General features: G+C 65.4%; 57 protein-coding genes, 2 tRNA genes and 1 pseudogene. 21 read left to right on the top strand and 39 right to left on the bottom strand.

All coding sequences use genetic code 11. The annotated features are described in order from the left end of the window. Window positions 1-227 precede the first annotated feature (227 nt). Window positions 228-1,010, top strand: a complete 783-nt coding sequence (locus GGQ63_RS14110) for a Fic family protein (RefSeq protein ID WP_246429807.1) — start codon at window positions 228-230, stop codon at window positions 1,008-1,010. Between the two features lie 53 nt (window positions 1,011-1,063). On the opposite strand, the gene GGQ63_RS14115 is transcribed toward GGQ63_RS14110, so the two are convergent. The 5 genes from GGQ63_RS14115 to GGQ63_RS14135 all read right to left on the bottom strand — a co-directional run bounded on the left by GGQ63_RS14115 (window position 1,064) and on the right by GGQ63_RS14135 (window position 7,146). Then, on the bottom strand, window positions 1,064-5,017 hold the full coding sequence (locus tag GGQ63_RS14115; protein WP_183856997.1) for an AAA family ATPase: 3,954 nt from the start codon (window positions 5,015-5,017) through the stop codon (window positions 1,064-1,066). Between the two features lie 239 nt (window positions 5,018-5,256). Beyond that, window positions 5,257-6,030: a hypothetical protein gene (locus GGQ63_RS14120; protein ID WP_183856999.1), complete on the bottom strand. Its 774-nt coding sequence runs from the start codon at window positions 6,028-6,030 to the stop codon at window positions 5,257-5,259. A gap of 158 nt (window positions 6,031-6,188) precedes the next feature. Beyond that, window positions 6,189-6,587 carry a hypothetical protein gene (locus GGQ63_RS14125; RefSeq protein WP_183857002.1) on the bottom strand — a complete coding sequence of 133 codons (399 nt, stop codon included), beginning with the start codon at window positions 6,585-6,587 and terminating at the stop codon, window positions 6,189-6,191. After that, on the bottom strand, window positions 6,587-6,916 hold the full coding sequence (locus GGQ63_RS14130; protein ID WP_183857004.1) for a DUF3768 domain-containing protein: 330 nt from the start codon (window positions 6,914-6,916) through the stop codon (window positions 6,587-6,589). The genes GGQ63_RS14125 and GGQ63_RS14130 overlap by 1 nt, the downstream gene beginning before the upstream one ends. Next, entirely contained in the window at window positions 6,913-7,146 is a 234-nt protein-coding gene (locus GGQ63_RS14135; protein WP_183857604.1) for a hypothetical protein, read from the bottom strand. The genes GGQ63_RS14130 and GGQ63_RS14135 overlap by 4 nt, the downstream gene beginning before the upstream one ends. Window positions 7,147-7,557: 411 nt before the next feature. On the opposite strand from GGQ63_RS14135, the gene GGQ63_RS14140 reads away from it, so the two are divergent. After that, window positions 7,558-8,199, top strand: coding sequence for a recombinase family protein (locus GGQ63_RS14140; RefSeq protein WP_183857006.1), 642 nt, complete (start codon window positions 7,558-7,560; stop codon window positions 8,197-8,199). Further along, window positions 8,132-8,527, top strand: a complete 396-nt coding sequence (locus tag GGQ63_RS14145; protein WP_183857008.1) for an SHOCT domain-containing protein — start codon at window positions 8,132-8,134, stop codon at window positions 8,525-8,527. Before GGQ63_RS14140 ends, GGQ63_RS14145 begins: the two co-directional genes overlap by 68 nt. Before the next feature lie 111 nt (window positions 8,528-8,638). On the opposite strand, the gene GGQ63_RS14150 is transcribed toward GGQ63_RS14145, so the two are convergent. After that, a complete protein-coding gene (locus GGQ63_RS14150; RefSeq protein ID WP_183857010.1) occupies window positions 8,639-9,331 on the bottom strand; it encodes a hypothetical protein in 693 nt (230 codons plus the stop codon). 302 nt (window positions 9,332-9,633) lie between these two features. Between GGQ63_RS14150 and GGQ63_RS14155 the strand changes: the two genes are divergently transcribed. Both GGQ63_RS14155 and GGQ63_RS22415 read left to right on the top strand, forming a co-directional pair. Beyond that, window positions 9,634-9,954, top strand: a complete 321-nt coding sequence (locus tag GGQ63_RS14155) for a hypothetical protein (RefSeq protein ID WP_183857012.1) — start codon at window positions 9,634-9,636, stop codon at window positions 9,952-9,954. Then, window positions 9,951-10,970, top strand: a pseudogene (locus GGQ63_RS22415) (recombinase family protein); the annotation flags it as partial. The gene GGQ63_RS14155 and the pseudogene GGQ63_RS22415, both read left to right, overlap by 4 nt. Window positions 10,971-11,463: 493 nt before the next feature. On the opposite strand, the gene GGQ63_RS14165 reads toward GGQ63_RS22415, so the two are convergent. The 12 genes from GGQ63_RS14165 to aroA form a co-directional block, all read right to left on the bottom strand. Next, window positions 11,464-11,540 (bottom strand) — tRNA-Arg (locus GGQ63_RS14165). A 212-nt stretch (window positions 11,541-11,752) separates the two neighbouring features. Then, a complete protein-coding gene (gene accD, locus GGQ63_RS14170) occupies window positions 11,753-12,670 on the bottom strand; it encodes an acetyl-CoA carboxylase, carboxyltransferase subunit beta (protein WP_183857014.1) in 918 nt (305 codons plus the stop codon). Between the two features lie 11 nt (window positions 12,671-12,681). Then, window positions 12,682-13,524: a tryptophan synthase subunit alpha gene (gene trpA, locus GGQ63_RS14175; RefSeq protein WP_183857016.1), complete on the bottom strand. Its 843-nt coding sequence runs from the start codon at window positions 13,522-13,524 to the stop codon at window positions 12,682-12,684. Between the two features lie 325 nt (window positions 13,525-13,849). After that, a complete protein-coding gene (gene trpB / locus GGQ63_RS14180) occupies window positions 13,850-15,070 on the bottom strand; it encodes a tryptophan synthase subunit beta (RefSeq protein ID WP_183857018.1) in 1,221 nt (406 codons plus the stop codon). Further along, the gene (locus GGQ63_RS14185) at window positions 15,067-15,750 is read right to left on the bottom strand and encodes a phosphoribosylanthranilate isomerase (RefSeq protein ID WP_183857020.1); all 684 of its coding nucleotides are present in this window, start codon (window positions 15,748-15,750) and stop codon (window positions 15,067-15,069) included. The genes trpB and GGQ63_RS14185 overlap by 4 nt, the downstream gene beginning before the upstream one ends. A 59-nt stretch (window positions 15,751-15,809) precedes the next feature. After that, complete coding sequence (lhpI, locus tag GGQ63_RS14190) at window positions 15,810-16,766, bottom strand: bifunctional Delta(1)-pyrroline-2-carboxylate/Delta(1)-piperideine-2-carboxylate reductase (protein WP_183857022.1); 957 nt, start codon at window positions 16,764-16,766, stop codon at window positions 15,810-15,812. After that, window positions 16,766-17,092, bottom strand: a complete 327-nt coding sequence (locus GGQ63_RS14195; RefSeq protein WP_183857024.1) for a lipopolysaccharide assembly protein LapA domain-containing protein — start codon at window positions 17,090-17,092, stop codon at window positions 16,766-16,768. The genes lhpI and GGQ63_RS14195 overlap by 1 nt, the downstream gene beginning before the upstream one ends. Before the next feature lie 31 nt (window positions 17,093-17,123). After that, window positions 17,124-17,405: an integration host factor subunit beta gene (gene ihfB, locus GGQ63_RS14200; RefSeq protein ID WP_183857026.1), complete on the bottom strand. Its 282-nt coding sequence runs from the start codon at window positions 17,403-17,405 to the stop codon at window positions 17,124-17,126. Continuing rightward, a complete protein-coding gene (sppA, locus tag GGQ63_RS14205) occupies window positions 17,402-18,412 on the bottom strand; it encodes a signal peptide peptidase SppA (RefSeq protein ID WP_183857028.1) in 1,011 nt (336 codons plus the stop codon). Before sppA ends, ihfB begins: the two co-directional genes overlap by 4 nt. A gap of 161 nt (window positions 18,413-18,573) precedes the next feature. Further along, a complete protein-coding gene (gene rpsA, locus GGQ63_RS14210; RefSeq protein ID WP_183857030.1) occupies window positions 18,574-20,283 on the bottom strand; it encodes a 30S ribosomal protein S1 in 1,710 nt (569 codons plus the stop codon). Window positions 20,284-20,557: 274 nt separating this feature from the next. Continuing rightward, window positions 20,558-21,184: a (d)CMP kinase gene (cmk, locus tag GGQ63_RS14215; RefSeq protein WP_183857032.1), complete on the bottom strand. Its 627-nt coding sequence runs from the start codon at window positions 21,182-21,184 to the stop codon at window positions 20,558-20,560. After that, window positions 21,181-22,536, bottom strand: a complete 1,356-nt coding sequence (aroA, locus tag GGQ63_RS14220) for a 3-phosphoshikimate 1-carboxyvinyltransferase (RefSeq protein WP_183857034.1) — start codon at window positions 22,534-22,536, stop codon at window positions 21,181-21,183. Before aroA ends, cmk begins: the two co-directional genes overlap by 4 nt. A 196-nt stretch (window positions 22,537-22,732) precedes the next feature. On the opposite strand from aroA, the gene GGQ63_RS14225 reads away from it, so the two are divergent. The 11 genes from GGQ63_RS14225 (at window position 22,733) to GGQ63_RS14275 (ending at window position 34,068) form a co-directional block, all read left to right on the top strand. Then, window positions 22,733-23,131 (top strand): TIGR02300 family protein, encoded by a 399-nt coding sequence (locus GGQ63_RS14225; RefSeq protein ID WP_183857036.1) that lies wholly within the window; start codon window positions 22,733-22,735, stop codon window positions 23,129-23,131. A 91-nt stretch (window positions 23,132-23,222) separates the two neighbouring features. Then, window positions 23,223-23,298 (top strand) — tRNA-Ala (locus GGQ63_RS14230). A 419-nt stretch (window positions 23,299-23,717) separates the two neighbouring features. Next, on the top strand, window positions 23,718-24,344 hold the full coding sequence (locus tag GGQ63_RS14235; RefSeq protein ID WP_210308523.1) for a type II restriction endonuclease: 627 nt from the start codon (window positions 23,718-23,720) through the stop codon (window positions 24,342-24,344). 366 nt (window positions 24,345-24,710) lie between these two features. Beyond that, on the top strand, window positions 24,711-25,628 hold the full coding sequence (locus GGQ63_RS14240) for a hypothetical protein (protein ID WP_088712622.1): 918 nt from the start codon (window positions 24,711-24,713) through the stop codon (window positions 25,626-25,628). A gap of 3 nt (window positions 25,629-25,631) precedes the next feature. Continuing rightward, the gene (locus GGQ63_RS14245; RefSeq protein ID WP_054725869.1) at window positions 25,632-26,246 is read left to right on the top strand and encodes a hypothetical protein; all 615 of its coding nucleotides are present in this window, start codon (window positions 25,632-25,634) and stop codon (window positions 26,244-26,246) included. 144 nt (window positions 26,247-26,390) lie between these two features. Continuing rightward, window positions 26,391-28,124, top strand: coding sequence for an SIR2 family protein (locus GGQ63_RS14250; RefSeq protein ID WP_054725867.1), 1,734 nt, complete (start codon window positions 26,391-26,393; stop codon window positions 28,122-28,124). Then, window positions 28,121-29,536 carry an argonaute/piwi family protein gene (locus GGQ63_RS14255; protein WP_088712621.1) on the top strand — a complete coding sequence of 472 codons (1,416 nt, stop codon included), beginning with the start codon at window positions 28,121-28,123 and terminating at the stop codon, window positions 29,534-29,536. Before GGQ63_RS14250 ends, GGQ63_RS14255 begins: the two co-directional genes overlap by 4 nt. Window positions 29,537-29,873: 337 nt before the next feature. Next, window positions 29,874-30,827 carry a chromate resistance protein ChrB domain-containing protein gene (locus GGQ63_RS14260; RefSeq protein ID WP_054725861.1) on the top strand — a complete coding sequence of 318 codons (954 nt, stop codon included), beginning with the start codon at window positions 29,874-29,876 and terminating at the stop codon, window positions 30,825-30,827. A gap of 71 nt (window positions 30,828-30,898) precedes the next feature. Beyond that, window positions 30,899-32,146 (top strand): chromate efflux transporter, encoded by a 1,248-nt coding sequence (gene chrA, locus GGQ63_RS14265; RefSeq protein ID WP_082395458.1) that lies wholly within the window; start codon window positions 30,899-30,901, stop codon window positions 32,144-32,146. 120 nt (window positions 32,147-32,266) lie between these two features. After that, window positions 32,267-32,938 carry a superoxide dismutase gene (locus GGQ63_RS14270; RefSeq protein WP_153876138.1) on the top strand — a complete coding sequence of 224 codons (672 nt, stop codon included), beginning with the start codon at window positions 32,267-32,269 and terminating at the stop codon, window positions 32,936-32,938. A 29-nt stretch (window positions 32,939-32,967) separates the two neighbouring features. Then, the gene (locus GGQ63_RS14275; RefSeq protein WP_125974159.1) at window positions 32,968-34,068 is read left to right on the top strand and encodes a Cj0069 family protein; all 1,101 of its coding nucleotides are present in this window, start codon (window positions 32,968-32,970) and stop codon (window positions 34,066-34,068) included. A gap of 63 nt (window positions 34,069-34,131) precedes the next feature. Here GGQ63_RS14275 and GGQ63_RS14280 read toward each other — a convergent pair whose 3' ends face one another. Together GGQ63_RS14280 and GGQ63_RS14285 are read right to left on the bottom strand one after the other, a co-directional pair. After that, window positions 34,132-35,532, bottom strand: a complete 1,401-nt coding sequence (locus GGQ63_RS14280; protein WP_054725851.1) for a sensor histidine kinase — start codon at window positions 35,530-35,532, stop codon at window positions 34,132-34,134. Beyond that, the gene (locus GGQ63_RS14285; RefSeq protein WP_054733083.1) at window positions 35,513-36,181 is read right to left on the bottom strand and encodes a response regulator transcription factor; all 669 of its coding nucleotides are present in this window, start codon (window positions 36,179-36,181) and stop codon (window positions 35,513-35,515) included. The genes GGQ63_RS14280 and GGQ63_RS14285 overlap by 20 nt, the downstream gene beginning before the upstream one ends. Before the next feature lie 259 nt (window positions 36,182-36,440). On the opposite strand from GGQ63_RS14285, the gene GGQ63_RS14290 reads away from it, so the two are divergent. From GGQ63_RS14290 to GGQ63_RS14305, 5 genes are all read left to right on the top strand, one after another. Next, the gene (locus GGQ63_RS14290) at window positions 36,441-37,322 is read left to right on the top strand and encodes a DUF1259 domain-containing protein (protein ID WP_054725847.1); all 882 of its coding nucleotides are present in this window, start codon (window positions 36,441-36,443) and stop codon (window positions 37,320-37,322) included. Window positions 37,323-37,396: 74 nt separating this feature from the next. Further along, the gene (locus GGQ63_RS14295; protein ID WP_054725844.1) at window positions 37,397-37,744 is read left to right on the top strand and encodes a hypothetical protein; all 348 of its coding nucleotides are present in this window, start codon (window positions 37,397-37,399) and stop codon (window positions 37,742-37,744) included. A gap of 72 nt (window positions 37,745-37,816) precedes the next feature. Beyond that, window positions 37,817-38,158 (top strand): Rap1a/Tai family immunity protein, encoded by a 342-nt coding sequence (locus tag GGQ63_RS22420; RefSeq protein WP_224199557.1) that lies wholly within the window; start codon window positions 37,817-37,819, stop codon window positions 38,156-38,158. Window positions 38,159-38,256: 98 nt separating this feature from the next. Then, complete coding sequence (locus GGQ63_RS14300) at window positions 38,257-39,180, top strand: LysR family transcriptional regulator (RefSeq protein ID WP_158514424.1); 924 nt, start codon at window positions 38,257-38,259, stop codon at window positions 39,178-39,180. A 29-nt stretch (window positions 39,181-39,209) separates the two neighbouring features. After that, window positions 39,210-39,521, top strand: coding sequence for a hypothetical protein (locus GGQ63_RS14305; RefSeq protein WP_425502079.1), 312 nt, complete (start codon window positions 39,210-39,212; stop codon window positions 39,519-39,521). A gap of 15 nt (window positions 39,522-39,536) precedes the next feature. On the opposite strand, the gene GGQ63_RS14310 is transcribed toward GGQ63_RS14305, so the two are convergent. From GGQ63_RS14310 to GGQ63_RS14400, 19 genes are all read right to left on the bottom strand, one after another. Then, a complete protein-coding gene (locus GGQ63_RS14310; protein ID WP_054725836.1) occupies window positions 39,537-39,758 on the bottom strand; it encodes a DUF2274 domain-containing protein in 222 nt (73 codons plus the stop codon). Continuing rightward, window positions 39,755-40,978: a TraB/TrbI/VirB10 family type IV secretion system protein gene (locus tag GGQ63_RS14315; RefSeq protein WP_088712620.1), complete on the bottom strand. Its 1,224-nt coding sequence runs from the start codon at window positions 40,976-40,978 to the stop codon at window positions 39,755-39,757. The genes GGQ63_RS14310 and GGQ63_RS14315 overlap by 4 nt, the downstream gene beginning before the upstream one ends. Beyond that, window positions 40,975-41,991, bottom strand: coding sequence for a P-type conjugative transfer protein TrbG (trbG, locus tag GGQ63_RS14320; protein WP_054725830.1), 1,017 nt, complete (start codon window positions 41,989-41,991; stop codon window positions 40,975-40,977). Before trbG ends, GGQ63_RS14315 begins: the two co-directional genes overlap by 4 nt. Continuing rightward, window positions 41,988-42,671, bottom strand: a complete 684-nt coding sequence (gene trbF, locus GGQ63_RS14325; RefSeq protein WP_054725827.1) for a conjugal transfer protein TrbF — start codon at window positions 42,669-42,671, stop codon at window positions 41,988-41,990. Before trbF ends, trbG begins: the two co-directional genes overlap by 4 nt. 5 nt (window positions 42,672-42,676) lie before the next feature. Beyond that, on the bottom strand, window positions 42,677-43,981 hold the full coding sequence (gene trbL / locus GGQ63_RS14330) for a P-type conjugative transfer protein TrbL (protein WP_088712619.1): 1,305 nt from the start codon (window positions 43,979-43,981) through the stop codon (window positions 42,677-42,679). Next, window positions 43,978-44,229: a putative entry exclusion protein TrbK-alt gene (trbK-alt, locus tag GGQ63_RS14335; RefSeq protein ID WP_054725821.1), complete on the bottom strand. Its 252-nt coding sequence runs from the start codon at window positions 44,227-44,229 to the stop codon at window positions 43,978-43,980. Before trbK-alt ends, trbL begins: the two co-directional genes overlap by 4 nt. Window positions 44,230-44,233: 4 nt before the next feature. Beyond that, on the bottom strand, window positions 44,234-44,950 hold the full coding sequence (trbJ, locus tag GGQ63_RS14340) for a P-type conjugative transfer protein TrbJ (protein ID WP_054725818.1): 717 nt from the start codon (window positions 44,948-44,950) through the stop codon (window positions 44,234-44,236). After that, window positions 44,947-47,382: a conjugal transfer protein TrbE gene (gene trbE, locus GGQ63_RS14345; RefSeq protein WP_054725815.1), complete on the bottom strand. Its 2,436-nt coding sequence runs from the start codon at window positions 47,380-47,382 to the stop codon at window positions 44,947-44,949. The genes trbJ and trbE overlap by 4 nt, the downstream gene beginning before the upstream one ends. Next, window positions 47,379-47,651, bottom strand: a complete 273-nt coding sequence (locus tag GGQ63_RS14350) for a VirB3 family type IV secretion system protein (RefSeq protein ID WP_054725812.1) — start codon at window positions 47,649-47,651, stop codon at window positions 47,379-47,381. Before GGQ63_RS14350 ends, trbE begins: the two co-directional genes overlap by 4 nt. Beyond that, on the bottom strand, window positions 47,651-47,947 hold the full coding sequence (locus tag GGQ63_RS14355) for a TrbC/VirB2 family type IV secretion system protein (RefSeq protein ID WP_224199687.1): 297 nt from the start codon (window positions 47,945-47,947) through the stop codon (window positions 47,651-47,653). Before GGQ63_RS14355 ends, GGQ63_RS14350 begins: the two co-directional genes overlap by 1 nt. Before the next feature lie 32 nt (window positions 47,948-47,979). Further along, a complete protein-coding gene (gene trbB / locus GGQ63_RS14360; protein ID WP_246429810.1) occupies window positions 47,980-48,918 on the bottom strand; it encodes a P-type conjugative transfer ATPase TrbB in 939 nt (312 codons plus the stop codon). Between the two features lie 220 nt (window positions 48,919-49,138). Beyond that, window positions 49,139-49,567: a ribbon-helix-helix domain-containing protein gene (locus GGQ63_RS14365; protein WP_054725797.1), complete on the bottom strand. Its 429-nt coding sequence runs from the start codon at window positions 49,565-49,567 to the stop codon at window positions 49,139-49,141. 9 nt (window positions 49,568-49,576) lie between these two features. Next, the gene (locus tag GGQ63_RS14370) at window positions 49,577-51,550 is read right to left on the bottom strand and encodes a conjugal transfer protein TraG (RefSeq protein ID WP_054725794.1); all 1,974 of its coding nucleotides are present in this window, start codon (window positions 51,548-51,550) and stop codon (window positions 49,577-49,579) included. A gap of 13 nt (window positions 51,551-51,563) precedes the next feature. Further along, the gene (locus GGQ63_RS14375) at window positions 51,564-53,321 is read right to left on the bottom strand and encodes a relaxase/mobilization nuclease domain-containing protein (RefSeq protein WP_054725789.1); all 1,758 of its coding nucleotides are present in this window, start codon (window positions 53,319-53,321) and stop codon (window positions 51,564-51,566) included. Between the two features lie 238 nt (window positions 53,322-53,559). Continuing rightward, on the bottom strand, window positions 53,560-54,288 hold the full coding sequence (locus GGQ63_RS14380; RefSeq protein ID WP_246429797.1) for a lytic transglycosylase domain-containing protein: 729 nt from the start codon (window positions 54,286-54,288) through the stop codon (window positions 53,560-53,562). Between the two features lie 187 nt (window positions 54,289-54,475). Further along, a complete protein-coding gene (locus GGQ63_RS14385) occupies window positions 54,476-54,811 on the bottom strand; it encodes a DUF736 domain-containing protein (protein WP_088712617.1) in 336 nt (111 codons plus the stop codon). Between the two features lie 35 nt (window positions 54,812-54,846). Further along, window positions 54,847-55,392: a S26 family signal peptidase gene (locus tag GGQ63_RS14390; RefSeq protein WP_088712616.1), complete on the bottom strand. Its 546-nt coding sequence runs from the start codon at window positions 55,390-55,392 to the stop codon at window positions 54,847-54,849. Continuing rightward, window positions 55,389-55,895, bottom strand: coding sequence for a DUF2840 domain-containing protein (locus tag GGQ63_RS14395; protein WP_088712615.1), 507 nt, complete (start codon window positions 55,893-55,895; stop codon window positions 55,389-55,391). Before GGQ63_RS14395 ends, GGQ63_RS14390 begins: the two co-directional genes overlap by 4 nt. Then, the gene (locus tag GGQ63_RS14400) at window positions 55,892-56,158 is read right to left on the bottom strand and encodes a helix-turn-helix transcriptional regulator (protein WP_015459426.1); all 267 of its coding nucleotides are present in this window, start codon (window positions 56,156-56,158) and stop codon (window positions 55,892-55,894) included. The genes GGQ63_RS14395 and GGQ63_RS14400 overlap by 4 nt, the downstream gene beginning before the upstream one ends. Window positions 56,159-56,253: the final 95 nt, after the last annotated feature.

Consider the following 56,253-nt stretch of genomic DNA (forward strand, 5'->3'; position numbering starts at 1 on the left):
GCAGGCACTCGACCATCGGCTACGTCAGCCCGATGGAGTTCGAGCGGAAGGTAGGATTAGCTTAACTGCGCGTCCACGAAACCGGCAGCAGGCCAAATCTCCAGCTCGAAGCCAAAGCTCACATCACAGTCCAGAAATGGATCGATGAGGGCGGGCTTACGGCTCCCACATCTCCAGACGCGCTGCGCGAACTCCATCGGCGCTTTTGCGAGCTGCTCCCACCCGAACTGCTTGTCGTCAGCGATCCTGCAACAGGGCGAGAGATACCGGTCATCCCCGGCGCGCTGCGTGAAGACGACGTGCAGGTAGGGCGGCACATTGCGATCAGCCCTGGCGCGGTTCCGCGCTTCCTCGAACGCTTCCATGGCGCCTATCGCAGGCTCGGGCGCATCGATTCTATCTTGGCCGCCGCCGCGGCCCACCACCGTCTCTTGTGGGTCCACCCCTTCGCCGACGGCAACGGCCGGGTCGCGCGACTTATGTCGTACGCCATGCTCAAAGATGCCCTCGACACGAAGGGGCTTTGGTCCGTCGCGCGCGGCCTTGCCCGCGATGAGAGGAAATACAAGCACCACCTCGCTGCTTGCGACATGACCCGCCGCAACGACCTCGACGGCCGTGGCAATCTGAGCGAGGAAGAGCTCGCAAAGTTCACCCGCTTCTTTCTGGAAACCTGCATCGATCAGGTCACCTTCATGGAAAGCCTGATGAAGCCGGATCGCCTGCGCGACCGCGTGATGATCTGGGCCGAAGAACTCATCCGCGCCGGCGAGCTTCCCTCCAAGTCAGACCTCATCCTCAAGGCCGTCCTTTACCAGGGCGAACTCCAGCGCGCCGAAGCTGTCGCGCTCTTGGGATTAAGCGAACGCGCCGCCCGGCGCGTCACCTCCGCCCTTCTCGATATTGGCGCGCTCACTTCCGAAAGTACGCGGGCGCCGCTCCATCTTGCCTTCCCGGCGAAATTCGCCGAGCGCTGGATGCCGGGACTATTTCCTGAGAAGCGAGACTAACGCAAAACGTATGCGCGTTATGCCCCGCTAGCTCCTTTCAGGTGAAGAATACTTTAGTCTTCGTACAGTACGCCAATGACAAGGCGAACATAGTCGACAATGGGGCCGTCCCACATGCCATCTTCCAGCTCTTCAGTTTGCAGAACGATGGATTGTCCTAAGCCACCGATCGTCTCAAAATGCCTCAGGTAAGGGAATTTGGCAGAGACCGGGGCACCAATTCGTTTCAGCAATTCGCTGCCATCCTTCAGGGTTATCGCCGCAAGCTTCGCTTCGTGTTGCCCGAGTTCCGCGGGGAGCACATGCTCGCCGCCCAGCAGGAGCTGTCCAGGTAGCGCGAGCGGCACAGCACTTTCCTGGTTTAGCCGGTAGACCGCTTTGATCTCATCTACGATTTTATCGCGATCGACCTGAACGGCTTCACGTCCGCTGACCGGTGGCACGCTCTCAACGAGTAGGCAGCCTACAACCCGGTGCAGCGCATAATCCTCCCCGCGGACCATCTTCGTCGGCGGACTTTCACGCGGGTCCGGCGTTTCCGCGGCGAGCGCGTAACCATCGCCTTGACGGAAGAGCCGGCGCGCCAAGGTTTCGCCCTTCCTCCGTGCAATCACAAGATTGCGGTCGCGTCCCGCTGCAGGCGTGGCTTCGACGATCGCAATGTATCCTTTCGGAATTGCGAAGCCAAAATTGTCCGCGCGGATGTAGAAAAGCGACTTGTCATCAAACCAAGACGACGAGAACGCGTCCGTTGCCTCCTCCTGCGACCCTTCGATAGTTCCCGGCCCGCTGAACGCCGCCAGATTTGGATGCACCACAAATCGCCTGTCGCTGGCCGCAATAGACGTAAGCGGAAGCAGATTGTCGTTAGCCGGGGCTTGCGGCAGGCGGTTGTTCGATCGCCAGTCCCGGAATGCGCGGTGAAGATCTTCTATGCCTGACGCGATCGTTCGCAAGTGGGATGCGACCGCCGTCACTCGGCCGTAGCTAACGGCGCCCGGCGTATGATGCGCATCATTGAGGACCGCGTAGCACTCGCTGTCGGCCGCCAATCCGGGATGGCGCGCAAACTTAGTAACGGACGCGTGAGAGAATAAAGCGCTTGGCGGTGTCGCGACGAGTGAGCGAAGATAATTCAGATGATCCCCCAGCGTGGGCTTCATGGCGGGGCTGGCGTAAGCTGGATAGGCTGGATCATCGAAGAGGTCGCGCAGACGCGTCTCGATATAGGTTCTCGTCGTCGTGGCATATCGCAGGGCAGCCGGATGATCGTCGATGTTCTGCTCAAAAGCCTGCCTGTCCTCATCCAGTTGCCTTCTGGCGGGACCGAGCGCAATCGTATCGCGCCTTGCATTGACCCCATGAATGCTCTGATGGGTGAAGGCGCATTTTGTCGTGGCTTCCGAGGCGATCATCATCGCGAAATTGCGATCGTAAGTAGTAATGATCGGCTGGGCAGTACCCGCGGCGAGCTCCACAATCACATCAGCCATCCGGCTACGGTTGTGCTCGTCGAGGAGCTCTTGCGGATCATCGAGAAGAAGAAGCTCAAGGCCACCTCTGACGCGAAGCACGTGCTCCCTGAACGCCAGAAAAAACGCAATGAGGCTCGCCCTTAGGGCAGAAGCGTTGGAGATATGCTGGGCCGGCGCGGAAATCTTGCCATTTCCCGCCTGAAACTCGATGACGCCTGATGCACTCATGGCCGTTCGTTTGATGAACGGGCCGGAAACGGGTGCCATGTATATCTTGGCACGCCAGCGCGCGGCGCTGCTTTCAAGGTTCCTCTGAAGAGCCTCGATTTGAGCGGAAGCCAGTGTGCCAAGGCGTTCCAGCTCGGCAAGTGCCGTCCGGGCCTCGTCACAGGCCTTGATAGTAGATTCTGCCTTGCGACGTTCGGTAAGCGCCTTGCTCATGCGTTCGCAATACTCGATTGCATCGGTAATAGGGGAAGCACCGTCTACAATCGACTGAAGGGCACCTAATTTGCTGCTGAGCGGCGACTGAGTATCCATCTGCGTCGCCGGATCGGGCCCGGCATCTCGGCCGACAACAGCGGAGAACAGGGTACCGAGTGCCTCCTTCGCCTGTCTCCGCCAGGCGGCGAAGGAGATCGCGCGCTGAATCCGCCCGACAGCCTTCTCCAGCACAGCGACATCGCTTCCGAGGCCTTCCGGTGCGCTCCAGAGTTTAGGCTCCCGATAGTCGAGAAGCAGACTTGCCTGTTCTTCGAAGTTCGCTCTTGTCTCCACCTGCAAGGCGGATAGCGCTCCGACGAAGGGTTTGGCGCTGAACAATTCCTCGCATACTGCTTGACGGAGCAGCACGACAGGGGACTCAGGCAAATCCTTGCTGCGCTCGTCCCGGAGCGCTGCTGGCAGTTTGTCAGCAAGCAGCGCGTTGCAGCGTTGCGCCCAGCTCTGGATAGTCTGGGACAAAAGCTCAGGCTCTTCATGGCGAGCCTCCTCCAGATGTACGCGCACCAGCTTTCCCGTGGCGGCGTCAATCTGATCAACCAGCGGGCTGTTGCATATGTGGCAATGCACATCGGTCGCAACGCCATTCGCCAAGGCCCACGAGGCAACCGAAGCATAGAGATGCTTGCGGGCGGCAAGCGGAGGGTCGGAAATTAGCGCTCCCAAGGTCGCGGCTTGGGAGAAGATGGCGTCGAGGAGAGCATTCGCGTCTTTCATCTCGTCGTCCGAGAGCTTTCCAAGGCCTCCCAGCCTTGCCGCACTTTCGAGTTGGCCAAGACGCTGGAGTTCCGCCCTCGCGAACGGGATACTCTCTTCAAGATTTGCACGCGCAGCAGCGTCGTCGGGATCAAACGTGCCGCCGATGATCTGCCTCGCGGCCTGCAGGGCGGCGGCCTTTCTACTGACGAAGTGCGATTGCAGCTGCGCAACCTCGATTTCGGCCCTCCCGTCGGCCGTGGGAACCGGCAATGCACCCTCCGGTGCCATGGCGGGAAACTCCTCTATCCTTCCCCTCAGATCGTGAACCGCCTCATTGAACCTGTTGTCCGCATCAACAATGCGATCTTCCGCGCGTTTGCGCAGTTTGTCCTTGATGTAGGTCGACGCCCGTTCAGCATGACGCTGTAGGGTGGTGAGCTCGGAGAGTCCCGTAAGCTGTGAGACGGCTCGCCCTAAATCCGACGCCTCGCCCAACTGCAGATGTTGGAGTACTGCCGGCATGGTGGTGCTGATGGTGAACGCCACGGGGTCGACGCCGAGCGAGGTGAGGTTAGGCGGCTGCTCCGAGAGCTTGCCGCGCTGCGTACGGGTCTGAGTTCGTCGTATGGGCGGTAGTAGAACGCCTTCTTCGTCTGCAAATGTAAGTTCGACCCAAGTATCAACAGGGATTTTCTGGTCAGGCGCGGGCATGAAACCAGACAGCGAGGGTAGCGGCGTTACGGGAGTCAGCGTATGAGCGGTGAAAGTTGGCCCCTCATCACCTTCACGTTCGACAAGGCTGTCGAACTCTTCGGCACCATTGGCTGGCGTTCTCTGCGGGCGGAGAACCATCCCGGTAAGGCACCACACAATCGCATTCAACAAGGAAGTCTTGCCCGAACCGTTCCAGCCTTCGAGCAGGGTCAGGGAGTCGCTTGGTTGAAAAATAAAATCAGGCGGCGCCTCTGACTCCGAACCATATGCGTGAAGTCCACCGAAACGATGCGCGCGCACGCTGACCAGTCTCAGGCGATGATTGGCATTGGCAATCGCGATCGACGGCACGGGCAAAGAAGGAACTGGCTTTCCGACGCACTCGACAATAGCTTCCGCGTCCGCTTCGCTCATCCGTCCCTGCCATTTGGTACGATTGACGCGATACCAGTTGAGGATCGATTTGGCGTTACCGGACGAAAGCTCAAAGCTTCCACTATCGACGATAACCGGCTGGCCGCTAATGAGGTCCGAAAAGAGACTGTCGAGCGTGTGCAGATGGAGGGCGCGCTGCTGCCGCCCCGCCTGATTAACTGTCACTTGCTCCGGCCCGCTCATCGCATCGCTCGTTTGGATCGTCGTTATTAAGTTGAGACCGCTTATATTAGTCTAGAGGCTCAAACACTTCCACTGTCGAGTATTTTCCGTATACGGACACTGTGCACGCAATGCTGGTCTATTGGCGCGAATGAGGCTCGATGCCCTTTGAGCGCCACGGCCTGGGGGATGCAACGGGGGCGCGCAGCGGCCCCCTTGCCAAGATGCGGGGTACTACCCCGCACATCTTGCGATCAATTCTATCTCCATCCTGCCCACAAGAGTATTTGCCATATCCCCACTCCGATGGTCACCAGCGTCGCGACGAGTCCGACGCTCTTCATGCCCCGGCTTTCGAAAAGCCTGTCCAGTGCAATGCCGTATCCGCGCGATGCCGTCTTTAGCTTGCCCGCAAGCAGCTTGCGGACGACAGAATGCAGGAAGCCCACTTTGCAGAGAGTGGAGTTGTGCATCCTGATAAATTCGTTGTTGCGGAAGGCCTGCACTTCCTCCTCGCCGGTGAGAAAGTGCCTGTGGCGCCCGCCGTTAAGTTCCATGAGCGACGTCATCTTAGGATGCGCCGCATAGTCGCCGCCATATCTGTCCGCTAGGAGATCGTTAAGGTTCAGCCGCCTTTCTACTGGAATAACTGGCGCATCATTGCCCCCGAGAACGCGATATCGGTGCTCAAGATGTTCGAAGCCGTACGTGAGATTCCGCATGTTCCAGTGGACCCAGTACTTGTCGCGCCTGTCCCGCACGAAGGTGTAGAAGTCCTGGAGAAGGCGGCGCTCGACTTCGTCGAAACGTTCGATGACAAGCTCACGTGGAATGTGAAGCTCTTCCGCAATCGCATGCGTCGAGAAGCTGACAGTCTGCTCCGTCGCATAGTGCGTAATCCCGATCGAGGTGATGCGGGGGGAGAGCGCCTCGTTGTCGTCGTAGAGGCTCTGACACGAATAATGTATCAGATAAAGGTTCTCGGGATGCTTCTTCCCCTCATCAATAAAGTCTCTTGCTGTATATATGCTCACAGTCCGCCCTCGCGCTCTGTAAGCATTATCTTTCGGCCCTTGAAGGTCAAGTTTTGTAGTGTGCCTACCCACCGTCGGGCGGGGTTTGGGGCTGGCGCGGGACCGCTCCCGCGCCAGGGGCAAACGAAGTCGGCCGGGGTCGTGCCCCGGCCGGTTCGTCACGGCGATGTCAGACGGGAAACACCCCATTCGGCCGCCGCCATCGCTTCGATGAGATCGTCACGGACGCCAGCCACGATGAGCGCAGCCCACGTCCCATTCTCCTGGGCGTAGAGCCGGGCGAGCGGACACGCCATGCCGGTGGGCGCATACCAGATCAGCCGGTATCCGCTCCCGTCCGGCTCCCACGCCAGAGCGCCGCGGCCATCGGCGAGGCTCGCCAAGGCCGCCGCATTGGCGTTGAAGACACCGGCGATCCAGTGACGCAGCAGCGCCTTGGTGCGCTCGTCACCGAGCCCGCCGGTATCGGCCAGAGCCTGCGCAAGAAGCGCAGACTCCAGCTCGGCGGTGTAACGGGCGGCGGTATCGTCGCCCGCGATGTCGGCGAAGGAGCGCATCAGTACTCCCTCGCCAGCATGATGGTGAGGACACGGGCCGTCTTCTTCGGATCGGCCGGGTCTTCGCTGCCGCCGGTCAGCGTCGGATCGTAATAGTCGATCTTCCAGAAGATGGTGCCGGCGCCGTCCTGCCGGAACGAGCCGAAATCGTGCTCGCCGTAAGGGTCGTTGTCCGGCGTGAAGGCATCGAACGTGCGCACCTTCGCGACGATGCTCTCACGCACCGGGAACGGCAGGGCATCGATGCCCGATGTGATCATCACGCGTCCGCCGATGAAGGTCATGCGCAGGACATCGTTGAGATCGGCGATGGATAGAGGCGCGCTCATCGCGCACCTCCCTCTTCCAGCGGATAAAGGGCGAAGCCCTCCGAGACGATCTGCGTGCCGCTAAGCCGGACGAAGAGCGAGCCGTCTTCCCTGGCCCAGGCAACCCCGATGCGCTCGAAGCTGGCATTCTCGCCCTGGCCGGTGCGGATTTTCGCGACATGCGTAGGCGGATTGCCCGAAGGCGGCGGATTTTGCGCGGGAGCGCGGTTGCGATTGTTGAAGTTGGACATTTGAGTTTCCTTTCGTTGATGGGCTGGACGATCCAGCCGATGCGTCGAAAGGGGCGGGCCGATTGAGCCTTGCGTGTCATGGCCGACACGGGAGCGTCAGCGAACGGAGCGGGCTGGCCATTGACGCGAGCGAAGCGTCAGGCGCGGCCTGCCATCCTCGCGCATCAACTGGCTGGTGCGTCCAGTGCCCGGAAGAGGAAGGAAGAGGAAATTCATCCGGATAACTTCAAGGCATCTTTGCACCGCTGCGCGGAAACGACCGTTTTTGTGGTCAAATCAAGGCATGCACTCGATCATCCGCAACAACAGGCAGTCCTTCGATTTTCGTCGTGTTCGAAAGGGTTGGGAACGTCGGCGCGAAAACGGTCCTTATTGCGCAGGCCAGCGGGGCGTGCAGGAGGCAGGCGCCCGATGGTGAGAAGGATCGGATATCTGCGCGTCTCCACGGCCGAGCAGCGACCCGATCGCCAGATCGACGGGCTCAGGCATGTCTGCGACGCGCTCCATATCGAAAAGCTCTCCGCGCTGGCGCGTGTGCGTCCCGTCTATGAGGGCATCCTCGCGCAGCTCGGCAGCGGCGACGTGTTCGTCATCTGGGACCTCGACCGCGCGTTCCGCTCCGCCAAGGATGCGCTCAACGAACTCGACCGCCTGCGCACGCGCGGCATCTCGATCCACATCGCCAATCTCGGCCTCGATACGACCACGCCTTACGGCACGCTCCTCTTCACCGTTGTCAGCGCGCTCGCCGAATTCGAGCGGCGCCTGCTCTCCCAGCGCACGCGCGAGGGCCTTGCCGCCGCGCGGAAGCGTGGCAAGCGGCTCGGCCGTCCGCCCAAGCTTTCACCGCGCCAGGTCGAGCGCGCCGCGCGCCTGCTGCGCGAGAAGCGAGAGACTGTGCGCGAGATCGCAACCCGCTACGGCGTCCATCCCTGGACGCTCCAGCGCGCCGTGAACAGCAAACGACCCAAGGGGAAGACCAGCCATGCCGACAGCAAGGGACATACTCGACGAAAGACTGGCGCGCGGGGAGATCACCGCGCAGGAACATGAGGCGCTCGCCGCGCGTCTGGGCAATGGCGGCGGTAGTGCCGCGCCGGCCGCGATGCCCTCGCTCAAGCTCTCGAAGGGCGGCGTTGCCACCAACATTTTCGGTGTTGTCGGCGCTCTCGTCTGGGCCGGCCTCACCTCGAATGTCGTCACCGGCATGATCGAAAGCTGCGTGCAGGGCGGCGCGTCAGCAGCCGCCTGCCGCACGAGCGCGGTGAACTGGCCGATGGTCTACGGCTCCTACGGCATCGCGCTTCTTGTCGGCGGCTTCAGCATCGCCGCTCTCGTCATCTCGAAACGCGCCGGTAGTACCGGCAGCGCCGCCCGGTAGTACCGCTCTCGGTACTACCGTCCTCCCAACCGATGGAGAATGCCATGTCCAATCAAGACACCCGCGCCGGTATCCAGCATCAGGTGCGCAATTCGGCCAATCCGCCGAAGGTCAACTCCCAGAATCCCGCCTGGAAGAACGAAGCGATCGCATCCGCTGGCGGAAAGAAGAAATAGACTTCGCCATCTGGTCCTTCACGGCGGCGCGTATCGCCGGCCTGAAGCGCGGCGGCAGCGTATTCGCCGTGTCGCGGGCAAACGCATCGAGGCCGGCGGCATAAGCCGCCTCGATGTCGGCCATCGCCGTGTCGAGCTGGCGCTGAAGAAGGAACAGGCTGACCTTGCGCTTGAGGAACGGTGATAGCGGCCGGTCGAGCGGGCCGCTCATCCGCAGGATATAGCGAATGTCGCGCGAGCGGTCGGGGGGCGACACGTTTGCGGGCACCCGCCACGCCTCCTCCTGCCGGTAGAGCAGTTCGGCGATGTGCTCATCGCGAGTGCGCTCCGTCACGCCCCGCCGCTTTTTCAGCGCGGGCTGGAGCGCCGCGATACGCCGGTCGAGCCTGTCCTCCTCGTCGTCGGCAAAGGCCTGCGAAAGGTGCTTCTCCAGGGAGGAGATGTAACCGATCTCGATCAGCCGGCGCCGGATGAGCTCATAGAGGCGGCGCACGGTGTGATAGGGCAGCCTCGTGCCTGACGCGGCGGCGAGCGCGCTCTCGCCGCTCGCGAACGCGTCGATGATCTTGTTCCGCTGGTAGGCCGATACGCTTGCCGGCGGCGTTCGCTCGCTTGAGTCTGTCGCCATCTATGTCCCCGCCCCGTCAGAGTTTTTCGCGCTGAGCCGTTCAAGCACCGTCAGGGAAAACTTGCGCTGCGGCTTGCCCGGTGCCACTCTTCATCAGCCCCTTCGAACACCTCTTCTTCTCGCTTTTTTCAAAGCGGGAATCCGTCAGGGAGTTCGAAGAATGCTCATTTTGCATAGCCTCTTACAGACCGTCGAACAAAACAGTCATAACAGTCGAAATAGGAATAATTTCCTTGACTGTTCTTTGTTTGTTCTATATCTTGTGCTGACTGTTTTGTCAGGTGACCGGAAGGAGGTGTGTCATGGCCAATGACAAACCTCACGCTTCCGGAAGTGAAGTGCAGCCTTTCGCTGTCGAGTTCACGGCTGCCGATGCCGAGCGGTACAAGCCGCTTCTCGAAGACCTTGAGATTTCCGATGAGCAGGCGTTCGAGTTCCTCTCGACGATGTGGTCGATCATGGCGCGCTTCGTCGAGATGGGTTTCTCGCTCGAACCTTGTGGGCAACTCCTAGAAGACTTCGAAAAGGCCGCGTTGAGCGGGCACAGCGGCGTAAACTTACGCCCACCGACACAGACAACAGATTCAATCAGCAGCGAGGACGCTCCTGGAGATAGACGATGACGAATGAGAGACAAAAGCCCGCAATCATTTATGTGCGGGTGAGCGACGGCAAAGCCGGAAAGCGCGGCGATGGCTTGCGCTCGCAGGAAACCACATGCCGCGACTTCGCACGCTACGCGGGCTACAGTGTCGATGCGGTGTTTTCCGATGACATCACAGGCGAGGTGATGAAGCGGCCCGGCATGGATTCCATGCTGAAGTTTCTCAAGAAACATCGTTCTGCCGAGTACACCGTCATCATCGATTCAATCGATCGTTTCGCGCGCGACGTGCGGGGCCACTGGGATTTGCGCGACCTGCTTCGCGAAGCGGGCGGCAAGCTCGTCAGTCCCAAGATGGAGTTCAAGGACGACGCGGACTCCGTGATGGTGGAGAACATCCACGCGACTTTCGCCCAGCACTTCCGTCAGAAGAATGCGGAGCAGACGCTGCGGCGCATGAAGGCGCGCGTCATGGGCGGATATTTCGTTTTCCATGCGCCGCTTGGCTATGAGTACCACAGGGTCGTCGGCCAGGGGCAGATGCTGCGCCCCGTGGAGCCGGTTGCCTCCGTCATCCGTGAAGCGATGCAGGGATACGCTGACGGCCATTTCACCAACCAGGCCGCCGTCGTCGAGTGGCTCCAGAACAATCCGCTATTCCCCAAGGGGAAGTCAGGGATCGTTCGCCAGCAATGGGTCAGTCACCTCTTGCGCAGCCCGGTCTACGCTGGCTACGTCGAGGCACCGAGATGGGGTGTCCCGCTGACGAAGGGCCACCATGAGGCGCTTATCAGCTTCGAGACCTTCCAGAGAATTCAGGACCGCCTGAGCGGCGCGGCGCCCAAACCGCGCAAGGACCATAACGACGACTTCCCGCTACGTGGGTTCGTGAACTGTCACTGCGGCACCCCTTTGACGGCCTGTTGGTCGAAAGGTCGCATGAGCAGGCACCCGTACTATCTTTGCCCTAACAAGCGTGGCGGGTGCCCTGACTACGGCAAGTCGATCCGCCGTGACGTTCTGCACGCGGACTTCGAGAAGCTGCTGCGGTCATTGACGCCCAACGAAACGATGTTCGGCATCGCGACGCGCATGTTCGAGGAGCTGTGGAAGCGCCGCCTTGAACGCGCACAGGAGCAGGTGAAAGCGCTCAATACAGAGCTGGTCCGGATTGACCGGCAGGTGTCGCAGCTGCTGGAGCGTATTCTCGACGCGAGCCTGCCGAGCGTGATCAGCACCTACGAGCAGCGCATCGCGCAACTCGAAAAAGAGAAGATCGTGATACGTGAGAAGGTGGAGAGCGCAGGCGCTCCGAAGGGAAATCGCGACCGCGCACTTAGAACCGCTCTCGCGTTCCTCTCAAGTCCTTGGAATCTCTGGAGTAGCGAGAGGCGCGAAGACCGAAAAACAGTGCTCAAGCTCGTGTTCGGGGCTCGCCTCGAATACGTAAGGAATGAGGGACTTAGAACCCCAAATCTGACCTTGCCTTTCAAGGTCTTAGGTCAAATTTCCGGTGAAAATCGGTGGTTGGCGCACCCGACAGGATTCGAACCTGTGACCTCTGCCTTCGGAGGGCAGCACTCTATCCAGCTGAGCTACGGGTGCGAGCCGGGTCGCGTCGCGACCCCGTCTCCTTAGCCGAAGCGGGGCGCGCGTTCAATGGGCGATGCCGGCGTTGTCGTGTCGGCCCCGGGCACGCACTGCCGGGGCGCGACGGCCGGGCGGCGCAGCGCGAGCGATCGGCCGGAGTGGCGGAGGTCCCGTCCGCGTCATTCAACCCGAGCTCGCCCGACCCTCGGCCGCGCCAGCCGCCACCCTCACTCCGCCGCGGCGGCCTCCTCGAGCGGGGCCGGCAGCGATTCCGGGGCGGCGAGGGCCGGGGTCGCGGCCTGCGGGCGGAAGAAGCGGCAGAGCCGCGCGATCGTCGGGCGCAGCTGGTGGCGGTGGACGACCATGTCGACCATGCCGTGATCGCGCAGATATTCCGAGCGCTGGAAACCCTCGGGCAGCTTCTCGCGGATCGTCTGCTCGATGACGCGCGGCCCGGCGAAGCCGATCAGCGCGCCCGGCTCGGCGATCTGGATGTCGCCGAGCATCGCATAGGAGGCGGTGACGCCGCCGGTCGTCGGATTGGTCAGCACGACGATATAGGGCAGGCCCGCCTCGCGCAGCGACAGGGTCGCGACCGTGGTGCGCGGCAGCTGCATCAGCGAGAGAATGCCCTCCTGCATGCGCGCGCCGCCCGAGGCGGCGAACATCACGAAGGGCACGCCGCGGGCGACCGCGGCCTCGGCGCCGGCGATCACCGCCTCGCCCGCCGCCATGCCGAGCGAGCCGCCCATGAAATCGAAATCCTGCACCGCGGCGACCACGGCAACGCCCTCGACCGCGCCGGCGCCGACGAGGATCGCGTCCTGCAGCCCGGTCTTGGTGCGGGCGTCCTTCAGCCGGTCGGTATAGCGGCGCTCGTCGCGGAAGCGCAGCGGATCCGCCGCCGCCTCGGGCAGCGGGATCGCCTCGTATTCGCCGCCGTCGAAGAAATGGCCGAGCCGCTTCTTCGCCCCCATCCGCATGTGATAGCCGGAATTCGGCATCACATAATGGTTCGCCTCGAGATCGCGATGGAACACCATCTCGCCGGTCTCGGGGCACTTGACCCAGAGATTCTCCGGCACTTCCCGCTTGTTGAGCAGGCTCTTGATCTTCGGACGGACGACGTCGTTGATCCAGTTCATCGGCTGATCCCTCAGGCGGCCGCGTCGCGCCGGGCCTCGCGCACGCCGCGCGCGAGCGCGGTGACGAGGCTCGTGACAGCGGAGAGCGTCCGTTCCGTGGCGCGGTCTTCAGCGTCGAGCGAACCGGCGATCGCCGCGACGATCGCCGAGCCGACGACGACGCCGTCCGCATTCTCCCCGATCGCCGCCGCCTGTTCGGCCGTCCTGACGCCGAAGCCGACCGCGACGGGAAGCGCCGTGTGGCGCTTGATCCGGCCGACCGCCTCGGCGACCCGCGCCGTGTCCGGCGCCGCCGTGCCGGTGATGCCGTTGACGGAGACGTAGTAGACGAAGCCCGATGTGTTGGCGAGCACGGCCGGCAGCCGCTTCTCGTCGGTCGTCGGGGTGGCGAGCCGGACGAAATTGAGCCCGCCGCGCAGCGCCGGCAGGCAGAGCTCCTCGTCCTCCTCGGGTGGCAGGTCGACGACGATCAGCCCGTCGACGCCCGATTCCTTCGCCTCGGCGACGAAGCGCTCGACGCCATAGTTGTAGATCGGGTTGTAATAGCCCATCAGGACGAGCGGCGTCGTGTCGTCGCCTTCGCGGAAGGCGCGCACCAGCGCGAGCGTCTTGGCGAGCGTCTGGCCGGCCTTCAGCGCGCGAAGCCCGGCGGCCTGGATCGCCGGACCGTCGGCCATCGGATCGGAAAAGGGCATGCCGAGCTCGATCACGTCGGCGCCGGCCGCCGGCAGCGCCTTGACGAGGGCGAGCGAGGTGTCGGGGTCGGGATCGCCGGCGGTGACGAAAGTGACGAGCGCCGGCCGGCCCTCGGCGGCGAGCGCGGCGAAGCGGGCGTCGATGCGGGTGGAGGTCATGCGAGGCTACCCATGAGAGAAGCGGTGCGGCGCGGAAGGGGAACCCCCTCTCCGGCTTGCAGCAGAAGGGAGGGTGAGCGAGGTCCCCGGCGTGGCGAAGAAAAGGCCCTCACCCTTCGCGTCCAGGTTCGCTTCGCTCGCCAGGAAGCGAAGCCCTCTCCCGCGCGCGGGAGAGGGGGCGCGGCGTCGGCGCTCGGTCTGAATACCGACTGAACTCGGCGGCCCGGATCCATTATTTGAGGACGAGCATGGGGGCGCAGAGGAGAAGCCCCTCTCCCGCCTGCGGGAGAGGGGAAGAGGGCCGATGCGCGCCGGGTGCGCCGCCTCAAATCTCCATCCCCATCAGCTTCGCGACGGTGTGGACGTCCTTGTCGCCGCGGCCGGAGAGGCAGACGATCATCGTCTCGTCCTTGCCCATCTGCGGCGCGAGCTTCATCGCCTGGGCGATGGCGTGCGCCGATTCGAGCGCCGGGATGATGCCCTCGAGCTTCGTCGTCAGCTGGAACGCCTCGAGCGCCTCGTCATCGAGCACCGGCACATATTTGACCCGGCCGGTGTCGCGCAGCCAGGAATGCTCCGGCCCGACGCCGGGATAATCGAGGCCGGCCGAGATCGAATGGCCCTCGAGGATCTGGCCGTCGGCGTCCTGCAGCAGATAGGTGCGGTTGCCGTGCAGCACGCCCGGCCGGCCGGCATTCAGCGAGGCGCAGTGCTCCGCGCCGTCGAGGCCGTGGCCGCCCGCCTCGATGCCGTAGATCGCGACGGAAGGGTCGTCGAGGAAGGCATGGAAGGTGCCGATGGCGTTCGAGCCGCCGCCGACGCAGGCGAGCACGGCATCGGGCAGGCGCCCCTCGCGCTCGATCATCTGCTCGCGCGCCTCGCGGCCGATCACCGACTGCAGGTCGCGCACCATCTCCGGATAGGGATGCGGTCCGGCGGCCGTGCCGATCAGATAATAGGTCGATTCGACATTGGTCACCCAGTCGCGCAGCGCCTCGTTCATGGCGTCCTTCAGCGTGCCGCTGCCGGAGGTGACCGGCTTCACCTCGGCGCCGAGCAGGCGCATGCGGAAAACGTTCGGCTTCTGCCGCTCGACATCGGTGGCGCCCATATAGACCACCGCCGGGAAGCCGAAGCGGGCGGCGACCGTGGCGGTCGCGACGCCGTGCTGGCCGGCGCCGGTCTCGGCGATGATCCGGGTCTTGCCCATCCGCCGGGCGAGCAGGATCTGGCCGAGGCAGTTGTTGATCTTGTGGCTGCCGGTGTGATTGAGGTCCTCGCGCTTGAAGTAGATCTTGGCGCCGCCGAGATGTTTCGTCAGCCCCTCCGCCAGATAGAGCTTGGACGGCCGGCCGGCATAGTGCGTGGACAGGGAAGCCAGTTCCTCGCGATAGGCCGGATCCTCCTTCGCCGCGGTCCACGCCGCCTCGAGATCGAGGATCAGCGGCATCAGCGTCTCGGCGACGAAGCGGCCGCCATAGAGGCCGAAATGGCCCTGGCCGTCGGGGCCGGTGCGGAACGAGTTCGGAAGGGTCGGAGCGGTCACGGGGCGATACTCTCGAGCTGGCTGCGGGCGGCGATCGGCCCAACGGCCCTTACGGCCGAAACGAAGGCGTGGATCAGGTCGGGGTCCTTGACGCCGGGCGCCCGCTCCACCCCGGAGGAGACGTCGACGCCGATGACCGGTGCGGCGGCGAGCGCGGCGGCGACATTGCCGACCGACAGCCCGCCCGACAGCATATAGGGTCCGGCTTCGAGGCCGGCGAGGAGGTCCCAGTCGAAGGCGATGCCGTTGCCGCCCGGCAGGGCGCCCGGTCCCTTGGGCGGCTTGGCGTCGAGCAGCACGCGGTCGGCGACGGCCGCGAAGCGCGCCGCGGCGGCGAGATCGCCGGTCGCCGAGACGCCGACCGCCCGCATCACCGGGCGGCCGAATGTCCGCCGGGCGGCGCGGATCGTGTCCTCGTCCTCGGTGCCGTGCAGTTGCAGCCAGTCGGGATCGACGGCGGCGACGAGATCGCCGAGCGCCGGCAAGGGCACGTCGACGGTCAGCGCGACGACCGCCAGCTTGCCGCGGGCGCGCGCGGCGAGCACCGCGGCCCGCTCGGGCGTCACGAAGCGGGGGCTCTTCGGATAGAAGTTGAGACCGACCATGTCGGCGCCCGCCGCGATCGCCGCGTCGAGCGTCTCCTCGGTCGAAAGGCCGCAAATCTTCACGATCGTCCGCATGGAGCATGCATGTGGCACGAAGCGGCGCGCGAGTCCAACCCCTCGCGTGCCGCCGCGGCTCAGAGCGCGCCGAGCCGGCCGATCACGTGCACGGCGGCGGCGAGATCCTCGATCGCCGTGCCGACCGATTTGAAGAGGGTGATCTCCTCGGCGCTCCTGCGCCCGGGCGCCGTGCCGCGGCAGAGGTCGAAAAGATCGCCCTCGATCGCGGCGAGCGCACCGGAGGCGAGCGGCTGCACGATGTCGCCCGCCTCGGCGCTCGCCCCGGCGCGGGTGTCGACATAGACCCGCGCGCGCCGCACCGCCGCGTCGTCCGCCTCGCGCATCGCGGGGGTGAAGCCGCCGACGAGATCGACATGGGCGCCGGGCGAGAGATGCGCGCCGGTGACGAGCGGGACGGCGGAGAGCGTCGCGGAGGAGACGATGTCGGCCGCGCCGAGCGCCGCGGGAAGGTCGGCGACCGCCCGCACGCAGAGGCCGGGCCGGTCGAGTCGGGCCGCGAGTTCGGCGGCACGCTCCGGCGTCCGGTTCCAGACGGCGACCTCCTCGAGCGGCCGGATCGCGGCATGGGCGGCGATGAGATGGGCGGCGAGGGCGCCCGCGCCGATCATCAGCAGGCGGCGGGCATCCGGCCGGGCGAGATAATCCGCGGCGAGCGCGGAAGCCGCCGCGGTGCGCCAGAGGGTCAGCCGGGGCCCGTCGAGAAGGGCGACCGGCGCACCGGTCTCCCCCGACATCAAGAGATAGGACCCCTGCACCGTCGCGACGCCCTTCCCGGCATTGCCGGGAAAGACGCTGACGAGCTTGACGCCGAGATGGCCGAAGCCGCCCTCGCCCGCCCGGCTCTGCCAGGCCGGCATCAGGAGCAGCATGGCATCGCCGGCATCGGGCCGGGGAATGGCGTGGTGGTGCCGGACGGGAACCGTCACCTCGTCGCGGAAGGCGGCGCGGAGCGCCTCGACGAGCCCGTTGCGGTCGAGCACCCGGTCGATCGCCGCGGCGTCGACGATGCGCATCAGGCGGCGTTCCGGCGCGGCGGGATGGTGAGCGCCACGGAGGGCGGCGCCGCGCCGCGCTCCTTGCGCGCCATCTCGGCCCGGAGCCGGCGGGCGGTGCGGCGCCAGCGACCCTGCCTCAGCCAGGCGGCGACGCCGCCGAGCACCGCGCCGAGGGCGACCGCGGCGAAGAGGAGCCAGAACAGCGGCACCTCGAAAGCGATGACGGGGTCCGCCGGGTTGAACGGGTCGAGCGAGACCCGAACGGGCGTCCGGTTGGCAACCGAAAGGGCGATGACGAGGATCGCCACGGGCAGCACGACGGCAACGGTGATCAGGCGCCGCATCGGCTCTCCTTTCCGAGGGGGGCGGTGCGCGTCAGACGTCGTTGAGACGCTCGCGCATTTCCTTGCCGGTCTTGAAGAAGGGCACGTATTTCTCGGTGACCTCAACTTTCGTGCCGGTGCGCGGGTTGCGCCCCTGCCGCGCCGGCCGGTTCTTGACCGAGAAGGCGCCGAAGCCGCGCAGCTCGACCCGGTCGCCGCGCGCCATGGCGGCGACGATCTCGTCGAGGATGGCGTTGACGATGTTCTCGACGTCGCGCTGGTAGAGATGCGGATTCTGCTCCGCGATCCGCTGCACAAGCTCCGATTTGATCATCGCGGCGCCCCCTCAGCGTCGGACAGACCGGCCGGAGCGTGCCAAACCGACAGGAGACCGTCAAGGACGAGGGGGGAAGAGGGGATCAGCCGCTCGGCGCCGAGGACGCGCAGCAGCGCCGGCGGGAGGCCGGCCTGCTCGGCGAGCCAGACGACCGCGGCCTTCGACAGCGAGAACGGACCGCCGGTCCGGTCGACCGGCTTCCAGTCGACGACCGGCAGGGCCGGATCGACGTCCTTCTCGTCGGCGAGCCAGGCGATCGCCGTGTCCTCGCCGCCGATCGCGTCGACGAGCTTCGCATCGAGCGCCTGCCGGCCGGAATAGACCCGGCCGTCGGCGAGCCGCAGCGTCGTCGCCCGGTCGAGGCCTCGCCGCTCGGCGACGATGTCGACGAACCAGTCGAAGGTGTCGCGGATCAGCGCCTCGATCACCGCGCGCGCCTCGGGCGTGGTCGGCTCGAAGGGCGAGGGCTCCGCCTTCAGGGGCGCCGACTTGATCGACTCGACCTTGATGCCGAGATGGTCGAGCGCCTGGCTGACCTCCGGATACTGGAAGATCACGCCGATCGAGCCGGTGATGGTCGAGCGGCGGGCGACGATATGGTCGGTGGCGATCGCCGCCATATAGGCGGCCGAGGCGCCGACGCTGCGCATCGAGGCGACGGTGGGCTTCGCCTCGGAAAGCCGGCGCAGCGCATCGTAGAGCGCCTCGCCGCCGGCGGTCGAACCGCCGGTCGAATCGATCGCCACCACGGCACCGCGGACCGCATCGCTCTTCGCGACGCTGTCGATCATCTCGACGAGATCGCGGTCGTCGGAGATGAAGCCGCTGATGGTGATGCGTGCAATGTGCGGCCGGCTGCGCTGACCGAAGGCGTCCGGCCCGGCGAGCGCGACGACGGCGGCGGCGACCGCGATGGCGAGGAGGAGGAAGGCCGCCACCCGCCAGAAGGAGAGCTTTCGTCTCAGCCGTCGCCGGTCGACGATCTGCTCCGCGTCCATCGCCATGCCGCGTCTCCGTTTCTTCGCCCCCCATAAGGGGTTAGCGGGATCGCTCGGCAAAAGCAAACGGCGCCCGGCGGGGCCGGCCGGCGGGCAAAAGAAAACGCCCCGGCCGATGGCCGGGGCGCGTGTCGTGTCGGTTGCGGGCGCCGGTGCGGCGCGCCCGATCAATCCTCGTCGGACTGACGGGCCTTGAGCGCAGCACCGAGAATGTCGCCGAGCGACGCGCCGGAGTCGGACGAGCCGTACTGGGCCACCGCCTCCTTCTCCTCGGCGATCTCGAGAGCCTTGATCGAGACCTGGATCTTGCGCGCCTTCTTGTCATAGGAGAGCACGCGCGCATCGACCTTCTCGCCCCGGGCGAAACGGTCGGGCCGCTGCTCGGAACGGTCGCGCGACAGATCGGCGCGACGGATGAAGGCCGTCAGATCGGAATCGGCGATCCGGACCTCGATGCCGCCATCCTTGACGTCGAGCACTTCGCAGGTGACGACCGAGCCCTTGCGGATCTCGCCGCTGCCGCCGGTGTCGACGACCGCCTCGCTGCCGATCTGCTTGATGCCGAGCGAGATGCGCTCCTTCTCGATGTCGACGTCGAGCACCTGGGCGCGGACGATGTCGCCGCGGCTGTACTCGTCGATGACCTGCTCGCCGGGACGAGACCAGTCGAGATCGGAGAGATGGACCATGCCGTCGACATCGCCGTCGAGGCCCAGGAACAGGCCGAACTCGGTCTTGTTCTTGACCTCGCCCTCGACGATCGTGCCCTTCGGATGACGCTCCGCGAAGGCTTCCCACGGGTTCTGCAGCGTCTGCTTCAGGCCGAGCGAGATGCGGCGCTTCACCGGGTCGACCTCGAGGATCATCACCTCGACCTCCTGGGAGGTGGAGACGATCTTGCCCGGATGGACGTTCTTCTTGGTCCACGACATTTCGGAGACGTGGATCAGGCCCTCGATCCCCGGCTCCAGCTCCACGAAGGCGCCGTAGTCGGTGATGTTGGTGACGCGGCCGGTGAACTTGGCGCCGACCGGATACTTGAGTTCGATGCCCGACCACGGGTCGGCCTCGAGCTGCTTCATGCCGAGCGAGATGCGGTGCGTCTCGTGATTGACGCGGATGATCTGCACCCGGACGGTCTGGCCGATCGACAGCACCTCGGTCGGATGGTTGATGCGGCGCCACGCGATGTCGGTGACGTGCAGCAGGCCGTCAATGCCGCCGAGGTCGACGAACGCACCGTAATCGGTGATGTTCTTGACGACGCCGTCGATGATCTGGCCTTCCTCGAGGCTCTGGACCAGTTCGGAGCGCTGCTCCGCCCGGGTCTCCTCGAGCACGGTGCGGCGCGACACGACGATGTTGCCGCGGCGCTTGTCCATCTTGAGGATCTGGAAGGGCTGCGGCGTGTGCATCAGCGGGCCGACGTCGCGCACCGGGCGGATATCGACCTGCGAGCGCGGCAGGAAGGCCACGGCGCCGTCGAGATCGACGGTGAAGCCGCCCTTGACCTGGTTGAAGATCACGCCGGTGACCTTCTCGCCCTTGTTGAACATCTCCTCGAGGCGGACCCAGCTCTCCTCGCGGCGCGCCTTGTCGCGCGACAGGATCGCTTCACCGACGGCATTCTCGATGCGCTCAAGATAGACCTCGACGGTATCGCCGACCTGGATGCCGCCTTCCTTGCCGTTCGCGCCGAACTCCTTGAGGGCGACGCGGCCTTCGGTCTTCAGACCGACGTCGATGACCGCGAGATCCTTCTCGATCGCGACCACGCGGCCCTTGACGACGCTGCCCTCGAAAACATCGCTCTCGGATCCGAAGGATTCGTCGAGAAGCGCGGCGAAGTCCTCGCGCGACGGATTGTTGCTTGCCATGAAAACTCCTGGTGCCTTGATCGCGCCGGCGGTTCGCGTTGCGGGATGCTGCGACCGACCCGGCCCCGACGGCTGATCGGGGCTTCCGCTCATGGCGGACCGGCGCTCACAGGTCGGGGCGCAGCATGGACATCGGGCCGCCACATGCCCGGAGAGCATGTGCAAAGGCCCGGCAGGCTCGAAGAGCCGGACCGGGCACGGACGACGGCTCGCATATAGCGAGGGACGGCTCCGGCCACAAGCCGGAATCGTGCCGGACCGCCGCCTCGCCCGGTCAGCCCGCCCGCGCCGCCTCGACGATGGCGATCGCCGCAGCGAGCGCGGCCTCGCGATCGAGCGCGCTGGTGTCGAGGAGGACGGCATCCTCGGCGCGACGGAGCGGCGCGCTCGCCCGGCCCGAATCGCGCGCGTCGCGCTCGAGGATCTCGGCGAGGATGCGCTCATAGGGCACGTCGCGGCCCTTCGCCGCCAGTTCGTCGGTGCGCCGGCGGGCCCGCACCTCGGGCGCCGCGGTGACGAAGATCTTGACGTCGGCATCCGGGCAGATCGCCGTGCCGATGTCGCGTCCGTCGAGCACGGCGCCTTCCGGCCGGCGGGCGAAGCCGCGCTGCAGATCGAGGAGCGCGGCGCGCACCGCGGGGTGCACCGCGACGCGCGAGGCGAGTTCGCCCGCCTCGCGGCCGCGCAGATGCGGATCGGCGAGCCGCGCCGGATCGAGCGCGGCGGCGACGCGGGCCGCCGCCGCGGCGTCGTCGGGATCGAGCCCGGCCTCGGCCATCGCCCGGCCGACCGCCCGGTAGAGCAGGCCGGTGTCGAGATAGGCGAGGCCGTAATGCGCGGCGAGCCGCTCGGCGAGCGTGCCCTTGCCGGCGGCCGCCGGTCCGTCGATGGCGATGATCAAGCGCCCGTCTCCGGCGCGCCGAAGGAGGCGCCGAGCGCCGTCATCAGCGTGCGGAATTCCGGGAAGCTCGTCGCGATCGGACCGGCATCGTCGACCGCCACGGCGACCTCGGAGGAGAGGCCGAGCACGAGGAAGCTCATCGCGATGCGATGGTCGAGATGGGTCTTCACCGTGCCGCCGCCGAGCTTCGCGGTCGGACCGGTGACGGTGAGCGATTCCGGCCCTTCCTCGACGGCGACGCCGTTCGCCGCGAGACCGGCGGCGACCGCGGCGATCCGGTCGCTCTCCTTGACGCGGAGTTCGCCGAGCCCCTCCATCACTGTCCTGCCCTCGGCATGGGCGGCGGCGACGGCGAGCACGGGATATTCGTCGATCATCGAGGGGGCCCGCTCCGGCGGCACGACGACGCCCTTCAGCCGGCTCGACCGGACGCGGATGTCGCCGACGGTCTCGCCGCCGACGTCGCGGCGGTTCTCGATCGTGATGTCGCCGCCCATTTCGATCAGCGTCTCGATGAGGCCGGTGCGCATCGGATTGAGGAGCACGTTCTCGATCGTCACGTCGGAGCCCGGCACGATCAGCGCGGCGACCATCGGAAAGGCGGCCGAGGAGGGATCGCCCGGCACGACGATCGGCTGGGGCTTCAGGTCGCGCTGGCCCTCGAGCCGGATGATCCGGGCGCCGTCCTCGCCGGTCTCGATCTCGATCGCCGCACCGAACGCCTTCAGCATCCGCTCGGTGTGGTCGCGGGTCATCACCGGCTCGATCACCGTGGTGACGCCCGGCGTGTTGAGCGCGGCGAGGAGCACGGCGGACTTCACCTGCGCCGAGGGCACCGGCACGCGGTATTCGATCGGCAGCGGCACGGAGGGACCCTTGATCGTCAGGGGCAGCCGGTCGCGCGAGCGGGCGAGCACCTGGACGCCCATCCGCCGCAGCGGGTCGAGCACGCGGCCCATCGGCCGGCGGCAGAGCGAGGCGTCGCCGGTGAAGGTGGTGGCGAAGGCGTGGCTGCCGGCGAGGCCCATGGCGAGGCGCACGCCCGTGCCGGCATTGCCGTAGTCGATCACCCCCTCCGGCTCGAGCAGGCCGCCGACGCCGACGCCCGAGACGCGCCAGGCCCCGGCGCCCGTCCGCGTGACGCTCGCACCGAAGGCGCGCATCGCCGAGGCGGTGCCGAGCACGTCCTCGCCTTCGAGCAGGCCCTCGATCGCCGTCTCGCCGAGCGCCAGCGCGCCGAACATCAGCGCCCGGTGCGAGATCGACTTGTCGCCGGGAACCCGGATGCGGCCGGTGAGCGGGCGCGATGCGGCGGCGGCGAGCGGTTCCGGGCCGGCGTTGGGGGTCGACATGTCCGGCGGTCTCCCTTGGAAGTTTCCCGGTCGGTTGGGCGCAGGGCGCGTTCCGGGCGGTCGCGAAAGCGGGGCTCGGATAGCATGGCGCCGACCGATCGTCACGCGGGGGTCGCGCCCGCCGGAATTCTTGTGTTGCGCGTCCCCCCTGCAGCGATTATGGGAGGCCGCTTCTTCTGGAGACGAGGCTTTCACCGTGGCGAAACCGGAACTCGGCACCAAGCGTATCGATCCCGAGACGGGGCGTAAGTTCTACGACCTCAACAAGGACCCGATCGTCTCGCCCTATACCGGCATCTCCTATCCGCGCTCGTTCTTCGAGGCGACGACGGCGAAGGCGCGGCCGCAGGCCGCGGTCGAGCCGGAGGAGGAGGAGGCCGAGGACGAGGAGGCGGCCGAGGGCGCCGAGTTCATCTCCCTCGAGGAGGCGGACGACGAGAGCGCCGGTCCCGGCGCGACCGAGGATGCCGACAGCGAGGACGAGGCCGAGATCGACCTCGCCGAGGACGACGACGCCACCTTCCTCGAGGAGGACGAGGAGGAGGGCGACGACGTCACCGACATCATCGGCGGCGTCGACGAAGAAGAGCCCTGATCCCTCCGAAAGGGGCTTGATTTACAAAAAGGCGCGGCCTAGGTTCCGCGCCGCTCCGGACCGGTCCCCAAACCGGTCCGACACGAAGGTCGGGGCCATAGCTCAGTTGGGAGAGCGCTTGAATGGCATTCAAGAGGTCAGGGGTTCGACTCCCCTTGGCTCCACCAACCTTCCCGCTGCAGCCGGGCGAGATATTCGCCGGATCGGCATCCTCAGGGTGTGATTCGGGTCTGAGCAGGGTGAGCGGACTCCCGGAGTTCCCAGTGAAATCGCCGCCGGAAGCGTTCCGGGCGGCTGTTCGGGCGCCCGCGGGCCGCGAGCCGGTGACGGGACTGCCGTTCCGCTCGACCGACGGGTCGAGCGGCCGAGCGATCCATGTCGCCCCTGCCGCATCCGCCCCGCGCGGCCCGAGGCGCGACCCGCCATCGGCCGACAGCGCCAGTGCGGCGGCCTCGCCCGCGACGCCCTCATCATCGTCCAACCCGGGCTGTTTCCGCCGTTCGCGGCCGGTCCCGCACGGTGTTGGTTTGAGCCAGCCGAGATTCCATCCGCATGGCGGGCGCAATTCCCGACCGGTGCTGCCATCGTGCGCAAAACCGTGGAGCTTCGACCCGAGCTTGGCACGCCGCCCGACAAGCGGCTTCTGCGTCGACGCGAATGCGAGTTTGAAATCTTCCGCAGCGTGGAGGAGGCGGTAGAGCTTCCCGCCATCCGCGCAGGATTTACAGAGTTGAGGGAATTCATCTCGCGGGCACAGGCCGTGCTGCAGCGGCGCAAGGCGCGCTCAGGGCGATCTCTGGAACTCCACACCCGGGAAATCCTGATTGAGGAGGGCTTCCGCGAGGGAGCGGATTTTCAGCACGGTCCGCAGTCTGAACCCGGCAAGCGGCCGGACTTCCTATTCCCTTCAGAGGCTGCCTATCGCGATCCGGCTTTTCCGACGACCCGGCTTCGAATGCTCGCGACCAAAACCACGTGCCGCGACCGTTGGCGGCAGGTTATCAACCAGGCAGACCGCATCTCGGTGAAGCACCTGCTAACCCTGCAAGAGGGCGTGTCCGAGGCCCAGTTCCGCGAGATGACGCAGGCAAATGTACAGCTTATCGTCCCGGAACCGCTGATCGAGAAGTTCCCAGCCAGCATCCGAACTGACATTGTGACGCTTGAAAGCTTCCTCGGCGACCTACGACTGCTGGCACCAGGGACACCGTAATAAGTTTTACAGGCGCCTCACCAGACTTTGGAGCATTTGCACTTGGCGCCGACGCTCACTTGAGCGATGAGGCACCTTAAACAACCGATTCCATCAAAGAAAATGGCGCCCCGCCCTGGATAAACATAACGAATACACATCGCCGTTTGCACTCCTATAGAACCGCCGCCGCGCGCCTGTAGCCGCCCTATGGCGTAGTGCGACGCCGCTGATTATTCGAGAAGCATCGGGGGTAGGATCAACGGCCCACACTTTCGAGCCTCCCGATGGCAAGTTGCCTCTGCCGCCGCCGTAGATACCGCTTGGTCGGATTGCGTAGTGCAATTACCTCGGCAGATGAGGGGAACGCGATTGAATCCTTGGCCAGTGATACCCGCCGACGTTGTTGCCTGGTTCCGTGGCGTCTTCGCGGACGCAAACCGCCACGTATGTGAGCGCCTGGCCAATCTCCCCAATATCCGCGAGACATCGCTCGATGACGGATTGATTGAAGCGCTGATCCCCAACAGTGCGCCGACGCTCCTGCCTTCGGGCGCGATCATCCGCATGGATACTCACAACATCGGTGGTTTGCGGCGCCTAGGCGCTCCCCATTGGGATTGGGATTTTCCGCAACGCCGGCGTTGGGAAACGGCGGATATTGCGATCCTCGTCTTCGTCTATCGACAAGACAAGCTGGTGGCGAAGAAGATTGGCCTGCTCCAATCCAAACGTCTCTTTCCGACTAACCATGATGTCGAAGACGAAGATGAAATTGGTTTCCTTCATGGCATGAATGCGTTCATCCGCCGCGATGGGCAGCAAGCAGCCGCCGCACTCCACCGAACCTACAGCTTCGACGAAACCTGCACCTTCGCCGCAATTCAGGCTGGACACCGACAGGTCGAACTGATCGACACGCTCAATCGGGATTTCGGCAAGGCCGTCTTCTACCTGCTCTACGCACCGCCTGAGCTTCCCTACGCAGTTACCTACCCCCTGCGAAAACGAATCCGCGTTGGCGACATGCCGGTCGGAAATCGGGTGGTCGATGCCGACAACCTCCACCGCGCTCTTGTCGAACTCAATGACGGCCAATCTCCCACCTTCAGCCTGCTGAAATCCGCCTGCGTCGGGCGGGATTGGCCGCTCGAAACCTGGGCTGCCGATCTGCTGCTGACCTGTCAGGTTGGACAGCAGTTCGATGACAGCAATGACGATCGCGTCCGCTATTTCCTCGAACGCCGATCGGGGCCCATTGGGGCGGCTCTCGCTGCATCAATTACCCTGCCGGGCGAGGCCTGAGCCGTGCGAAGTGGCGATATCCCCTTCAAGTTCGATCTGACCGATCTCCTCGCCCGCGCTCGCCGCCAAGTCGCTGGCCGGATAGGTGACGTCACCTTGAACTTGCCTTTCATCAGCATTGCGGTCAGCCCTAAAGATCGCGAGCGCCGTGTGGCGCGCGAGATCGTCCTCCGTTTGCGCGATCGGCGCGTCCTATCTGCGTGGGAATGTTGCGACGATTGCATCGAGAGAGCTCTCACTTCGCTCAAGGAAATCCGCCAGTTGATCGTCGACAAAGAGGTGGAACTCGCCGAGTTGCAGGACGGACCGCTGTTCCTTCTGCTCGATGCGATGGCGACTGGTATTCGACAGTTTATGACTTACGAGGAGCTGTTGCGGCGCGACAAGGATGCGCCCCCGCATCCACGTTTCGGCGAGTTTCATCGACCGCCGGACGTGCGCCAAGCCTATTTCGACGGCCTCGAAATCTTACGCGGACACCTGAGCCGGTGTCTCGGGCAGATCGCGCTCATTGCCGGCATGCCCGTGCCGACCGAAGGCATCATTGAGAACTACCAGGGGCCGTGGCAGCTAGAAGCCTACGAGGCGCCGCCTCTGCTGCCACCACCCCCCGAATGACCTGCGCTACGGCTGCTCGGAAGCCCAGGCGCTTACAACGGTGGCGTCGCTTCCCGCACCTGCCGATCACAAGGTTGAGCCTAGAGAACCATTAGAGAACAAAATCTGCTGGCGAAGGCTTGTGGATCGGTTAGGCATGGGCGGATGGAGAGCATAACGAGCCCGAGCGAGCTATCGAGCGATGACTTTGTGCGGCGCTTCGCGCTGCGCCCCGGCCAATTAATGTGGCTCCTTGGCGCGGGTGCGTCGGTTTCAGCCGGCATCCCCAGCGCTTGGGATATGATCTGGCAATTCAAGCAAACGTTGTTCGTTGCCCAACGCAAGGCGTCGCCGCAGAGTGTCGCCGATCTCGGTAATCCTGCGATCCGCGCGCTGTTAGACTCGCACATTGCGAGTTCCGAGCGACTACCGTCGCCGGGTTCACCGGATGAATACGCGGCGCTCTTCGAAGCAACCTACCCGGTGGAGCGCGATCGCACGACTTTTATTCAAGGCATGATTAGCGGCGCGAAGCTGGCCTATGGCCATCTTGCCCTCGCCTCGCTTCTAAAAGCGGGCCACACTCAGCTCGTCTGGACGACCAATTTCGACCACTTGATCGAAGATGCCTGCGCGAGAACGTATGGCACAACGGGCACGTTGAGCGTCGTTGCACTCGACGCTCCGGAACTGGCGGGGCAATTGATCGGCGCGCAAAAATGGCCCATCGCAGTGAAGCTGCACGGCGATTTCCGCTCGCGTCGGCTTAAGAACACGACCGATGAGCTGCGCCAGCAGGATGCGGCGCTTCGTCAGCAGCTCGTGGATGCCTGCCGACGATCCGGCCTCGTAGTCGCCGGCTACAGCGGACGCGACGATTCAGTGATGGACGCGCTTGAAACGGCGCTCAATCAGCCGGGCGGTTATCCTGGCGGACTGTTCTGGCTGCATCGCGGTAGCGATCCACCGCTCGGGCGGGTCATCCGACTTCTCCAGCGCGCCAGCGACGCGGGCGTTGAGTGCGGGCTGGTGCGGATTGAGAGCTTCGATGAGATATTACGTGATCTCGTGCGGCTGCTGCCCGCGCTCGACACATCCGCTCTCAACGCGCTGGCAACAGGACGGTCGCGCGTGTCGGGCGCTCCCGAGCCCTCGGGCCAGCGGGGCTGGCCCCTCATTCGGCTCAACGGGCTTGCCGTCACCATCCCGGCCAATTGCCGCAAGCTGGTATGCACGATCGAGGGTGTCGCAGCGGCGCGTTCGGCGGTCGCCGAGGCGAACGCGCGCCTGATCGTGACGCGCACGCAAGCGGGCGTGCTCGGTTTCGGCAGCGATGCCGAGTTCCGTCGAGTGTTCGACCCGTTCGGAATCACTGCGTTCGATCTGGCCACCTTCGAGAAGCGGCGCCTGCGCTATGAGTCCGGCGAACGCGGCCTGCTACGCGATGCCTTGGTAGAGGCGCTGTGTGCCGCCAAGAATGTTCGTGCGATCCGCCGCCGCAGCGCTGATTTGCTCGTGCCAGTAGATCCCGCCGACAGCGCATGGGATGGGCTTCGCGCGATAACTCATCAGACGACTGGCACCGTGCCCAAACACCCGGACCTGAAATGGCACGAGGGGGTCGGGGTCCGGCTTGACTGGGCAGACGACGGTCTTTGGCTGCTGCTTGATCCAAAGATCGTGTTTGAGGGTGTCACGGACGCGACCAAAGCGATCACCGCCGACTTCGCGCGCGAACGGACGGTGAAGCGCTATAATCGTGATCTCGATCGGCTTATCGATTTTTGGGCAAAGCGCCTTGCCGGCGAAGCGCTTCTGGCGCTGTCGATTGGCGACGGGATCGATGCTCGCTTCGCAGTCGGGAAGAACACGGCCTTCTCCAAGCTGGTGCAGCCATGACGAGCGAGATCGCCCCGACCATATGGTATCCCGAACCCGAGCTGGTGTTCCATCCCGAGCGAACGAGCGAGCGGGACATTCATCCGCTGCGCGGGCTCAAGCGGTTCGGCCCCCATTCGCGCGGATTGGTGCAATCGCCGATCCGGGTAGCGACGCTGGCCCCGAAGGGCGAGTCCGAGCGACTGTTCGCATTCATGCGTGAGCTGAGCCAGAGCGTGCGCCCGGTCGAGCGAACCGACTATCTGCCGGATTGGCCGGGCTTCAATACCGTGTTCGACATGCGCGTGACGGCGGCAACCAAGAAATGCCGTGTCGAGCTGGACGGATCGTTTGAGAGCGAGATGGCACAATCGGCGATGCCGCACGTGTTGCTCGCCGAACAGCTCGTTCGTGCGATCCAGCCCCTTGAGGCGTTCCGCAGCGACTTCGATGTCTTGTTCATCTACCTACCGCAGCGGTGGGAGCGTGGCTTCTACGGCGCGGGGGACGATTTCGATCTCCACGATCATCTCAAAGCCTATACGGCCGCGCGCGGGATGCCGATCCAGATCGTGCGCGAAGACAAGGCGCTCGCTTATCGCTGCCGTGCGAGCGTGATGTGGCGAGTCGGGCTGGCGCTGTATGCCAAGGCCGGCGGCGTTCCCTGGAAGCTAGCCGACGTGGACCCAGAAACAGCCTATGTCGGCATTTCCTATGCGGTGCGGTCGAACGGTGCCGACAAACCGCGATTTGTGACTTGTTGCAGCCAGGTGTTCGACGCGGAGGGCGCCGGCTTGGAGTTTATCGCCTACGATACCGCCGACGTGCAGGTGCAACGCGATAATCCCTTTTTATCGCAGGCTGAGATGTTCCGTGTCATCACGCGGTCGATGACGCTGTATCGTCACCGGCATGGCGGACGCTCGCCGCGCCGGGTCATGGTCCACAAATCGACCGAGTTCAAAGACGCAGAAGTGCTCGGCTGCTTCGAGGCACTACCGCTGTGCGAGGCGGTCGATTTGATTCAGGTGGTCGAGGATGTGGGCTGGCGCGGCGCGCGTTGGGAACGCGACCAAGCCAATTCGGGAGGTAAGGCGGCGGCGTTTCCAATTAAGCGTGGCTCACTGATCGGGCTTGGCGAGCGCGAGGCACTACTGTGGATGCACGGTGCCGTGGAGACTTTGGGACCGAAAACCTATTTTCAGGGTCAGCGCGGCACGCCGCGTCCGATCCGACTTGTCCGCCATGCCGGGCACGGCACGTGGGACGACAGCGCCCGCGCGGCGCTCGCCTTGTCGAAGATGAACTGGAACAATGACGGGCTGTATGATCCGCTACCCGTAACGATGAGTTATGCGAAGGTGCTGGCGCGCGTCCTCAAGCGCATGACGAATCTAGGCAGCACACCCTACCAATTCCGATTCTTCATGTAGTGAAAGTTCGTTGCACCCACAGGATTCGAACTTTTTGCCGTCGATGGCCGCCGTGCCTACGATCGTGTTAACACTGAGTTTTCGCTGATCGTAGCCTGTGCGGCTGACGCGCACAAACGGCGGCCGGCGGCGGAATTTGGTGCCCCGTGCAGGATAAACATAACGAATACATCCCGTTGTTCCTACTACCGTAGCGCCGCCAAACACCGAAACGAGCCAGCGATCGTCGCCGTCGAACGTCGCTTGCGCTTCGCCCGCAATCCGCACCCTTCCTGAACCGTTGCAGGATGGAGATATACGTGTTTCATTTCAACATCGGAAATGATACATATGCGTTATGGACGCTTCGCAAGACTCCGAGCATTGGCTAGCATTGCTGCACCAAATCCCTGCGAAGCCGCCCTATCTGCGTGTGAAAATCTGGCGCCGCTTGCAGGCGATTGGCGCAGTGCCGCTCAAGAACGCTGTTCATGTGCTCCCCCGTCGCGAGGAGAACGAAACCGCATTTCGCGACCTGCTGGCAGAGATCACGACCAGCGGCGGCGAGGCGGTGCTGATCGACGCGCAGATGATCGAAGGCCAGAGCGACGTTGAGCTCCGCCAGCTTTTCGACGCTGCGCGGGATGCCGATTATGACGAGCTGGCCCAAGCCGCACGGCAGTTGCTCGACACTGGGCCGGCGTCGGGGACCGAGATCTCAAAACTCCAGCGACGGCTTTCTGAGATTGTCCGGCTCGACTTCTTTGGCGCGCACGGTCGTCAAGGTGCCGAGGCGGCGCTGCGGGATTTGGACGAGAAGCGTTACGCCCATCCCGACGTCGGCCGCACAGGCGAAGCGGCTGCGGTGTCGCCCGCTGACCTCAAGCATCGCGTCTGGGTGACGCGGCGCGGCGTCCACGTCGATCGCATCGCCTGCGCTTGGCTGATCCGACGATTCATCGACCCCCACGCGAGCTTCAAGTTCGTCGATGGCAGGAGCTACACGTCCGATGCCGGCGAGCTGCGCTTCGATATGACCGATGCCGAGTTCACCCATGAGGGCGATCGGTGCAGCTTCGAGACCCTGCTGCTACGCGCCGAGCTGGACGGCGATCCGGGATTAGCCGCGATCGGGGAGATCATCCACGACCTCGACATCGGCGACGACAAGTTTGAGCGGCCGGAAACGCCGGGACTCAGCGCGATGCTGTCAGGCGTGTGCGCGACGTTCGATGACGATCTCCAGCGCATCGCCGGTGCCGGCGACGCGCTCGATGGCTTCTACGCCTACTTCACCCGGCAAAACCCGTGAAGTCGGGAGTCAGCGCAAGGCACTCGGCCCTCGGCCGAGAGATGACTGTTATAGCTTGAGGAACGTGGTGAATGCAGACAAATGTACCGAGCGAGGCTGTAGGTTCTGCGGAAGGTCAAGGCATTTTGCCGCAGCTTTCGTATGCACAGATCTTCGCCAAGTTCTTGCGGTTCGGTTTCCTGGCATGGGGTGGCCCGATCGCCCAAATCGCCATGATCCGCCGCGAGTTGGTCGACGAGGAACACTGGGTCTCAAGTGCCAGGTTCAACCGCATCCTAGCCGTGTATCAGGTGCTCCCCGGTCCGGAGGCTCACGAGCTATGCGTCTTCTTCGGCACGCTTCCTAAAGGAAAGCTCGGCGGTCTTCTTGCAGGCCTGGGATTCATGATGCCGGGCTTTGTCCTAATGTTCGCGCTGTCCTGGCTGTATCTCTCCACCGGGATCATGCAGACTGCCGCCGCAACCGCGGCATTTCTCGGAGTGCAACCGGCCGTCATCGCCCTGATCGTGCGCGCCGTGCACCGGATTGGCGGTCACATCCTGCTCGACCGCTGGCTTTGGGGTATCGCGGGCGTCGCCGGCCTAGCGGCCCTCGTCGGCACGCCGTTCTGGCTCACCCTGCCGATCGCGGGCCTCGTCTATATGTTCGCGACGCGCCGTCAGCGGGTGACGGCCGGCCTGCTCATGGCCGTGCTCGTCGGGCTCGGGCTCTACTTCGCCTGGGTCACTTTCGCCGGTCCGGTTGGTGGAGATGCGGTCTCGGCGCAACCCGTCGCAAACCAAGAACCGTCGCTGCTGGATCTTTTCATCTCGGGCCTCAAGGCCGGGCTCCTCACCTTTGGCGGGGCCTACACAGTCATCCCGTTCCTGCGTGCCGATGCGGTTGGCAATGGATGGATGACGGATGCGCAGTTCCTCGACGGGCTCGCCCTATCGGGGATTCTGCCGGCACCCCTGATCATCTTCTCGACGTTCATCGGATATTTCGGCGGCGGCCCACTCGGAGCGATCGTGATGACGATCGGCATCTTCCTGCCGGCATTCAGCTTTTCTCTGTTCTTTCATGACCAGCTTGAACGGCTGGTGGACAACGAAAAGATCAAGACCTTCCTAGAGGGAATATCAGCAGCGGTCGTCGGGCTGATCGCCGCCACGACGCTGGAACTAGGGCAAAAGACTCTCGTGAACGTGCCCGGCGTGGTGATCCCGCTCGCGATCTTCGCCGTCGCCCTCGCGCTCCTTTACGTGTTCAAGGCCAAAACGACGATCCTGTGGGTTGTTCTCGCCGCGGCGGGGGCGGGCCTCGTCCTGTTCGGATGATCGCGACGCACCGTCACTCTTACGCAGCCTAATCAATCATATTGGAAAGGACCGAATGTGACGATCGACAATCTCTCCCGACGCAGTGCAATCGCAACCCTAGGCATAGGAGCCGCCGCCATGACGATCAACGAAGCCTCCGCCCGGACGCCGGTCGCCACGCCGTCGACCGTCCCCGCCTTTGCCGGCAACCATCAAATCAAGCCGCTCAAGTTCGATCCGGCCAGGCTTGAGGGCTTGTCCGAGCGATTGATCACGTCGCACCACGAGAACAACTATGCCGGCTCGGTCAAGACGCTGAACGCATTGCGGCCACGGCTGGCCGCCGCGCTCGCCGATACCGAAGCGCCGCCTGCCATCTACGGCGGCCTCAAACGCGAGGAACTGCACCGTACCGGCTCGGTGGTGCTGCATGAAATCTACTTCGACGGGTTGGGCGGCGACGGCCGGGCGGCCGGTTCGGTCCGCGACGCCATTGACGCCGCCTTCGGCTCGTTCGCGACATGGGAGGCGGAATTCCGCCGCACCGGCATGAGCCTTGCGGGCGGCTCTGGCTGGACAATCCTCGCTTACAACGTCCACACGCGCTCGCTCAACAATCATTGGGCTTGGGATCACATGCACGGCGCTGCGGCCGGCATACCGCTGCTCGCGCTCGATATGTATGAACACAGCTTTCACATGGATTACGGCACCCAAGCCGCCAGGTATATCGACGCGTGGTTCAAGAACCTCGACTGGGAAGCGACCGACCGCCGTTATGCGCAGGCGATCGCCACCGCCAGCGCCTGAGTTGGAGAGCGGCGATGAACGGGAGGCGAGTGAAGTCGGCCTTGACCACTTGCCCCAAGATCGGCCTGTTGTGGCGAACCGACCTCCCCACCAGCCCTCTGGACGTGCAAAGCGCGCGCCAGTGGCCGATCATGGCAGCGCTGCGTGAGTTGGGCGGTGAGGTCGAGGCGATTGGATATGCCGACGAGACGGCTGGTACAACGCGCGACCGTCTGCTGACGTGCGATGGCGTGATGGTCTGGGCCGACCCGATCAGCGACGCCGGTGACCGCTCAAGGCTCGATCCGATTTTGCGCGAGGCCGCGGCGGCGGGCGTCTCGATCAGCGCGCATCCCGATATCATCGCGAAAATGGGCGTGAAAAGCGTGCTTCACGCCACGCGGGCGCTGGGTTGGGGCACCGACACACACCGCTACGCCGATCTGGAGGAACTGCGCGCGCTGCTTCTTGAACGCCTGGCTTCCGGGCCGCGTGTGCTCAAGGAAAATCGGAGCAATGGCGGCCGGGGCGTGTGGCGGGTCGAAGTTGCTGACCGGGGGGGTGGCGCCCAACCGATCGTTTCGGTCCTTCACGCCGCGCGGGACAGCGTTCCGTTCAAGATCCCCCTCGATGCCCTGATCGCTCGGTTCGCACCCTATTTTGAGCGCGGCGAATGCCTCATCGACCAACCGTTCCAACCGCGGCTCGGGGACGGCATGATCCGCTGCTATGTGAGCGAGGGCACGGTCGTCGGTTTCGGCCACCAACTGATCCGCGCGCTATTGCCGCTACCCGCGGAAGGGGTCGATTCTCCGAAGGCGCAGCCGGGGCCGCGGGTCATGCAGCCTGCCGACGCCGGCGCTTTCCAGTCGCTCAGAGACGATATGGAACAGTCGTGGATTCCCGGGTTGCAGCACATCCTCGCCATCGAGCATGACGAGCTGCCGCTCCTGTGGGACGCGGACTTCCTCTACGGGCCGAAAGACGATCGCGGCTCGGACAGCTATGTCTTGTGCGAGATCAACGTCAGTTCGGTCGCGCCGTTTCCGCCCAGCGCCGTGCGACAGGTGGCGGATGCCGCATACCGTCGCGCGGTCGCGGCGCACGAACGCCGTGTCGCCGGCCGAGGAACCACGGCTTCGCCGGCATAAACGTTCGCACGTTCCGGGATACGTTAGTCGGTCGCTGGACCAGCGAAGCGCCTTTCGTCACGCTCAGTCAACTTGATCCAGTATTCGAGCCGCCGTCACCGCCGGTGCCCGCGGCAATCTGATTTCGACCGCCAGCCCTGGCTGGAGCCGCGCAAAGGCCAGCGCTCCACGGTGCAGTCGGGCAACGGCGTCGGCGATGGCGAGGCCAAGGCCGTTGCCGGATGCACGCCGCGCTCGGTCCAAGCGCCCGAACGGGCGCAGCATCTCGGAGACCTCGCAATCGGATACGCCGGGACCGTCGTCGGCGACCGCCATCGTCAACGTGTCGGCCTGCTCGGTGACCGAAACATCGATACGAGCGTGCTCACCGGAGTATTTGAGCGCGTTCTCAATCAGGTTGGCGAGCGCACGCGCCAGCAGGTCGGCGTCACCGGCGACCAGCGCTTCTCGCGCTAAGCTCACAGAGATGTTGCGGCCGGAAGCCTCGATCTCTGCACGATAGGCATCCACCACCCGGTCAACGATCTCTGCCAGGTCGATAGGCTGAAATCGCGCGCGCGCGTTACCGGCATCAATCTCCGCTAGATCCAGCACCGCACTGAACAGCCGAAGCGCCTCGTCCAGCCCGGCCAACGCCTCACCCAGCGCCGCAGACCTGAGCTCTTCATCGTGCTGTGCCAACGCCAATTCAACAGAGTGCCTCACCCGCGTGAGCGGCGTGCGCAGGTCGTGGGCGACCTCCGCCGACACGCGACGGATCGTGGCTACCAGCGTGTCAATCCGATCGAGCATACGGTCGATGGCCAACGCGAGTTGATCAAGATCGGTGCGCGCATCGACCGGAGCGCCGGTCCGCGCCGAGAGATCGCCACGCTCGACTGCTCGGACGGTAACGTTGATCCGCTTCATCTGGCGCAGCGTCTGCCGCGTGGCGAAGAGGCCTGCGATGATGCCGAACACCAACGCGATTCCGCCAGCGGTCAGAATGGCCCCGAAAACAGCGTCGCGGATTGCTTCGCTTCGCTCCATATCCTCTCCAACGATGAGAAGGGATCCATCGGGAAGGCGTCGCGTCATCGCCAGCAGATGGACGCCCTCGACGCCGGGTTGCGGCGGAGGCTGGTCGATAAAGTGCCAACCGACCTTTCGCGGTACAATTTGGATGTCGCCGATCAGCGTGCGTCCATCTGGCCCAACTAAATAATACTCGGGCGACCCCGGCCGCTCGGCCTTCGCTCGAATTATTTCCAGTGCGCGATCAAGGCCTCCCCGTTGCGCTTCGAGGGCGATCACGTGCGACTCCAGCTCGATGCGATTTCGAGCCTCGCGCTCAACCACCCCGCGCGTTGCGATCCAGCCGCCGAGCGCGCCGGCGACCATGCTGATGACGAGCAGCAGCGCGTTGAGCGCAACAAGACGGGACACCGTCGAGCGCAACAGCCGGCTAATCACTCCAAGCGGCATAGCCTTCCCCACGCACGGTATGGATCAGGGGGGGATCGTCACCGCGATCGATCTTTGCCCGCAGCCGACTGATGTGGCTTTCGACGAGGTTCCTGCCAGGATCGAAACGGAACTTCCACACGGTCTCCAGCAGCATCAACCGCGTAAGCACGGCCGGCGAGTTCAGCATCAGTAGTTCGAGAAGCTGGAACTCGCGTGGGATTAGTTCGATGGGCGTGTTGCCTCTCCGCACCGTCCGAGCGAGACGGTCGAGTGTCAGATCGCCCAGCGAGAGGATGCTGGGCGGGCCGGCCGCCCGGCGCTGCAGCGCTTCAACGCGCGCGACCAGTTCGGCGATCGCGAACGGTTTGACAAGATAGTCGTCGGCTCCACCTTCAAGACCTTCGACTCGTTGGCCCACGGAGCCTAGCGCCGTGAGCATCAGCACGGGTGCTACGACTTGGCGACGGCGCAGCTCGGTGACAACCGATAGCCCATCCATCTCTGGCAGCATTCGGTCAACGATCAGCAACGCGTGAGCACCGCTCACGGCGCGATCAAGTCCGCTTTTTCCGTCGTCCTCCCAATCGACGGCGTGACCGCGAGCACGCAGCGCTTCAACAACGGCGCTCCCCGTGTCCTCGTCGTCCTCGATCAGTAGTAGGCGCATAATGCCCGAGGCATCTCCTCTGTTGTTTGCGCCGACCATAGCCGCGTGCGAGCAGTGCCGACAGTGCGCCAATGTCGTTTGCCGACGGCTGCGTTCGCACAAGAGTTCGATCGCCTTCTAGTGCAGAATGCCGCCAGCGGACCTTGTGAATCTACAAGGTGCCTTGCGGTCGGCGCCGATGCATGAGTGTCGCAGCTTTGGCGTGCCCGAGGAGGCATCGACCATGATCTCATTATGCATCAGGAGTTGAAGCAAAACTATGCGGACGGTGCTGTTATCGGGGTTGGCCACGCTGCTACTAGCCGCACCTGCTTGGGCGGCACCGGACTGGGCGAAGGTTGACGCCGCGCTGGGACGCCCCGGCGTCGAGCAGCCGGACGGAGTTCGTCGCTACGGATTTCCTCGCTCCGACCTGCGCGTTGTTCTGGATGGCGTATCGATAGAGCCTTCGCTGGCGCTCGGCTCCTGGGCCGCGTTTCAGCCTATGGGGGACGAAGTGATGGTAATGGGCGATCTTGTGCTCACGCACGAGGAAGTGAACCCTGTGATGACGCGCCTTTTGCAAGGTGGATACACCATCACCGCGCTCCACAATCACCTGCTGCGGTCCGCGCCCGGCACCATGTACATGCACATAGCTGCGCATGGCGATCCGGTAAGGCTGGCGGCGGCGCTGCGCCAAGCCATTTCCGCAAGCCGCACACCGATCTCTCCACCGTCTCTTGGAGCGGGAGCACCGTCTCGCCTCAATCTAAACTCCGATGCTCTGGACGAGCTGATGGGAGCCGAAGGCAGGGTCAATGGTGGCGTTCTGCAATACAGTATTCCCCGTGCGGAGCGGCTCATGGATGGCGGCATGGTGACGCCTCAATCAATGGGAACTGCGACCGCAATCAATTTTCAGCCCACCGGCGGCGGCAAGGCGGCGATCACGGGCGATTTCGTCCTCATCGCGAGCGAAGTAGACCGCGTCCTTCGAGCGCTTCGAGCGAACGACATCGAAGTCACAGCGCTTCACAACCATATGTTGAACGACGAGCCGCGCCTGTTCTTCCTGCACTTCTGGGCCAATGACGACGCGGCAAAGCTGGCGCGCGGTCTCCGCTCGGCACTCGACACAATGAACAATCGAAAAAACTAAGAATCGGACGACGGCCAGTCGGGCCGCGACCGCCGCCCGTTCATCCCCCGGCCCCGAAGGAAGTGGAACGGAACATGGCTAGCAAACGAACTCTCGTCATCGGAGCCAGCGCTGCTGTGTTGACGGTGGCAGGCGTGGCGCTCGCGGCGCAGCAGAACCATGAGGCGAACGAGAACCGCATTATCGGCGAGCATAGCGAGAAGGAAGTCGCACTCGACCAGGTGCCGGTGGCCGCGATGAACGCCGCGCGCACACGACTCGCGTCTGTCCGCGAAGCCGAGCTGGTAACCAGAAAGGCGGACGGCAGCACGCTCTACGAGATCGAAGGCAAGGATCAGGCTGGCAAGAACGTGGAGCTGTTCGTTACGCCGACAGGCCAAATCCTCGGGAATGAAAACGACAGCGATGAGGATGGCGACTGAACTCTCAGTCGTCTGAATGGGCCTGAATGGGGGTAAGGCCCATTCTTTGAAAACACCATCCGAGGATCAAATATGTTTAGGACTGTCGGTTATTGCATCGGAGCGTGTGTATCATCCGTCGTGCTCGCTGCTTCGAGTTATGCGCAAGAACAACCGATTCACACAAACGGCTCTGAACTCGTTGCAAGCTGTCGCGCCAACAACCCAGCGTGCGGCGCATACCTTCAAGGCGTGCTGGACATGATGATAGTGGCGCGGGGTAGCGAGTGTGGGGCGCCGCGTTACGATCGGAATAGATTGCGTTCAGCCTATCTGCGCTGGGCAGAAGACAACAGCTACTTCATGGACGTTCACATGGTTGCTGGCGCCGAACAAGCATTGGCTGAAGCTTGGCCTTGCGCGCCGCGACGATAGGAAGAAGTTGCATCATCCCAATCGCTCCACAGCGGCGCTCAGATAGGAATTGTTTCTGGCAGGTAGCTGGTATCACCGAACGGAGTAAGGAGTTCTGCTTGCCATTTGAAATCCGCCAGCTTTGTTATGCTATCGCCGCGGCGGACCATGGTAGTTTTTACAGAGCCGCCCGGGCACTTGATATTGAACAATCGACCCTCAGTCGCTCCATCTCGAAGTTGGAGCGCTCGATCGGAATGTCTATCTTCGAGCGGTCGCGGGCTGGGGTCAAAACGACGCTGGCCGGAGCCGCGTTCATTCGTGGCGCGCGACCAATGGTGGCAACGGCAGATAAGCTAGTCACCATGATGCTCGCAGCCGGCCAGGGCCGCGCTGGCGGTCTATTGCTCGGGTACAATAGCTCGGTCTCCGCCGGCAATCTCCGGGCGACCCTCATTAGCTGGCGCGAGGCGCATCCTGACGTCGAACTGGAATGCGTCGAGGCTGATCGCAGCGTTCTGCTCGCTGGGCTCGACACGGGCGAAATCGACGTAGCGATCCTGATGGGGACGCCCAGCCACAACGGATTTCGCTGCGAGCCGCTATGGAGCGAGCGGATGCTAGCCGCGTTGCCCGCCTCGCATCCGTTGGCTAGACGGGACATAATTCACTGGACGGATCTTCGGGGCGAGCACTTCCTTCTGCCCGCGGCCGATCCCGGCCCTGAAATCCGCGACATGTTGCTTGGCAGACTTCCAATCTCGGGCGGTAAGCCTGACATCCGAATGTCGCGGGCGAGCCGTGAGACCGTGCTGAGCATCCTCGGCGTCAACTCGGGTGTTACCATTGTCTGCGAGGGATCGACCGGAGCGACCTATCCTAGTGTCGTCTATCGGCCGATTCATGGCGAACAAGGACCGGCACTGACCGGATACTCGGGTTGCTGGCGAGACGACAATCGCAATCCAGCGTTGCGGCGCTTTCTTGGATTTATCAAGGCCCGCTATGCGCTCTCTTTTGATTTCTCGCCAAGATTCCAGTAAATTAGGCGGCCAGTCGGTGGAGTAAATTTTTGATGTCGCAAGGCAGGACCATCATCATCGTGCTTGTCACTTTGGTCATCGGCTTCGCAGGCGGCTTTGTCTTGCGGCCGGTCATCGCCCCCCTTAGCCAAACAGCCGTCGCCGTCAGTCCGGCCCCGGCCGCGCCGCAGCCGACCGCAGCGCGCGGGACGCAGTATTTTGCGGCCAATATCGACGAGGCTCGGCAGATCGTAGCAGCGTGTCGAGACGGTTCGGTGCGCGGTGATGAATGCGCCAACGCCGAGCAGGCAGTTATCGAGGCCGATAGCCGCGATCGCTTCAAGCGTTTCACCGGCAACTGAGAAGCCGGGAACCCCTTAACTGCCTTGCGCGCGGTGGCGACGAAAGCCGCGGTCGGTGTCCATGAAGCGCGCAAGCATAGGCGCCACCAGCTTTTCAGGCGGCATAGGTTGCTGGCCGGTCTCCGCCGCGAGCGCGGCGGCGTAGGCTACAAGATCGCGGTGGACCCCGGCGGGTAGCTCCACCGTCAGTTTGACAGGCCGATCGTCCACCAATGGCCCCAGCTTCAATTTCGTCATCGTGACGCTCCCAAAGGTTCGAGCACTAGGTCGCGGGTGATGACCACGCGCAGCGGATGGCCCGGCCGGATGGTAAGGGTCGGCTGCACGTTGAGCTGCCGCCGAACGATCTGCTGGCCGGTCTGATTGATCGTGTCCTGCGAGCCGCGCCGTAACGCGCGGGTCAAGTCATCCTCGCTGTCCGCGCCCAACTCGGCGCCGACGCCGAGCAGAGTCGAGACGGCCGCCGCCCTGAGCAGATTGCCCCAATGCTGATTCACGCGATCCTGTAGGCCGGCGAACCCAGCGCCGTCCGCGCCTGGCTGGCGCTCGAGAACGATCGAGCGCCCGTCCGGCATGATGAGCCGGTCCCAGGCGAGGAGAACACGGGTCTGCCCGGCGGTGATCTCGCTGTCGTATTCGCCGATCAGCCGGGCACCTTGCGGGATGAGCAAGATGCGGCCTGTCGGGCTGTCATAGACGTTCTGCGTAACCTGCGCCGTTATCTGGCCGGGAAGATCGGACCTGATCCCGGTGATGAGCGCGGCCGGGATGATGCTTCCGGCCTGCACGATGTTGGGCGACGGGGGTGCGATCAGCCGCTCCGCGCTCACCGTTCGCTGGTTCGAGGCTTGCGCCATGAAAGCGCGCCGGCCAGCTTGATCGCCCTGCGCTGCGCTCGCCTGCTGCGTTAGCTGCGCGGCTTGGTCGGGCAAGATCAGCGACGGGGCCGGCGCCGTTCCGGCGTTGCCCGCGTTGCCGCCGAGGAATACGCCACTCATTCGGGCAGCGTCACGTTCCTGCTGGGCGCGCTGGCGCGCAGCCTCCTCGGCCTGCGCGCGCGGATCGGGTTGGGCCGGCTGCGTGCCGATCGGCGGCACGGGCACGTTCTCGCCGCGCTGCTGGGCGGACACGATCGGGCCGCCGAGGTCGCCGGGAAGTGGTGGCCCAAGGCGCGGCGCTTGAGCATAGTCCCTCGGTCCCGAGGTGATGGTCTCGGCCGTGGCGCGGCTCTCGGTGTTGTAGAGTTCTTCCGCCTGCCGTTCACCAGCCGGTTTGAGCGCGTAGATCAGCGAGCCGCCGATACCGAGGCCGGCGGCCACGCCTATGACTGTCAGCGCCTTGCGGGACAGACGCATGACGCGGGGCGGATCGCGTCGAAGCTGGAATGGCTTTGGATCGGCGGGAAGGGGCTGCGGCGCGGCCGGCTCGGCGGAGGGAATGTCGGTGCGATCGTTCACGGCCGCCGCTCCCGTCCGTCGTCGCGCACGATGCGGACGCGCTGTTCATTGCGCCGATCGCCCAGGCGCAGTTCGGCGGCGGCGAACAGCCGGTCCACCACCATGTAGCGGCCCTGCACGCGATAATTGACTAGCTCGGCGTCCCCGGCCGCGCCGGTAACGAACAGCGGCGGCATCTCGCCCTGCGAGATCCCCGCCGGAAACTCGATGAACACCTGCCGGGAGTCGTCGAACGCACGAATGGGACGCCACGGGGCGCGGTCGCCCTCGATGCGATAACGGAAATTGAGCGAAGTCACATCCACGCCGGTCGCGGCCGGCGCGACCGTCGCAGCGGCGATGTTGCCGCCGCGTAGCGCGATGAGCTGATCTTGCGGGTAGGTCCACGACACTGAGGCCATGTAGGTCGCAGGTGTCGCGCGCAGCTCCAGATGATAGGTGCGCCGATCGGTGTTGATGACGAGGTTGGTGGCGAGGTCCGGCCTCGTCGGTTTGACGAGGATATGCACTCGCGCTGCCGGCCCGCCGCCGCTGATAGTATCGCCGATGATCCAGCGCACGGTGTCGCCGGCTGCTACCGGCCCCGGCCCAACGAGCTGCTCGCCCTCCTGTAAGGCGATGTCCGTCACTTGGCCGGGCGCGGTATAGATCTGATAGAGCGCGCCGTCCGTCCAGGGATATTGCTGGATGGCGTTGAGGAAGCCGTCACGGGCCGGCTGCACCCGCGCGGCGGCGTTTGCATCGCCGACGCGCCTACGGGGATCGGCAGGCTCTGACACGCGAGGGGCATCCGGCAATGGCTTGAGCTGACCGGGAAGCGGCAACGGTTCAGGAATCGTAACGATCTCCACCGGGCGCGGCGGCTCGGCGGCCGGCGTCGCGGCGACTTCGCGCGGTGGATCGTCATATGCGATAGCGGGCGGCCGAGCGGAAGTAGTGGCACAGCCGGCGAGCGCGGAGGCGGAAACGAGCAGCGCGGCGGTGACGGCGCGCCGGAAGGGAATGCCGATCATTGCGACAGCTCCTTTGACCAGTTGAGGGCATTGACGAACACACCGAGCGGATTCTTGCGGAGTGCGTCCGGCGTGCGAGGCGGCTGCACGACGATGGTGAGGATCGCCGACCAGCGTTCGGTGGCGGCGAGGCTGCCGTCCTGATAGCGTCGCTCCGTCCAGGCGACGCGGAAGCTGTCCGGTGACGCGCGGATGACGCTTGATACGTCCACCGCCACCTGCACCCGCCCGACGTTGGCGAACGGGTCGTTGGCGCGAGCGTAATCGTTGAGCGCGACCGCGCCCCGATCGGTGGTGAAGTCATAGGCGCGAAGCCAGTTCTGACGAACGATGACCGGATCGGCCGGCACGCTCCTGACTTGCTCGATGAAGCGGGCGAGATGGAACGCGATCTGCGGATCGGTCGGGCGATAGCCGGCCTCGGCCGGCGCGACCGCCTGCGCCTCGCCGAGCCGATCGACCTGCACCACCCAAGGGACGATATGGCCACGGGCCGATTGCCAGACGAGGCCGCCAGCCAGGCCGCCCGAAAGGGCGAGCGTGCCGAAAAATGCGAGACGCCAGTTCTTCGCCTGCACGCGCGCCGAACCGATCCTGTCGTCCCAGGCTTGGGCGGCGCGCTGATAGGGCGTGGTCGGTTCGGGGGTCTGGCCGTAGCGGATGGTCGGTCGTCGGAACATGGCAGCTAGTCCTTCTGATGGAGATCGACGGACGAGCCGCTTCCCCCGCCGTCGCCGGAACGTAGGGTGTGGGCGGCGATCGTCGCGCCGTGGGTCATGGTCTGGCGGCGCTTCATGGCCGATGCCCAAGCGGGCCTGTCGTCGGAGGCTGGTGCCGATGGCGAAGCACCTCCTGAAATCGTGCCTCGCGTCGCGGTGACTGCTGCGCGACCGCCGGCGCGATAGCTGTCTTTCAGGGACGCGGCGGCTTTCCGTAGCGGGGAAATCGCCGCACCCGCCGCCGCTTGGCCGACACCGGCCGCGCCACCCGCGACGGCGGCTGCGCCGGTCTTGCCTGCCGAGCCGAGCGCATAGGCGCTGCTGGCGGCGCCGGAAGCAAAGGCGCTCCCTCGTGCCGCGCCGCCGATCGCGCTTGCAGCCGCGCCGGCGCCGAGGCGTGCGGCGGCTGCACCGCCAACCAGCGCGCCGCTTGCGGCCAGCGCGGTCCCGGCGGCTGCGCCCGCGCCGAGGGCCGGCCCGCCTGAGACGATGCCGTTCGCTACGCCGGGGCCGAAGATCGCCAAGCCAAGCAGCGACAGCGCGCCGAGCGCGATCGACATCGCTTGCTCCAGCGTGGGCTCTGGGCCAGCGGCGGCGGTGAATTGACTGAACAACGTCGTGCCGATGCCGGTGATGACGGCGAGCACGAGAACTTTGATGCCGGTGGAGACGACATGGCCCAACACCTTCTCGGCCATGAAGGCGGTCTTGCTGAAGAAGGCGAACGGCAACAGCACGAAGCCGGCGAGCGTCACCAGCTTGAACTCGATCAGCGTCACGAAAATCTGGATCGCCAGGATGAAGAAGGCGATGACGACAAGCGCCCAAGCGAGCAGCAACACGACGATCTGAACGAAGTTGGTGAAGAATGAGATTGGACCGACCAGCTCGCCCGCAGCAACGACCAGCGGCTCACCCGCATCCAAGCCGGTCGCGGCGATGAAGCCGGGGCGCATGAAGTCGGCGATGCTCATGGCATCGCCCGTCGCCTTCAAGCCCAGCCCGGCGAAAGACTGGAACACGATCGTCGCCAGTGTCGAGAAATTGCCGATGATGAAGGCAAAGACGCCGATGTAGAGCGTCTTTTTGATGAGGCGCTGAAGCACGTCCTCGTCGGCGCCCCATGCCCAGAACAGACCGGCAATCGTCAGGTCGATGGCGATCAGCGTGGTCGAAAGGAACGCGATCTCGCCGCCGAGCAGTCCGAACCCGCTGTCGATGTAGGTCGTGAAAACCTGTAGGAAGTTGTCGATGATGCCGGTGTCGTTCACCGCTGATTGCCTTCCCTGCCGAAGAACCGGCGTTGATGCGCCGCCCATGCCGCCTCGCAGCCGGAATCCGGCATGGTGAGCGCGCGGCAACGCGCGAGTTCCGCCGCTAAGGGATCGCGCTCGGCGCGTGCCGCCACGGCGTTGGCCGCCTCCGGCACGCGCGGCTCGGTGACGGCGGCGATCACCGCCACCGTCATCATGAGCCCTGCCAGCGTGGCGACGCCGGCGATCTTGACGGCTGCCGACATCGGCTCAGTTGCCGAGGAAGCGGCGGAGGCGCTCGCGCCCCTCGGCTTCGGCGGCTGCATTTCGCGCCGCCTCCAGCGATTGCGCTCGGCCTTGAGCGGCCAGCAACGCCGCGATGTCGGCGAGCTGCTGCGATTGCAGCGCGAGAAGCTGGTTGCCGGCCTGAGCCGCTTGGAGCGCGCCTTGAGATGATTGGCTCGCCGACACGAGGCGGTTCATCGTCGCGCGCGAGCCGTCGATATTTCCAACGACGCCGGCCTGAACGCGGAGCGCGTCCTGAAACGCGCCTACGCTGGTCTCCCACCGCTCGCGCGCATTTGCGACGAGCTGCCGTTGCGGGACCGACATGGCGCCGGCTGTGTATCGGCTGGTGAAAGCCTGGTCGATCTGGCCCAAGTCATAGGCGATGCGCTGCGCCTGGCCGAGCAACTGCTGGGTCTGGCGCACCTGGCCCTGCAACTCGGCGAGCGAGGATTGCGGGAGGCTCGCCAGATTGCGGGCCTCGTTGAGCAACGAAGTCGCCTGATTCTGTATCTGGCGAATCTGATTGTTGATCTGCTCCAGCGTGCGCGCGGCGGTCAGCACGTTCTGCGCATAGTTGGTCGGGTCATAGACGATCCCGCCGAACTGCGCGTAGGCCGGCACGGGCGCCGCGATCGGCGCGATGGTCGCGGTGGCGAGGACGCCGGCCAGAATGGCGCGGCGCAGGGGAAGTCGGGTCATAGCGGTAACTCCTGCTGGCGGGGGGGAAGAAGCTCGATCGCCCAGGCGCAGCCGCGATGGCGCAGCCATTCGGCCGCGAATGCGGTTTGGCCGTGAGTCTCGATGATGTCGGCGATGCGGAGCTGATCGGCCTTGGCCGACGCGGCGGCGAAGGCCAGCGCGACCTCGCCCAGCCCCAGCTCGAACAGCCGGTTGCCGCGCCGCGACTGGCAATAATAGTCGCGCTTGGGTATCGCCCGGCTGAGGATTTCGATCTGGCGGGCGTTAAGCCCGAACCGCTCGTAGATGGCGGCGATCTGCGGCTCGGCGGCGCGCTCGTTCGGCAGGAAGATGCGCGTCGGGCAGCTTTCGATGATGGCCGGGGCGATGCTCGACGTTTCGATGTCCGCAAGGCTCTGCGTGGCAAAGACGACGCTGGCGTTCTTCTTGCGAAGGGTCTTCAGCCACTCGCGGAGCTGCGCTGCGAAGTCCGGGCTGTCGAGAACCAGCCAGCCCTCGTCGATGATGATGAGTGTGGGCGAGCCGTCCAGCCGCCCGCCGATCCGGTGGAACAGGTAGGACAAAACGGCGGCGGCGGAGCCGGCGCCGACCAGTCCTTCGGTCTCGAACGCCTGCACGGCGGCTTCGCCCAAGCGCTCGTCCTCGGCGTCGAGAAGCCGGCCCCACGGCCCGCCGATGCAATACGAGGCGAGCGCCTGTTTGAGCTGCTGGTTCTGCAACAGCACGGCAAGGCCGGTCAGCGTGCGTTCGCTAACCGGCGCCGACGCCAGGGAGTTGAGCGCCGACCAGATATGCTCCTTAGCCTGCGGATCGACCGCGACGCCTTCGGACGCGAGGATCGCCGCCAGCCATTCCGCCGCCCACGCTCGCTCGGCCGGATCGTCGATGCGGGCGAGCGGTTGGAGCTGCACCCCGTCGCCGGTTTCGTCGGCAAGCATTCCGCCGAGATCCTGCCAGTCGCCGCCCATGCCGATCGAGGCGGCGCGGATGCTGCCGCCGAAGTCGAAGGCAAAGACCTGGCTGTTCTCGTAACGGCGGAACTGCATCGCCATCAGCGCGAGCAGGACCGATTTGCCGGCGCCGGTCGGGCCGACAATCAGCGTGTGGCCGACATCGCCGACGTGAAGGGAAAACCGGAACGGGGTCGAGCCTTCGGTTCTTGCGTAGAGCAAGGGGGCTGCACCGAAATGCTCGTCCCGTTCCGGCCCCGCCCATACTGCTGACAGGGGGATCAGGTGGGCGAGATTGATGGTGGAAATCGGGGGCTGGCGAACATTGGCGTAGGTGTGGCCGGGAAGGCTGCCCAGCCACGCCTCGATCGCGTTCATGCCCTCGGGAATGACGGTGAAATCGCGGCCCTGAATAACCTTCTCGACGAGCCTCAGCTTCTCGGCCGCGATGGCGGGATCGCGGTCCCACACCGTCACCGTGGCGGTGACATAGGCCATGCCGGCATAGTCGGCGCCCAGCTCCTGCAAGGCGGTGTCGGCGTCGGCGGCCTTGTTCGAGGCGTCGCTGTCGAGCAGCGTGCTCGCCTCGTTGGTCATCACCTCCTTCAAGATGGCGGCGACGGATTTGCGCTTGGCGAACCACTGGCGACGGATGCGGGTAAGCAGCTTCGTCGCGTCGGTCTTGTCGAGCATGATCGCGCGGGTGGACCAGCGATAGCCGAACGCCAGTCGGTTCAGCTCGTCGAGCAGCCCCGGAAACGTCGAGCTGGGAAAGCCGGTAATGGTGAGGATGCGGAGATGATGGTCGCCCAGGCAAGGTTCCAGCCCGCCGGTCAACGGCTCATCGGCGAGCAGCGCGTCGAGGTGCATCGGGGTTTCCGGCACGCGCACACGCTGTCGCCGCGTCGAGATCGTCGAGTGGAGGTAGGTCAGCGTCTCGCCGTCATCGAGCCAGCGGACCTCGGGCACGAAACCCTCGACCAAATTGAGCACGCGGTCGCTACGATCGGTGAAGCCTTTGAGCAGCTCCCACGGATCGACGCCGGTGGTGGACCGGCCCTCGTAAAGCCAGCCTTCGGCCCGCGCGGCGTCCTCGGCCGGCGGCATCCACAGCAACGTCAGGAAATAGGCGCTCTCGAAATGCGCGCCTTCCTCACGGAACTGTTCGCGGCGCTCCATATCGACCAGCGCAGAAACGGGATCGGGAAACTCGGACTCGGGGTAATCGAGCGCGGGACTGCGCTGCGCCTCCACGAAGATCGCCCAACCGGAGCCCAGGCGCCGGAGTGAACTGTTCAAGCGTGCCGTGGTGGCGACCAGCTCGGCCGGCGTCGCACTGTCGAGATCAGGGCCGCGGAAGCGTGCGGTGCGCTGGAACGAACCGTCCTTGTTGAGCACGACACCTTCGCCGACCAACGCGGCCCAAGGCAGGAAGTCCGCAAGGTACGCGGCCTTGCTGCGATATTCGCGCAAGCTCATCATGGCTGCATCCATGTCGGGAAGCGGAGATGGCGCCGGGCCACGTCCACGAACTGCGGATCGCGTCGTGCAACCCATACGGAAAGCGCGTGGCCGATCGCCCAGATGACCAGGCCGGCGATCCAGAGACGCAGGCCGAGCCCGATCGCGCCGGCCAGCGTCCCGTTGACGATGGCGAGCGACCGCGGCGCGCCGCCGAGCAAAATCGGCTCGGTCAGCGCCCGGTGGACGGGGGCATAGAAGCCCGCGATCGGTTCGGCTGCGTCCTGCATCAGACGAGCGCCCCGCCGCCGAACGAGAAGAACGACAGGAAGAAGCTCGACGCGGCAAAGGCGATGCTGAGACCGAACACGATCTGGATCAGCCGGCGGAAGCCGCCGGAAGTATCGCCGAAAGCCAGCGTCAGGCCGGTCACGATGATGATGATGACCGCGACGATTTTCGCCACCGGCCCCTCGATGCTTTCGAGGATGCTTTGCAGCGGCGCTTCCCACGGCATCGACGATCCGCCCGCGTGGGCCGGAACGGCAAAGGTCAGCGCGACGACGCTGGCGGTGGTGGCGAGCATGGCGCGACGCGCGCCATGCCGAATGGCATGGATCATGGCAGGTCTCCGGGCTGGGGTTTGGGAAGCAGGGTAAGGCGGTAGTCGCCGGTCGCGGCGTCGAGTCCTTCGACGCGGGCCAGCTCGGCGAGACGCCGGCCGTGCGCGTCACGGACCAGCACGGCGATCAGGTCGATGGTCTCGGCGATCAGCGCGCGAGGGACTGTCACGACCGCCTCTTGAACGAGTTGCTCCATGCGGCGGAGCGCGCCAAGTGCGGTGCCGGCGTGAATGGTTCCGATGCCGCCCGGATGGCCGGTGCCCCAGGCTTTGATGAGGTCGAGCGCCTCGGCGCCGCGCACCTCTCCGATCGGGATGCGATCCGGCCTAAGCCGTAACGACGAACGGACCAGCTCGGACAGCGACACCACGCCGTCCTTCGTCCGCATGGCGACGAGGTTGGGCGCAGCGCATTGCAGCTCGCGCGTGTCTTCGATCAGAACGATGCGGTCGGTCGTCTTGGCGACTTCGGCCAAGAGCGCGTTGACCAGCGTGGTCTTGCCGCTGCCGGTGCCGCCGGCGACGAGAATGTTGGCGCGAGCCGATACGCCTTCGCGCAGCGCCGTCGCCGCGTCGGCCGACATGATCCCGGCGGTGGCGTAGTCGTCAAGCGTGAACACCGCGACGGCGGGCTTGCGGATAGCGAAGGCGGGAGCCGCTACGACAGGCGGCAGCAAGCCCTCGAATCGTTCGCCGCCCTCGGGCAGTTCTGCCGACACGCGGGGACTGCGCGCATGAACCTCGACGCCGACATGATGAGCGACCAGGCGCACGATGCGTTCGCCATCGGCGGCGGTCAGCGTCTCGCCGGTATCGCTAACGCCTTCGCCGAGCCGATCGAGCCACAACCTCCCGTCCGGGTTTAGCATCACCTCGATCACGGTCGGGTCGTCCAGCCATGCCGAGATCGACGGCCCGAGCGCGGTGCGCAGCATCCGCGCGCCGCGCGTCTTGGCCTCGGATCGGATCGGATGAACGGTCAAGGAACTGGCCCTGCGAAGGGCCGGGCGAACCGCCGCCCGGCTGTCGGGGCACAGCAAGAGACGCATAAATACTTCTGCCGCAACAGCTACTTGCTGGCGTAGTAGAGGGGGCGGCAGATACGTGGTCGGCGGCGGAATTGCTTTTCGACTACGCGGTGGTTGGCGTGTCTATTCAGTCCGACTCAGTCGAAGTGGAGCGCGGCCAGACATCTTCCGGTATCTCGTCCCTCAAGCTCTTGCCGCTGGCGAAGCGCCGGCCGAGCGTCTCGACGAAACCCTCGTAGCGCTTGCGTCCCTTCACCTGCGCGGCCGCTTGATCCTCGTCGGGCAATGGCGGCGTCACCGTCAGCCAGAACCGCACAAACAACGTCAGTGCCTCAATCGTGAGTCCGGTGTCGCGCTCAAGCCGCTGGACCTGACGCGACAAGCGATCGAGCCGTCGAGCGAACGCCGCCTCCATCCGGTCGGCGCCGTCCGGCGAGAGGTAGGAGGCGACCGCCGCCTCCACGATTGCCGAGCGAGAGATGCGGCGGCGGATCGCCAGCTCGTCAACCTGCTTGGCGAGCGCTGGCGGAAAATAGACATTGAGCCGGACGCGCATGATCGCCGCCTACAGCTCGATACCATCGCCGGGGTCGAGCGACGCTTGCCGCGCGAGCCCCTGCATCCGGCGCCGCACCGCCGCCTGCCGCGCGGCGTCGTCGGGTTCGTCGTCCATGATCGCAAACTCCTGCGCGGGCGGTGGCGAGGTCTCGGGCGCGATGGCGACATGCTCCGGCAGTTCGGGTTCGCGGCGCAATCCGCCGTTCGCCGCGTCCTCCGCCGAACGGACGATCTGCGCCACGGCGGCGGGATCGGCGATGACGGCGCGGCCCGTCCAGTCATCGCGCCGGACCTGGGCGGCGTCAGGGGTGGGCGCGGACATGATACGTTCGGCGAACCGTGCGTCGCGGTAGTAGCGGGCCTTCTTCGCCCGGATCGGATGGACGCCCGCCACCATGACGATCTCGTCATCGGGCGGCAGCTGCATCACCTCGCCCGGCGTGAGGAGCTGGCGAGCGGTCTCTGACCGCGACACCATCAGATGCCCGAGCCAGGGCGAAAGCCTGTGACCCGCATAGTTCTTCATCGCCCGCATCTCGGTCGCGGTGCCGAGCGCGTCCGAGACGCGCTTGGCGGTCCGCTCATCGTTGGTGGCGAAGCTCACGCGGACGTGGCAGTTGTCGAGGATCGCGTTGTTCGGGCCGTAAGCCTTCTCGATCTGATTGAGGCTCTGCGCGATCAGGAACGCCTTGAGCCCGTAGCCGGCCATGAACGCCAAGGCAGACTCGAAGAAGTCGAGCCGGCCTAAGGCGGGAAACTCGTCGAGCATCAGGAGCACGCGGTGGCGGTTGCCCTTCGGGGTCAGCTCCTCGGTCAAACGGCGCCCGATCTGGTTGAGGATGAGGCGGATGAGTGGCTTGGTGCGCGATATGTCGCTGGGCGGCACGACCAGATAGAGCGTCGCCGGCCGTTCGCCCCCCACCAGATCCGATATGCGCCACTGGCAGGCCCGCGTGACCTGCGCCACAACAGGATCGCGGTAGAGACCGAGGAACGACATGGCCGTGCTGAGCACGCCCGACCGCTCGTTATCCGACTTGTTCAGCAGCTCTCGCGCCGCGCTGGCGACGACGGGATGAACGCCGGCTTCGCCAAGGTGCGGCGTCGCCATCATCGCGGCCAGCGTCTGCTCGATCGTGCGAGATGGATCGGAGAGGTACGACGCGACGCCGGCCAACGTCTTGTCCGGCTCGGCATAGAGGACGTGAAGGATCGCGCCGACCAGCAGCGAGTGCGACGTTTTTTCCCAATGGTTCCGGCGCTCCAGGCTGCCTTCGGGATCGACCAGCACGTCCGCCACATTCTGCACATCGCGCACCTCCCATTGGCCGCGCCGCACTTCCAGCAACGGGTTGTAGGCAGCCGATGCGGCATTGGTCGGATCGAACAGCAGCACGCGGCCGTGTCGCGCGCGGAAGCCCGAGGTCAGCGACCAGTTCTCGCCTTTTATGTCGTGGACGATCGCGGAGGCCGGCCAGGTGAGTAGCGACGGCACAACCAACCCGACGCCCTTGCCGCTCCGCGTCGGAGCGAAGCACAGCACATGCTCGGGGCCATCGTGGCGCAGATAGTCCCGGTCGAGTCTGCCGAGCACGACGCCGTTCGCGCCCAGCAGCCCGGCCGCCCGAACCTCGCGCGTTGTCGCCCAGCGTGCCGAGCCGTAGGTCTCGGCGTTCTTCAACTCGCGCGCACGCCACACAGACATTCCAATGGCGACGGCGATTGACACGAACCCGCCCGACGCGGCGATGAATGCGCCGGTCTTGAAGATGGCTGGCGCGTATGCGTCGAACGAGAACCACCACCAAAAGAAGGCCGGCGGCGGATAGACACGCCAGCCGCCGACGATGAACCAGGGCGGCCCCAGCTCGGGTTGATAGGCCAAGGCCGCGGCGGTCCATTGCGTCGCGCCCCACACACCTGCGAGCACGATCAGAAAGACAGCGATGATCTGGCCCCACAGGATTTTCGTCGCGGACATGGCTGTTTCCTTGTCAGAGGCCGAGGCCGCGCTTGCGGCCGAGCGCTAGGTCGATGCCGCCACCAGCGCGAACGACACCGGACACTTGGCGACCGAGCTGCTGTTCGAGCGCGCTGGCCCAGGGCACGAGACGGAAGCCGAGCCCGTCGTCGATCATGGCGAAGCGACCGGAGGCGAGTGCGAGGCGCTGGCGGACTACGCCGGCAATCTTCTCGCCGGAGGTGGTCGGGCGATACGCAAGGCCCGTTTCGCCCGCGATCTTCGCGCCAACGGCGTCCAGCTCGCGCTTGCGCAGCGTGTCGAGCAAGCCGCGCTCGAACACCGCGCGTTGGCCATAGCGGCGCGCCAGCCCCTCGCGGACAAGATGATCGGTGCGCGCGTCCATCGCACGGCACACCTCCGCACCGAACCCGCCATCCGCGACACCCGTGCCGCGCTCGATCAGCCGATGGTCAAGCCAGGTCGCGCCGGGCGCCTTCACCTGCGCGGCGAGGTCGAGGTCCGATCGCGTGGCGAGGATCAGGGTGGGCTTCGGCTCGCCCGGCTTGCCTATAGCGCGCAGCTCGACGATCCCGCCGAGCGTCGGGCTTTGCTCCAGCGCTTCAATTCCGGGCAGCCGCACATGATGGGTGCGGCCGTCCGTGCCGTCGATCACGGCATAGGCCGCGCCATACAGCTCGTCGTGCAACCCCTTGTCGATCAGCCGGCCGACGATTGGCTTTTCCGGCGCGCCGCTCACAACCGCGTAGCTTTCCAGCGGCCGGTCCTGCCCGTGATCTTTCAGAGCCTGTCCGATGGTGCGGATAATGTCGCCGCGCGCGGCCAGCTCGCGCAGCTTGCCTTGCGCGCCTTCGGCAACCGCCCACTGTCCGGGCTCACCCTCAGCGGCGAGCCCCATCGTCTCCAGATGCTGCAAGCGGCCGACCATTAACCGGCGGAGGCGCGGATCGGCCGGACCGGGCCGCTCGGGGCGCAGGTCGATGACCCCCAGTTCGTCGGCCGCGCGGCCGATCTCGGTATCGAGCCGCGTCCAGCGCTCGGCCGTCACTTCTCGGTCGAGCGCGCGCTGCACTTCATGCTCAGGCTTCGGCCCAAGTTCGGCCTGCGCCAGCTCCTCGGCGTGGGAGCGCAGGTTGTGGCTGATATAGTCCCGCGCCATGACGAGATCGGTGCCGGTGTCGGTGACACCGCGCACGAGCATATGAACGTGCGGGTTGTCGGTGTTCCAATGATCGACCGCGACCCAATCGAGCCGCGTCCCCAAATCCGTTTCCATCTGCCGCACGAGATCGCGGGTGTATTCGCGTAGGTCGGTCAGCTCGGCCGCATCCTCCGGCGAGACGATGATGCGGAAATGATGCCGGTCATCCTTGCACCGCTCGGTGAATGCGCGATCGTCGGCATTGTCTCCGGCCGCGTCGAACATGCGCGTCGGGGAACGGTCACGGGTGACGCCTTCGCGCTTCAAATAGGCGACGTGCGCGGACAGCGGCGCCATGCGTCGGCCCCCGCGACTGCGATGGTTCACGGGTAGCGCCTTCACCATCACTCGACGGCCCGATCCGAATAACCGGCTGCGGGCAAATGCTGTTCGTCCCCGCCCGAAACTGGATTGGCGACCTCGGCGCGAGCCGCCCCCGGTGCGCCGGCCTCCGCTGTGGATCGCGGCCACGCGCAGCACCTCGGCCACCAGGCCGCGCGCATTGCGGCCCTGCGCCTTGCTGCGCTTGGCCTTGCCCGGCCGAACGCGGAACTCACTGTCCTCGCTCACGGCCGGGCCGCTTTCGGCCGTAAATGGCCCGTGGTGCCATTCGAGACGTTGATTTTGCTTGCTTTTCCCTTCCGCGCGGCACGCGCGCCGACCGACGCCCCCGCATGAAGCCACGGAAAAGCCTTGGCTTTTCGGCGAAACGGGGTGCGGCTTATATCTTGCCCTCGTCTGTCCCTGCCGTTTTCTCCCTCCCCAGCCACTTTCCTGCTCGGGACGGATGATGGGGATGACGCGCGGATCATTGCGGTCGGCCCGCGCGGGCGCGGGGGACGAACAGCGTGTCCGCCGGCTCGCTGGCAGGAAGAGCGACGGCGCTAACGTCGCCGGATGTCGCCCCATCGGTCGGCAGTTCGGGCGCGGGTTCTTCATCGTCCGACTGCACGGAGACGCCCTCGGACGCGGCGCTCGCGGTGCGGACGAACAGTGCGGCACGTCGCCAGGCGAACGGATCGGGCGGCGCGCTAACCGCCACCTCCGCAGCGCCCGACGTGCCGATGGCGGCGGTGAGCTGGGCGAGGTAGCCGACCGTCTCGGGCGGCAGCGGGCGGCCGTGCGACACGAAGTCGTCGTAGCGGCCCGGTCCCGCATTATAGGCCGCCAGCATCGCGCTCGCGTTGCCGTATCGGTCGTGCATCGCGCGCAGATAGGCCGCGCCCGCCATGATGTTGTCGCGCACGTCGAACGGGTCAGCGCCGAGGCCATATCGCGCGCGAAGATCGGTCCAGGTCGCGGGCATGATCTGCATCAATCCCATCGCACCCGCGCGCGAGACGGCGCGCGAGTTGCCGCCGCTCTCGACGCGCATCACCGCCCATATCCATGCCTCGGGGATGCCGAACCGCCGCGCGGCATCGGCGACGTGGCCGGCGTAGGGATGAACCGCCGCCGATCGCGCGGCCGGCAAATCCTGCGCCGTCGCCGCGACCGGCGCAGCCCCGCCGGACAGCAGCGCGACGGCCAATGCCAACGCCGATCCGACTCCACTCCGCCGCCAGCCTGCCAGCGTGCTCGCTACGCTCAAGGGTGCGCGCGCTGCGCCGGCCTGCGGCCGCCCTTGACCTTCGCTGCGCGCCCCGGCCGGCCTGCGACCGAGCGGGACGGAGGGATGAGACGGCTTTCCCGCGAACAAAGGGATGATGGACAAGCGCACCGGATCAGTCCTGCTCGCGCGACTTCGGCTGGCGGTTCCAGCGCAGCGACCAGGCCGACTTGTCGCCGGTGTTCTGGAACAGCGCGGCGCGGAGCGGCTGCGCGAAGGCGGGATCGTCGATGCGCAGCGAGACGTAGTCCCCGGCGCGTTCGCCGGTCTCGTTCCAGCCCGCGCCGATCTCTGGCCCTTCGCCGCCGTCGCCGCGATGAACGCGCCAGTCCGGCGCCTTGTCGGCGTCGCTCGCCTCGGCCGGGACGATCGAGATGCGGATGTCGAGCGTCGCCGTCTCGATGATGCCTTCGTAGCCGCTGGCGGTACGGAAAAAGCTGCCGATCTGCATGGGACTCTCCTTAGGGTTGGCAGGGACAAGCGGGTTCAGCGCCACGCGAGCGGCGCGTTCGGGGTGTCGCGGGTGAGCACGGGCATGGCGCGGCCGAGCACGGTCGAGGCCGGCAGCGGCCCGAAATAGCGGCCGTCCATGCTGTCGGCGTGATCGGGATTGAGCATCAGCAGCTCGCCGGCGCGCAGCGTGCGGCAGCCCTGCCAGACAGGCAGCGACCGGCCTCGTCCATCACGCGCCAAGGCGACGACGACCGGCCGTGCATCGACGCTCACCACGGCGCCGATCCGGCACACGCGCTGCCCGGCCTTAGCCGCGACATGCTTCAACAGCGGCACGCGCTCGCCGAGATAGCCGCGCTCGGCCAGCCACCGCGCCAGCGGCGCGGGCGGCGTCACGGCGACCAGCGCGCCGATAGCGGGATCGCGGTCGGGCTCGATGCGGTAGAGGCCGAGCGGCGCGCTCGCGCTGGCGTTCCAGATGACGCGCGGCAGCGGGTCGAATACCGCGACGGCGGTGAACGACACGGCGAACAGCGACGCGGCGGAAGCCGTCGCGATGGTCCATCCACGGCGCGTCATCCTTCGATCTCCCGGCGCTTGAGCCAGGCGCGATGACGCTCCAGCGTATAGGGGCGCGGCTGATGTCCGGCGGCGATGCGGTTGGCGACGTGTCGCCAATGATCGGGCGCGGCATCGCAGGGATCGACGCCCGCGGCCTCGGCCGCGTCGATTGCGGCGAGCACTTGGCTGACCTTCGGCCAGCCCTCGATCTTGAGCAGGATGTCGCCGCCGGGCCGCACGAACGGCAGCGTCGTGAACGGCTCGCCCACGCCGACCGCGCGCACGATGTCGATGCGCGAGCTGACCGTGCCGTAGTCGTTGGCGGCCCAGCGGACGAACGCGAAGATGGCGCCGGGACGGAAGCGGACGATGCGGCGGCGGCGGTCGACGATCTCGTCAACGGCGACGCGCCCGAACCTGATCCAGTGCTCAATCCGCTTCTCGATCCAGGTCAACTCGACGCGAGTCATACCGTCGTCGGACGGCTGGCGATGACGCATCGGGGACAGGGGGACGGTCATCGCCGGCTCCGGGCGATGGCCGAGTCCGCGCGCGGCATGAGGTCGTCCTGTCCCGGATCGGAGGTCGAATGCTTGATGCCGATGTCGGCCCAGGCGCGCAGGTCATCGACCGAATAAACCACCCGGCCGCCGATGCGGCGGTAGGCCGGCCCGGTCCCAAAATAGCGGTGCTTCTCAAGGGTGCGGCCGGAGAGGCCGAGAAAGCGCGCGGCTTCCGGCGTGCGCAGAAAGCGGGGCGGCAGGTTGGTGGGCGTATCGGACAAGTGACGGCTCCTGCGGGCGGTGGCGGCAGGAGGCGTAATTGTCAGAAGGGAGGCGGCCGGGTGGGGTATGAAGATGTGCGGCTGCACGGATGTGC

It is taken from the genome of Prosthecomicrobium pneumaticum (assembly GCF_014199915.1).
Lineage (GTDB): Bacteria > Pseudomonadota > Alphaproteobacteria > Rhizobiales > Kaistiaceae > Prosthecomicrobium > Prosthecomicrobium pneumaticum.

Coding starts and splice junctions, on each gene's coding strand:
- trpA (WP_183857016.1), bottom strand. CDS start 13,524: ATGACCTCCACCCGCATCGACGCCCGCTTCGCCGCGCTCGCCGCCGAG.
- lhpI (WP_183857022.1), bottom strand. CDS start 16,766: ATGCGCATCGTCGACGCCGCGGCGATCGACCGGGTGCTCGACCGCAAC.
- GGQ63_RS14395 (WP_088712615.1), bottom strand. CDS start 55,895: ATGACCGTCCCCCTGTCCCCGATGCGTCATCGCCAGCCGTCCGACGAC.
- GGQ63_RS14150 (WP_183857010.1), bottom strand. CDS start 9,331: ATGGCGACAGACTCAAGCGAGCGAACGCCGCCGGCAAGCGTATCGGCC.
- aroA (WP_183857034.1), bottom strand. CDS start 22,536: ATGTCGACCCCCAACGCCGGCCCGGAACCGCTCGCCGCCGCCGCATCG.
- GGQ63_RS14250 (WP_054725867.1), top strand. CDS start 26,391: ATGGAGAGCATAACGAGCCCGAGCGAGCTATCGAGCGATGACTTTGTG.
- GGQ63_RS14390 (WP_088712616.1), bottom strand. CDS start 55,392: ATGACGCGCCGTGGATGGACCATCGCGACGGCTTCCGCCGCGTCGCTG.
- GGQ63_RS14115 (WP_183856997.1), bottom strand. CDS start 5,017: ATGAGCGGGCCGGAGCAAGTGACAGTTAATCAGGCGGGGCGGCAGCAG.
- GGQ63_RS14355 (WP_224199687.1), bottom strand. CDS start 47,947: ATGCTCGCCACCACCGCCAGCGTCGTCGCGCTGACCTTTGCCGTTCCG.
- GGQ63_RS14130 (WP_183857004.1), bottom strand. CDS start 6,916: ATGAGCGCGCCTCTATCCATCGCCGATCTCAACGATGTCCTGCGCATG.
- trbJ (WP_054725818.1), bottom strand. CDS start 44,950: ATGACCCGACTTCCCCTGCGCCGCGCCATTCTGGCCGGCGTCCTCGCC.
- GGQ63_RS14140 (WP_183857006.1), top strand. CDS start 7,558: ATGGTGAGAAGGATCGGATATCTGCGCGTCTCCACGGCCGAGCAGCGA.
- trbK-alt (WP_054725821.1), bottom strand. CDS start 44,229: ATGTCGGCAGCCGTCAAGATCGCCGGCGTCGCCACGCTGGCAGGGCTC.
- GGQ63_RS14255 (WP_088712621.1), top strand. CDS start 28,121: ATGACGAGCGAGATCGCCCCGACCATATGGTATCCCGAACCCGAGCTG.
- GGQ63_RS14155 (WP_183857012.1), top strand. CDS start 9,634: ATGGCCAATGACAAACCTCACGCTTCCGGAAGTGAAGTGCAGCCTTTC.
- GGQ63_RS14290 (WP_054725847.1), top strand. CDS start 36,441: ATGCGGACGGTGCTGTTATCGGGGTTGGCCACGCTGCTACTAGCCGCA.
- trbF (WP_054725827.1), bottom strand. CDS start 42,671: ATGTTCCGACGACCGACCATCCGCTACGGCCAGACCCCCGAACCGACC.
- trbB (WP_246429810.1), bottom strand. CDS start 48,918: ATGCTGCGCACCGCGCTCGGGCCGTCGATCTCGGCATGGCTGGACGAC.
- GGQ63_RS14365 (WP_054725797.1), bottom strand. CDS start 49,567: ATGCGCGTCCGGCTCAATGTCTATTTTCCGCCAGCGCTCGCCAAGCAG.
- trbG (WP_054725830.1), bottom strand. CDS start 41,991: ATGATCGGCATTCCCTTCCGGCGCGCCGTCACCGCCGCGCTGCTCGTT.
- GGQ63_RS14260 (WP_054725861.1), top strand. CDS start 29,874: ATGGACGCTTCGCAAGACTCCGAGCATTGGCTAGCATTGCTGCACCAA.
- accD (WP_183857014.1), bottom strand. CDS start 12,670: ATGAACTGGATCAACGACGTCGTCCGTCCGAAGATCAAGAGCCTGCTC.
- GGQ63_RS22420 (WP_224199557.1), top strand. CDS start 37,817: ATGTTTAGGACTGTCGGTTATTGCATCGGAGCGTGTGTATCATCCGTC.
- chrA (WP_082395458.1), top strand. CDS start 30,899: ATGCAGACAAATGTACCGAGCGAGGCTGTAGGTTCTGCGGAAGGTCAA.
- GGQ63_RS14270 (WP_153876138.1), top strand. CDS start 32,267: ATGACGATCAACGAAGCCTCCGCCCGGACGCCGGTCGCCACGCCGTCG.
- GGQ63_RS14350 (WP_054725812.1), bottom strand. CDS start 47,651: ATGCAGGACGCAGCCGAACCGATCGCGGGCTTCTATGCCCCCGTCCAC.
- GGQ63_RS14145 (WP_183857008.1), top strand. CDS start 8,132: ATGCCGACAGCAAGGGACATACTCGACGAAAGACTGGCGCGCGGGGAG.
- GGQ63_RS14295 (WP_054725844.1), top strand. CDS start 37,397: ATGGCTAGCAAACGAACTCTCGTCATCGGAGCCAGCGCTGCTGTGTTG.
- trbE (WP_054725815.1), bottom strand. CDS start 47,382: ATGATGAGCTTGCGCGAATATCGCAGCAAGGCCGCGTACCTTGCGGAC.
- GGQ63_RS14185 (WP_183857020.1), bottom strand. CDS start 15,750: ATGCGGACGATCGTGAAGATTTGCGGCCTTTCGACCGAGGAGACGCTC.
- GGQ63_RS14385 (WP_088712617.1), bottom strand. CDS start 54,811: ATGCAGATCGGCAGCTTTTTCCGTACCGCCAGCGGCTACGAAGGCATC.
- GGQ63_RS14280 (WP_054725851.1), bottom strand. CDS start 35,532: ATGCCGCTTGGAGTGATTAGCCGGCTGTTGCGCTCGACGGTGTCCCGT.
- GGQ63_RS14370 (WP_054725794.1), bottom strand. CDS start 51,550: ATGTCCGCGACGAAAATCCTGTGGGGCCAGATCATCGCTGTCTTTCTG.
- GGQ63_RS14195 (WP_183857024.1), bottom strand. CDS start 17,092: ATGCGGCGCCTGATCACCGTTGCCGTCGTGCTGCCCGTGGCGATCCTC.
- rpsA (WP_183857030.1), bottom strand. CDS start 20,283: ATGGCAAGCAACAATCCGTCGCGCGAGGACTTCGCCGCGCTTCTCGAC.
- GGQ63_RS14135 (WP_183857604.1), bottom strand. CDS start 7,146: ATGTCCAACTTCAACAATCGCAACCGCGCTCCCGCGCAAAATCCGCCG.
- GGQ63_RS14125 (WP_183857002.1), bottom strand. CDS start 6,587: ATGCGCTCCTTCGCCGACATCGCGGGCGACGATACCGCCGCCCGTTAC.
- GGQ63_RS14310 (WP_054725836.1), bottom strand. CDS start 39,758: ATGACGAAATTGAAGCTGGGGCCATTGGTGGACGATCGGCCTGTCAAA.
- sppA (WP_183857028.1), bottom strand. CDS start 18,412: ATGGCGATGGACGCGGAGCAGATCGTCGACCGGCGACGGCTGAGACGA.
- GGQ63_RS14285 (WP_054733083.1), bottom strand. CDS start 36,181: ATGCGCCTACTACTGATCGAGGACGACGAGGACACGGGGAGCGCCGTT.
- ihfB (WP_183857026.1), bottom strand. CDS start 17,405: ATGATCAAATCGGAGCTTGTGCAGCGGATCGCGGAGCAGAATCCGCAT.